Source organism: Candidatus Neomarinimicrobiota bacterium (genome assembly GCA_021734025.1).
Classification (GTDB): domain Bacteria; phylum Fidelibacterota; class JAANXI01; order JAANXI01; family JAANXI01; genus JAANXI01.
On record JAIPJS010000019.1, the window covers coordinates 1 to 57,671 of the forward strand.

Annotated in this window: 51 protein-coding genes and 1 pseudogene (1 of these 52 running past the window's edge); 9 read left to right on the top strand and 43 right to left on the bottom strand. The window is 50.0% G+C overall.

Going from position 1 to position 57,671, the window contains the following annotated elements; all coding sequences use genetic code 11:
* Window positions 1–118, top strand: a 118-nt coding sequence (locus K9N57_15005; protein MCF7805491.1) for an integrase core domain-containing protein, incomplete at its 5' end; no start/stop codon positions are given.
* A gap of 206 nt (window positions 119–324) precedes the next feature.
* Entirely contained in the window at window positions 325–1,500 is a 1,176-nt protein-coding gene (locus tag K9N57_15010; protein MCF7805492.1) for a DUF819 family protein, read from the top strand.
* 539 nt (window positions 1,501–2,039) lie between these two features.
* Here K9N57_15010 and K9N57_15015 read toward each other — a convergent pair.
* The 8 genes from K9N57_15015 to folB form a co-directional block, all read right to left on the bottom strand.
* Window positions 2,040–3,110: a class I fructose-bisphosphate aldolase gene (locus tag K9N57_15015; GenBank protein ID MCF7805493.1), complete on the bottom strand. Its 1,071-nt coding sequence runs from the start codon at window positions 3,108–3,110 to the stop codon at window positions 2,040–2,042.
* A gap of 397 nt (window positions 3,111–3,507) precedes the next feature.
* Complete coding sequence (locus K9N57_15020; protein MCF7805494.1) at window positions 3,508–3,882, bottom strand: co-chaperone GroES family protein; 375 nt, start codon at window positions 3,880–3,882, stop codon at window positions 3,508–3,510.
* Between the two features lie 132 nt (window positions 3,883–4,014).
* Entirely contained in the window at window positions 4,015–5,235 is a 1,221-nt protein-coding gene (locus K9N57_15025; GenBank protein MCF7805495.1) for a cysteine desulfurase, read from the bottom strand.
* Complete coding sequence (locus K9N57_15030) at window positions 5,184–6,245, bottom strand: mechanosensitive ion channel family protein (GenBank protein ID MCF7805496.1); 1,062 nt, start codon at window positions 6,243–6,245, stop codon at window positions 5,184–5,186. The genes K9N57_15025 and K9N57_15030 overlap by 52 nt, the downstream gene beginning before the upstream one ends.
* A gap of 15 nt (window positions 6,246–6,260) precedes the next feature.
* Complete coding sequence (locus K9N57_15035) at window positions 6,261–6,440, bottom strand: hypothetical protein (protein MCF7805497.1); 180 nt, start codon at window positions 6,438–6,440, stop codon at window positions 6,261–6,263.
* Window positions 6,441–6,452: 12 nt separating this feature from the next.
* A complete protein-coding gene (locus tag K9N57_15040) occupies window positions 6,453–7,091 on the bottom strand; it encodes a deoxynucleoside kinase (GenBank protein MCF7805498.1) in 639 nt (212 codons plus the stop codon).
* Window positions 7,088–7,630, bottom strand: a complete 543-nt coding sequence (gene folK / locus K9N57_15045; protein ID MCF7805499.1) for a 2-amino-4-hydroxy-6-hydroxymethyldihydropteridine diphosphokinase — start codon at window positions 7,628–7,630, stop codon at window positions 7,088–7,090. The genes K9N57_15040 and folK overlap by 4 nt, the downstream gene beginning before the upstream one ends.
* Complete coding sequence (gene folB, locus K9N57_15050) at window positions 7,596–7,958, bottom strand: dihydroneopterin aldolase (protein MCF7805500.1); 363 nt, start codon at window positions 7,956–7,958, stop codon at window positions 7,596–7,598. Before folB ends, folK begins: the two co-directional genes overlap by 35 nt.
* A gap of 326 nt (window positions 7,959–8,284) precedes the next feature.
* On the opposite strand from folB, the gene K9N57_15055 reads away from it, so the two are divergent.
* Both K9N57_15055 and K9N57_15060 read left to right on the top strand, forming a co-directional pair.
* Window positions 8,285–9,877: a GMC family oxidoreductase gene (locus tag K9N57_15055; protein ID MCF7805501.1), complete on the top strand. Its 1,593-nt coding sequence runs from the start codon at window positions 8,285–8,287 to the stop codon at window positions 9,875–9,877.
* Between the two features lie 25 nt (window positions 9,878–9,902).
* Window positions 9,903–11,495, top strand: a complete 1,593-nt coding sequence (locus tag K9N57_15060) for an aldehyde dehydrogenase family protein (GenBank protein MCF7805502.1) — start codon at window positions 9,903–9,905, stop codon at window positions 11,493–11,495.
* A gap of 3 nt (window positions 11,496–11,498) precedes the next feature.
* On the opposite strand, the gene K9N57_15065 is transcribed toward K9N57_15060, so the two are convergent.
* From K9N57_15065 to K9N57_15095, 7 genes are all read right to left on the bottom strand, one after another.
* On the bottom strand, window positions 11,499–11,810 hold the full coding sequence (locus tag K9N57_15065; GenBank protein ID MCF7805503.1) for an STAS-like domain-containing protein: 312 nt from the start codon (window positions 11,808–11,810) through the stop codon (window positions 11,499–11,501).
* Window positions 11,811–11,982: 172 nt separating this feature from the next.
* The gene (locus K9N57_15070) at window positions 11,983–12,396 is read right to left on the bottom strand and encodes a VOC family protein (protein ID MCF7805504.1); all 414 of its coding nucleotides are present in this window, start codon (window positions 12,394–12,396) and stop codon (window positions 11,983–11,985) included.
* Window positions 12,397–12,541: 145 nt separating this feature from the next.
* A complete protein-coding gene (locus tag K9N57_15075) occupies window positions 12,542–12,940 on the bottom strand; it encodes a DUF2809 domain-containing protein (protein ID MCF7805505.1) in 399 nt (132 codons plus the stop codon).
* Window positions 12,941–12,972: 32 nt separating this feature from the next.
* A complete protein-coding gene (locus tag K9N57_15080; GenBank protein MCF7805506.1) occupies window positions 12,973–13,674 on the bottom strand; it encodes an SDR family oxidoreductase in 702 nt (233 codons plus the stop codon).
* Between the two features lie 311 nt (window positions 13,675–13,985).
* Window positions 13,986–16,046, bottom strand: a complete 2,061-nt coding sequence (locus K9N57_15085; GenBank protein ID MCF7805507.1) for a S9 family peptidase — start codon at window positions 16,044–16,046, stop codon at window positions 13,986–13,988.
* A gap of 362 nt (window positions 16,047–16,408) precedes the next feature.
* A complete protein-coding gene (locus K9N57_15090; GenBank protein ID MCF7805508.1) occupies window positions 16,409–19,636 on the bottom strand; it encodes a PDZ domain-containing protein in 3,228 nt (1,075 codons plus the stop codon).
* A 77-nt stretch (window positions 19,637–19,713) separates the two neighbouring features.
* Window positions 19,714–21,129, bottom strand: coding sequence for a Glu/Leu/Phe/Val dehydrogenase (locus tag K9N57_15095; GenBank protein ID MCF7805509.1), 1,416 nt, complete (start codon window positions 21,127–21,129; stop codon window positions 19,714–19,716).
* Between the two features lie 338 nt (window positions 21,130–21,467).
* Here K9N57_15095 and K9N57_15100 point away from each other — a divergent pair, with 338 nt between their 5' ends.
* Window positions 21,468–22,487: an NAD-dependent epimerase/dehydratase family protein gene (locus K9N57_15100; protein ID MCF7805510.1), complete on the top strand. Its 1,020-nt coding sequence runs from the start codon at window positions 21,468–21,470 to the stop codon at window positions 22,485–22,487.
* A gap of 6 nt (window positions 22,488–22,493) precedes the next feature.
* Here the strand turns inward: K9N57_15100 and K9N57_15105 are convergent, their stop codons facing one another.
* The 8 genes and pseudogenes from K9N57_15105 to K9N57_15140 form a co-directional block, all read right to left on the bottom strand.
* The gene (locus K9N57_15105; GenBank protein ID MCF7805511.1) at window positions 22,494–22,991 is read right to left on the bottom strand and encodes a cupin domain-containing protein; all 498 of its coding nucleotides are present in this window, start codon (window positions 22,989–22,991) and stop codon (window positions 22,494–22,496) included.
* 135 nt (window positions 22,992–23,126) lie between these two features.
* Window positions 23,127–23,705: a NifU N-terminal domain-containing protein gene (locus K9N57_15110; GenBank protein MCF7805512.1), complete on the bottom strand. Its 579-nt coding sequence runs from the start codon at window positions 23,703–23,705 to the stop codon at window positions 23,127–23,129.
* A gap of 698 nt (window positions 23,706–24,403) precedes the next feature.
* Entirely contained in the window at window positions 24,404–25,855 is a 1,452-nt protein-coding gene (locus K9N57_15115; protein MCF7805513.1) for a 2-oxoacid:acceptor oxidoreductase family protein, read from the bottom strand.
* Window positions 25,852–26,898 carry a 3-methyl-2-oxobutanoate dehydrogenase subunit VorB gene (locus K9N57_15120; protein ID MCF7805514.1) on the bottom strand — a complete coding sequence of 349 codons (1,047 nt, stop codon included), beginning with the start codon at window positions 26,896–26,898 and terminating at the stop codon, window positions 25,852–25,854. Before K9N57_15120 ends, K9N57_15115 begins: the two co-directional genes overlap by 4 nt.
* The gene (locus K9N57_15125) at window positions 26,898–27,155 is read right to left on the bottom strand and encodes a 4Fe-4S dicluster domain-containing protein (GenBank protein ID MCF7805515.1); all 258 of its coding nucleotides are present in this window, start codon (window positions 27,153–27,155) and stop codon (window positions 26,898–26,900) included. The genes K9N57_15120 and K9N57_15125 overlap by 1 nt, the downstream gene beginning before the upstream one ends.
* Window positions 27,103–28,485: pseudogene (locus tag K9N57_15130) on the bottom strand (4-hydroxybutyrate CoA-transferase). The gene K9N57_15125 and the pseudogene K9N57_15130 overlap by 53 nt, the downstream one beginning before the upstream one ends.
* A gap of 25 nt (window positions 28,486–28,510) precedes the next feature.
* Window positions 28,511–29,635 (bottom strand): alanine dehydrogenase, encoded by a 1,125-nt coding sequence (ald, locus tag K9N57_15135; protein MCF7805516.1) that lies wholly within the window; start codon window positions 29,633–29,635, stop codon window positions 28,511–28,513.
* Between the two features lie 517 nt (window positions 29,636–30,152).
* Complete coding sequence (locus tag K9N57_15140) at window positions 30,153–31,118, bottom strand: methyltransferase domain-containing protein (protein ID MCF7805517.1); 966 nt, start codon at window positions 31,116–31,118, stop codon at window positions 30,153–30,155.
* Between the two features lie 117 nt (window positions 31,119–31,235).
* Between K9N57_15140 and K9N57_15145 the strand changes: the two genes are divergently transcribed.
* Window positions 31,236–31,700: an arsenate reductase ArsC gene (locus K9N57_15145; GenBank protein ID MCF7805518.1), complete on the top strand. Its 465-nt coding sequence runs from the start codon at window positions 31,236–31,238 to the stop codon at window positions 31,698–31,700.
* Between the two features lie 476 nt (window positions 31,701–32,176).
* Here the strand turns inward: K9N57_15145 and K9N57_15150 are convergent, their stop codons facing one another.
* The 9 genes from K9N57_15150 to K9N57_15190 form a co-directional block, all read right to left on the bottom strand.
* Entirely contained in the window at window positions 32,177–33,064 is an 888-nt protein-coding gene (locus tag K9N57_15150) for a phosphate butyryltransferase (GenBank protein ID MCF7805519.1), read from the bottom strand.
* Window positions 33,061–34,155, bottom strand: coding sequence for a butyrate kinase (buk, locus tag K9N57_15155; GenBank protein MCF7805520.1), 1,095 nt, complete (start codon window positions 34,153–34,155; stop codon window positions 33,061–33,063). Before buk ends, K9N57_15150 begins: the two co-directional genes overlap by 4 nt.
* A 130-nt stretch (window positions 34,156–34,285) precedes the next feature.
* The gene (locus K9N57_15160; protein ID MCF7805521.1) at window positions 34,286–34,810 is read right to left on the bottom strand and encodes a hydrogenase maturation protease; all 525 of its coding nucleotides are present in this window, start codon (window positions 34,808–34,810) and stop codon (window positions 34,286–34,288) included.
* 299 nt (window positions 34,811–35,109) lie between these two features.
* Window positions 35,110–36,432, bottom strand: a complete 1,323-nt coding sequence (locus tag K9N57_15165) for a Ni/Fe hydrogenase subunit alpha (protein ID MCF7805522.1) — start codon at window positions 36,430–36,432, stop codon at window positions 35,110–35,112.
* Window positions 36,416–37,222 (bottom strand): NADH:ubiquinone oxidoreductase, encoded by an 807-nt coding sequence (locus K9N57_15170; GenBank protein ID MCF7805523.1) that lies wholly within the window; start codon window positions 37,220–37,222, stop codon window positions 36,416–36,418. Before K9N57_15170 ends, K9N57_15165 begins: the two co-directional genes overlap by 17 nt.
* A gap of 14 nt (window positions 37,223–37,236) precedes the next feature.
* Entirely contained in the window at window positions 37,237–38,127 is an 891-nt protein-coding gene (locus K9N57_15175; protein MCF7805524.1) for an FAD/NAD(P)-binding protein, read from the bottom strand.
* Between the two features lie 9 nt (window positions 38,128–38,136).
* The gene (locus K9N57_15180; protein ID MCF7805525.1) at window positions 38,137–39,162 is read right to left on the bottom strand and encodes a 4Fe-4S dicluster domain-containing protein; all 1,026 of its coding nucleotides are present in this window, start codon (window positions 39,160–39,162) and stop codon (window positions 38,137–38,139) included.
* Window positions 39,163–39,596: 434 nt separating this feature from the next.
* On the bottom strand, window positions 39,597–41,867 hold the full coding sequence (locus tag K9N57_15185) for an NADP-dependent malic enzyme (protein MCF7805526.1): 2,271 nt from the start codon (window positions 41,865–41,867) through the stop codon (window positions 39,597–39,599).
* A 900-nt stretch (window positions 41,868–42,767) separates the two neighbouring features.
* Window positions 42,768–43,868 (bottom strand): leucine dehydrogenase, encoded by a 1,101-nt coding sequence (locus tag K9N57_15190; GenBank protein ID MCF7805527.1) that lies wholly within the window; start codon window positions 43,866–43,868, stop codon window positions 42,768–42,770.
* A 434-nt stretch (window positions 43,869–44,302) separates the two neighbouring features.
* Here K9N57_15190 and K9N57_15195 point away from each other — a divergent pair, with 434 nt between their 5' ends.
* The 3 genes from K9N57_15195 (at window position 44,303) to K9N57_15205 (ending at window position 47,715) form a co-directional block, all read left to right on the top strand.
* On the top strand, window positions 44,303–45,631 hold the full coding sequence (locus K9N57_15195) for a PAS domain S-box protein (protein MCF7805528.1): 1,329 nt from the start codon (window positions 44,303–44,305) through the stop codon (window positions 45,629–45,631).
* A complete protein-coding gene (locus tag K9N57_15200; protein ID MCF7805529.1) occupies window positions 45,628–46,977 on the top strand; it encodes a sigma-54 dependent transcriptional regulator in 1,350 nt (449 codons plus the stop codon). The genes K9N57_15195 and K9N57_15200 overlap by 4 nt, the downstream gene beginning before the upstream one ends.
* Before the next feature lie 324 nt (window positions 46,978–47,301).
* Complete coding sequence (locus K9N57_15205; protein MCF7805530.1) at window positions 47,302–47,715, top strand: hypothetical protein; 414 nt, start codon at window positions 47,302–47,304, stop codon at window positions 47,713–47,715.
* Window positions 47,716–47,921: 206 nt separating this feature from the next.
* Here the strand turns inward: K9N57_15205 and K9N57_15210 are convergent, their stop codons facing one another.
* From K9N57_15210 to K9N57_15260, 11 genes are all read right to left on the bottom strand, one after another.
* Window positions 47,922–49,124 carry a hypothetical protein gene (locus K9N57_15210; GenBank protein MCF7805531.1) on the bottom strand — a complete coding sequence of 401 codons (1,203 nt, stop codon included), beginning with the start codon at window positions 49,122–49,124 and terminating at the stop codon, window positions 47,922–47,924.
* A 39-nt stretch (window positions 49,125–49,163) separates the two neighbouring features.
* Window positions 49,164–50,942: a HAMP domain-containing protein gene (locus K9N57_15215; GenBank protein ID MCF7805532.1), complete on the bottom strand. Its 1,779-nt coding sequence runs from the start codon at window positions 50,940–50,942 to the stop codon at window positions 49,164–49,166.
* Window positions 50,943–50,945: 3 nt separating this feature from the next.
* Window positions 50,946–51,629, bottom strand: coding sequence for a carboxypeptidase regulatory-like domain-containing protein (locus K9N57_15220; GenBank protein ID MCF7805533.1), 684 nt, complete (start codon window positions 51,627–51,629; stop codon window positions 50,946–50,948).
* Window positions 51,626–52,165 (bottom strand): hydrolase, encoded by a 540-nt coding sequence (locus K9N57_15225; GenBank protein ID MCF7805534.1) that lies wholly within the window; start codon window positions 52,163–52,165, stop codon window positions 51,626–51,628. Before K9N57_15225 ends, K9N57_15220 begins: the two co-directional genes overlap by 4 nt.
* A 211-nt stretch (window positions 52,166–52,376) precedes the next feature.
* Window positions 52,377–52,811 (bottom strand): Rrf2 family transcriptional regulator, encoded by a 435-nt coding sequence (locus K9N57_15230; GenBank protein MCF7805535.1) that lies wholly within the window; start codon window positions 52,809–52,811, stop codon window positions 52,377–52,379.
* A gap of 332 nt (window positions 52,812–53,143) precedes the next feature.
* On the bottom strand, window positions 53,144–53,863 hold the full coding sequence (locus tag K9N57_15235) for an energy-coupling factor ABC transporter ATP-binding protein (protein ID MCF7805536.1): 720 nt from the start codon (window positions 53,861–53,863) through the stop codon (window positions 53,144–53,146).
* Complete coding sequence (gene cbiQ / locus K9N57_15240; protein ID MCF7805537.1) at window positions 53,863–54,492, bottom strand: cobalt ECF transporter T component CbiQ; 630 nt, start codon at window positions 54,490–54,492, stop codon at window positions 53,863–53,865. The genes K9N57_15235 and cbiQ overlap by 1 nt, the downstream gene beginning before the upstream one ends.
* An 8-nt stretch (window positions 54,493–54,500) precedes the next feature.
* Window positions 54,501–55,112, bottom strand: coding sequence for an energy-coupling factor ABC transporter permease (locus K9N57_15245; protein MCF7805538.1), 612 nt, complete (start codon window positions 55,110–55,112; stop codon window positions 54,501–54,503).
* Between the two features lie 14 nt (window positions 55,113–55,126).
* On the bottom strand, window positions 55,127–55,540 hold the full coding sequence (nikR, locus tag K9N57_15250; GenBank protein ID MCF7805539.1) for a nickel-responsive transcriptional regulator NikR: 414 nt from the start codon (window positions 55,538–55,540) through the stop codon (window positions 55,127–55,129).
* Between the two features lie 180 nt (window positions 55,541–55,720).
* The gene (locus tag K9N57_15255) at window positions 55,721–56,584 is read right to left on the bottom strand and encodes a toast rack family protein (GenBank protein ID MCF7805540.1); all 864 of its coding nucleotides are present in this window, start codon (window positions 56,582–56,584) and stop codon (window positions 55,721–55,723) included.
* Window positions 56,585–56,788: 204 nt separating this feature from the next.
* A protein-coding gene (locus K9N57_15260; protein MCF7805541.1) for a T9SS type A sorting domain-containing protein crosses the window boundary here: on the bottom strand, window positions 56,789–57,671 show its 3' end. The gene runs 1,103 nt beyond the window's last position; 883 of the gene's 1,986 nt are visible here — the last part of the coding sequence; the start codon falls outside the window, past its right edge; the stop codon is at window positions 56,789–56,791.

Below are 57,671 nucleotides of genomic sequence, written 5' to 3' on the forward strand. Positions count from 1 at the left end.
CAAACAGGAACTGCGGCGCTGGGTGAATTGGTATAACTTGGTGAAACCGCATAAAGGCCTCGAGGGGAAGACGCCGATGGAGCAATTAATCGACTATTTTTACCCAGACGATCTGTAAATAACGCGAATATATCTAACAATTAACACTGTAACACGATTTTCTCCTGAACACTTGAACACTCGAACACCTGCCCCGGGGAGCTCCCTTTGGGAAACACTATCACACAGTCCTTAAATTTCCTTGGTTTCGAATCTGAAGAAGTTAACTTTTCCCTTTCGGAATCCAGAGAATAGCACAGGAGTCAATTTATGATAGAACATCCCATGGGAATACTGGCGGTCCTGCTCGGCGTGCTCGCACTTCTGTTTACCATCAACAGGCATCCGGTTTTTGGCAAAATATTTAAGGTTATTCCGCTGTTAGTGTTTGCGTATTTCGTTCCGACTATTTTATCTAATACCGGCGTAATACCATTGGAATCCCCCCTCTACGGATTCATCATGGACTGGCTGCTGCCGGCGAGTTTAATCCTGCTTACCCTGGCTGTGGATGTCAAAGCCATCATGAATCTCGGGAAAAATACCGTGATACTGTTTCTCGTAGGAACGGTAACTATCGTGCTCGGTGGTCCAATAGCGTTGCTGGCGTTTGGCTGGATGGCACCAGCGGACCTCGGCGTGGAAGTGTGGAAGGGACTGGCTGCACTCAGTGGCTCATGGATCGGCGGCGGGGCAAATTTTATCGCCATCGGCAAAAGCGTTGGCGTGCTGGATTCCACCTTAAGCATGATGGTGGTCGTCGACGTCGCCGTAGCAAATGTCTGGATGGCGGCCTTGCTTTTTTTTGCGGGACGCAACAAGGAGATGGATGAGAAAATCGGGGCGGACCGGGAAGCCATCGAAAAAGTGAGAACCCGTGTCGAAGACTTCCACAAGGAAGTGGAACGCCCCACAAATCTCGCCGACCTGCTGCTAATAGTCACTATTGGCATGGGTGGGACCGCCATAGCCCATGCTCTGTCGCAGGTGCTGCCGGAAATCGGAAATATTGTGAGTCAGTTCACCTGGGTTGTTGTCTTTGTCACGACGCTCGGATTGATTATTTCGTTCACACCGTGGCGGAAGCTGGAAGGCGCCGGCGCCAGCAGCATAGGCTCGCTGTTTTTATATCTTCTGGTTGCAACCATTGGCGCTAAGGCAGAATTCGCCAAAGTCGTGGAAGTGCCCGGGCTGGTAGTCATCGGGGCCGTCTGGCTTAGTATCCACGCCGGGCTCATTCTTTTCACCAGGTGGAAACTGAAAGCGCCGATTTTCTTTGCAGCAGTCGGTTCCCAGGCGAACGTTGGTGGCGCCGCCTCAGCACCGATTGTCGCAAGTGCATTTCATCCCGCGCTGGCCCCGGTGGGCGTCTTGCTCGGCATTGGCGGCTACGTGGTCGGTACGTATGCGGGCCTGGTCTGTGCGTTTTTACTTGAGCAGGCATATCTGTTTATTCATTAGGGCAGTGTTACTGTGTTAAAGTTGTCGGGTGTTCAAGTTAAAGAACGTATTATAGTTGCGCGTTTCCTCTCGGTTCATCAAAATTAAAATGTCCAAGTATTTCATACAAGTCCCACTATTTCGTATCACCAGCCACAGAAGGTAGAATAGGATAATATTACCTTATGGGTGTACTCTAAAAAGCACATGACCGTTTGGTAATTTCGGTTATTAATGTCAATTCAGAAGATTTTGAATAGCCCCGTCCCGTCCGGACGGGACGGGGTAAAGAAAGGAATATAGTGAAATAGGGGGCTTCAGCCCCTTTCGGTGTGGAATGTAGCGGTGTCAACCTAATCTACGCACAGGAGCTATGAGTGAACATATGGGTCTTTTTAGAGCAGACCCACCTTATACTTTATACCTTTTAATTTCAAGCATCCAGTTTCTAATCGTACTCTTCGCGTGCCTTTGCGACGGCCCTTAATTATTTCTCATTAAAAAAGCCCCCCGACGTTTCGCCGGAGGGCTTTCAAATCCAAAAAGGATTTCTGCTGGAATTACGCCACAGTAATATCCTCGTCAAGATAGACGTCCTGGATGGAGTTCAGCAGTTTGACGCCTTCCTTCATGGGACGCTGGAATGCTTTCCGTCCGGAAATCAATCCCATACCGCCGCCACGTTTGTTGACCACTGCGGTGCGGACTGCCTGGGCAAAGTCGCCCTTACCTGAGGACGCGCCACCGGAGTTAATCAGGCCGACGCGGCCCATGTAATCGTTGGCAACCTGCCAGCGGACCAAATCAATGGGATGATCCGTGACGAGTTCGCCGTAGACCTTGTCGCTGGTACGGCCGAACTTGCCATGTTCTTCAGCCATCGCGGGATATCCACCGTTGTTCGTCGGCAACTTCTGCTTTACGATATCTGCACCGATGGTTGCACCCAGATGGTTCGCCTGGCTGGTCAGGTCAGCGGACGCATGGTAATCGTCGTCGCCAATCTTGAATGCGGAGTTCCGCAGATAGCACCACAGAATGGTCGCCATCCCCAGTTCATGTGCATATTTGAACGCTTCACTGACTTCCTGGATCTGACGATTCGATTCTTCGGAGCCAAAATAAATCGTTGCACCAACAGCCACGGCCCCCATGTCGTAAGCCTGGTCGATGCTGCCGAACATAATCTGATCGTAATCATTCGGATAGGACAGCAATTCATTGTGATTGAACTTCAGAATGAACGGAATCCTATGGGCGTATTTTCTGGCTACGTTCCCGAGAACACCCAGTGTTGAAGCTACTGCATTACAACCGCCTTCGATAGCCAGTTCCACAATTTTATCCGGATCGAAATAGTCGGGATTCGGGGCAAATGAGGCGGCCGCCGAGTGCTCAATACCTTGATCCACCGGCAGAATAGAAACATACCCGGTTCCGGAAAGCCGTCCATTGTATAGAATCTGGTTCAAACTCCTCAGCACGCGAATATTCCGGTCGGATTCTTTCCACACGCGATCCACAAAATCCGGGCCCGGTACCTCGAGTCGTTCTTTCGGAATACCTTTGCACGTATGATTCAGCAGGGAATCCGCTTCATCCCCGAGATATTCGACAATTTTATCGTTCATACAACCTCCTCAGTTTGGTTTGAAATGCTCGAGCTCTGCCCTTCGCAAATTTCTACATCTTCCTCTCAATCCTTGTAAAATACGAAGGATTTTCATGGAAACACAAGCTAGATTGCTACAAAAAGTGAAAAACTCTTGTAAAATGTCCAGAAATATACAGGAACTGATTTTTCGGGAGACTGCAGCGTAATTCAGTGAAGAGTGATCCTATAGAGCCGTTGCACTGAGGCTGTGTGAAAACAATAGACCAGGCGCAAAGTGTGGCATCCCGAGCGGAGTCCCGCCTGGTCGGGACTCAGCCGAGGGATCTCGTCGTTTCCCCTCACAGACTTTATTACTAAAGGATTTAAGAAAATTGGAAGCAAAGTCCAGAGAGATAGAATGTTGTTAGAATAATTCACCCGACGATATCCTCATCCCGGAGCAACAACACGATGCTGGAATGACTCACGATCAGGTATTCCTGTTCGTCTATCTCGACTTCAATGGCATGTTTGCGAAGAAATACAGCGTAATCGCCTTCGTTCGCCTGCAATGGAATGTAACGGAGATCGGTATCTCCGCTCTGCGCCCAGGGTTCATCCTCATTAGCGATATCCGGCAGCGGGTATCCGGGGCCGACCTTGGCCACATATCCACCCTGGACCTGCTCCTTCTGTTTCACACCCTCTGGTAGAAACAGACCGGATTCGGTTTTATTTGACTCCGCCTCCGGCTTGATCAGTACTTTATCTCCAACGACTAACACTGAGCGGTTTGAATCTGTTTTCATTCAGGTACCCATCTCATTTCAAATTAATTTTTTCGGAGATTACCATACAAATTCCAATGATCTCCGCTCCAAAGATAAGGACTCTTCGGGGTTCCATCAGCAGGTATTTCCGGATACGGTGCGCCGCCGTCATCACTTCTTCAATACTGTACGATATGCTGCAATCAAGTCATCGGCAAAGTTATCAATCTGGTGGCGGGTATTCGACCGGCCGATGCCAATGCGTACGCTGCCACGCGCATATTCCGGTGGAATGTCCAGAGCCCGTATCAACGGATTGTCTTCCGGATACTCCGAGTGGCAGGCTGACCCCACCGACAGCGCATAGCCCGGCAGCTTTTCCAGGATATTTCTCGCATCAACCGACGGAAAACTCACATGCAAATTACCGGGATGTCGGTTTTCCAGTGGTCCATTCAGTCTCACCTCCGGGAGTGTTCCATGTAACTTTTCCCAGAGAAGGTTCCGCAGTTCGATCTGCCGCTCGGCTTCCTCCTCCAGGTCACTTCGTGCCAATCGGCACGCTTCGCCGAAACCTACCAGATACGGGACGTTTTCCGTCCCTGGCCGCATACCGTTTTCGTGTCCGGCGCCGTGCAGAATTGGCTCAAGCGGTACGCCTTCTTTTCGATAGAGTGCCCCCACGCCCTTCGGAGCATACATCTTATGACCTGCGATAGTCAAAAAATCAACGTCCCAGTCACGGACGTCCACGGGAATCTTCCCAACAGCCTGCGCCGCATCAGTATGAATCAATGCACCATAATCGTGCACGACTTTTGCAATTTCCGGGATGGCGTTTATTGTGCCTATTTCGCCCTGAACGGCAATAATTGAAACCAAATTAATATCTCGCTCTGATAATATTTGCCCGACATCGGCGGGAGCAATTCGGCTATTATTATCGGCCTGGACGGTCCATACATCTCTGCCGTTGCGGGCAAGTAGCGCAACCGGTTCGGTGACTGAGGGGTGTTCCAGCTCCGACGTCAGAATACCACGGAAATTCTCTGCCGCCCTTACTGCACCAGTGATAGCAAGATTGTTAGCTTCGGTAGCCCCGGAGGTAAAGATAATCTCCTCCGGAGCAGCGTTGATTAATTGAGCAACCTGAGTCCGGGCCCAATCGACGGCCTTCCGGGCTTCCTGTCCATATTTATGGAGTGAGTTGGAGGGATTCCCGAATCCACCGTCGATCCATGGCAACATCGCGTTGCGTACCTGCGGCAGAATCGGGGTACTTGCGTGATGATCGAGATAGATGAGATCAGCCGAGGGTTTCGGCCGCTCTTCCGGAAAGGTTAGTCCTTCTTTTCCTCGGATGATTGCTCCCTGCGAAATTTTTTCGACAATCCGCTGAACTGTTTTCGGAACTTGCGGATTTCCTGGTAGACTTTGCCGATATCCTCTTCATCCACGCCGAATTCGCCGAATTTATCCGGATCTGGTAACTCTTCCACTTTTTCTTCCGGAGTGTCTGTCGTATCCACCGTGTTATCCCATTCGCTCTCGTTCCGAAGATACACCACATGGCGCGGAAATGGAATTTCTACGTTGCGGTCATCGAAGTATGCCTTGATCATCCGGCGCAGATCCCGCTCGGCCTGCCACTGGTTGCCCGGCACTACTTTAATGACGATCCGGACTTCTACATCACTGGCATTAAAGCTCATCACACCCTGAACCATCGGCTCTTCCATAACGATGTCCTGATGCTTCCCGGCATAATCCTGGGCGATTTTTCGTAGCACGGCCATGGCGTCTTCGATGTTCGCCTCGTAAGCGACACCGACCCGCACAATCGCCCGCATGAAACCCCGGTTGAGATTCCCGAAGCTCGTCAGGTCCCCATTCGGAATTGTCCGGAGTTCCCCGTTAAATTTTCGGATCTGGGTATTCCGGATGCCGATCTTTTCGACGAGTCCGGTATGTGGCTCCATGGTGATGATATCACCAACCCCAACCAGACCATCGAAGAGGAGAAAGAATCCGGAGATTAGATCCTTTACCAGACTTTGTGCGCCGAAACCGATAGCGAGGCCAACCACACCAGCCCCGGCCAGGATGGCGGTAATATCCACCCCCAGCTGCTGAATCGCCAGTACTCCAGCAAGCCCGTAGATAACATAAGAGATTATATTTTCCAACAGCGGCAGCATCGTCTTGGAGCGCTGCTTTTTCGGATCGGTATCCGGAAGCGACTCCAGTGGCTTCAGCCGGCGTTCGAGGATCTTATGGACGATTTTCAGCCCAACCCGGGCCACCACCAGAATGACAATCACTTCCAGCAAGGTATCCAGCCACCCGATGACGCGATCCGGCTCGGAAAAATATTGAACGATATTATTCCATAAATTCTGCACGGTGCGACTCCCCTTCTATTCTTTTAAATCTTTGAATTCCGCATCCACAATGTCGTCCTCATCGATATCAAACTTTTTATTGTCTTCCTTCCCATCGACACGGAAATCGTCCTCAATATAAAAGCTCTCTTTCACAACCCGGAATGCACGGTATGCCAGATACGCAAGCACTCCATAGAGTATTAGGCGTAACATTGGATCTTCCTTTTAACTTTTCGATGGATTATAAAACTTGGTCCCGGTAATCGGCTGGCGGATGGTGTCGATGAGGTCCTGCAAGTCATCCGGATCATGGACAAAATCAATTTCCGTGGCATTAATTATCAGCAAGGGCCCCTTATTGTACTGGAGAAAATACTGGTTGTAGACCTGATTTAGCGAATCGATATACTCCGGTGTAATATGTGACTCGTACGAGCGTCCGCGATGGCGAATGTTCTTCATCAGTCGCTCGGTGTCCGCCTGGAGGTAGATCACCAGATCCGGCTTCGGAATATCCCGCTCCAGGAGATCGGCGATCTTTTCGTACAACGCGAGTTCTTTATCGTTCAAATTGATAAATGCGAACAGGCGATCCTTCACGAACATGTAGTCGGTGATCAGCAGGCGGTGAAACAGGTCGACCTGCTGCAGCTCCTGTTGCTGCCGGTACCGACTCAGCAAAAACCAGAGCTGCGTCTGGAACGCAAACCGTTCCTTATCCCAGTAGAAATCCTCCAGAAACGGGTTGTCCTCAAACTGTTCTTCTACCAACTTAGCATTGAGGCGCTCGGCAATCAACCGTGCCAAGCTGGTCTTACCAACGCCAATCACACCTTCGATAGCAATGTAATAGAGGTTTTTCATACGTATGTCAAATGTCCATGTAAATGAATATAACTCTTATCCTGGCAATCATGCAAAAGTTCCGCCACCGATTTCTTATGAGTAGGGCTCATAAAGTCCGGTGCCAACTGGCTTAGTGGAAAGAGAACAAACTTTCGATCCTGCAGCCGTTCGTGCGGAATCTTCAAGTCCGCAGAATCCACGGTGCGATGCCCATAAAAAAGGATATCGATATCGATTTCCCTGGGGCCTTTGTCCCGCCGATGTTTCCGGCCGAGGTCTTGTTCAATTTCCTTGAGGCACTCTAATAACTCTTTCGGCTCCAGTTCCGTACTTATCCTCGCCACCATGTTCAAAAACCTGTCCTGGTCCTCCACCTCCACCGGCTCGGTTTCATAAACCGCTGATTCACCTTGCACGGTCATGTCGTCGCTCTCTTTCATCGACTCCACAGCTCGACGCAGATACTCCATTCGTTCTCCCACGTTCGATCCCAGCGATAAAAACACGGGCGCCTCCTCAGGCTCATTTTCGTGATCGTTCGATTTCGACCTCGACATGATCCAGGACTCCTTTGATCGGGGCGTTTGGTTTGCGGACAGTTACAGTTGACTGTTCTACGTTTTGAAATTCCTGCAAAATACGCTCACAAATTTCACCGGCCAATGCCTCGATAAGATAATACTTCCGCTCGGTAACGATGTGTTCCACCAAATTATAGACATCGTTGTAATTGACAGTATCGCTCAACCGATCGCTGACAATGGCAGCGTTCAAATCCGCCCGGAGCGTAATATCCACCTCAAACCGGGCTCCCAGGGAATTCTCCTCGGACTTTACTCCGTGGTATCCGTAAAAAACCATATTTTTCAGGTGGATAGCGTCCATAAAATATTGAAGAAATTAGCTAATTCTCCCGGAGGAAGCAAACTATAACTCCGCACATTTGAGTGCATAATGTGGATAGATACATCATAACCTTAATCATAATCCTTATATTTGTGTTCGTTGTTGGTTGTGTGTGATTTGTTGTTTTACTTTTTCCAGAAGTAGAACCCGGATCTATATTTTACCGTTTTTTCAAACTGGATACCTTAACACTTGAACACTCGAACACTGTCCTTAGAAACACTGCTTTTGACTTACGTATCTGAATTGGCTATTATTGATTTTCTCCTTTAAGGTCAGATCATAACCGAGACAAAGATTTACACATGCCCGACAGTGCAACTCACGATTACGACTACATCATTATCGGCAGCGGCTTCGGTGGGTCCGTGTCAGCATTGCGGTTGGCGGAAAAGGGCTACAGAGTGCTCGTGCTGGAAAAAGGGCAGTGGAAATCCCCCGAAGACTTTCCAAAGCGAAACTGGAACCTGAGAAAGTGGCTCTGGCTGCCGATGCTGAAATGGTTCGGCATCTTCCGGATGACCTTTTACCGACATATCGGGATCCTGTCGGGGGTTGGTGTTGGCGGCGGCTCCCTGGTGTACGCCAATACCCTTCCCATGCCGAAAACGGAATTTTTCACGGCGGAGTCCTGGGCGCATCTCGGGGATTGGGAACAGGAGCTGGCGCCACACTATAAAACCGCGAAACGAATGCTCGGTGTTGATCGCAATCCGCGGTTGGAACGTGGCGATGAAGCGCTCCACCAGCTGGCAGAATCTATGGGAAAAGCAGACGAGTTCGAGCCCACGGAAGTGGCGGTCTTTTTCGGCGAACCGGAGGAAACAGTGCCGGACCCCTATTTCGACGGCAAGGGGCCGGAACGCCAGGGGTGCCGGTTCTGTGGCGGCTGTATGCTGGGATGCCGGTACAACGCCAAAAACACGCTGGACAAGAACTACCTCCATCTGGCGCAGCAGGCCGGCGCCAAAATCCAGGCGGAATCCGAAGTGTTTGATGTCAGACCTATTGCAGCTGCGGACGGCAGCGATGGCTACAGTGTCAGCTGGAAAGATTCGACTGCATATTTCCCCGAAAAGAGTGAGTTCACTACCACCGGAGTTATTTTTTCAGGGGGAGTACTCGGCACTGTTAAACTCCTTTTGGAACTGAAAAAGTCTTCTTTGCCCGATTTATCCGATAAGATTGGCTCGGAGATTCGCACCAATTCGGAAAGCCTCATCGGAATCACTAACCCAGACAAGGAAACTGACTTTTCGGAGGGAATTGCCATCGGTTCCATCTTCCACACTGATCAGTGGAGTCACCTTGAACCGGTGCGTTATTCCGCCGGTTCAGGCTTCTGGCGCCTGTTTATGGCGCCGCTGGTTCACGGGAAAAACGCTGGAATTAGAATCCTCCGTGCGCTGAAAAAGATAGGAAGCCATCCAATCAAATGGCTGCGGACCTTTTTTGTCCGGGACTGGGCGAAGCAGACACAAATTTTGCTGTTCATGCGGACGCTCAACAGTACGCTCCGGCTGAAAAAAGGCGCCTTCCGCATGAAGACTTCCCTGGAAGGAGAAAACAGCCCCACTGCGTTTATGCCGGAGGCCAGGGAAATAGCAGAGAACTATGCAGGCATCGTAAACGGAACCCCGACGGTGCTCGCGTCCGAGACGCTGTTCGGGATTCCTACAACAGCGCATATCCTCGGTGGCGCCACTATGGGAGCGGACGACTCCGAAGGTGTCATCGATCGGCACCACCGGGTCTTCAACTATCAGAACATGTACGTGTGCGACGGATCAGCCGTGTCCGCCAACCCCGGGGTGAATCCCTCATTAACCATTACTGCATTGGCTGAACGCGCCATGTCCGGTATTCCGGAGAAACCTGGAGCGAAAAGAGGAAAATAATCATGGATACGATTCGGAGACATTGATGAACGAGACAGCGTTCCAAAATACAACCGCCTGCTACAATCCGGCGTCCGGTGAGCTACTGGGCCATTCCCCGGTAACTGGTGCGGAAGAGCTCGAAAGCATCGTCGCCCAGGCGAGGATCGCACAGCAGGTCTGGGCCAAATTTCCTCTCAGCGAGCGGGTGAATTACGTCCTCAGGATTCGGGACTGGATTGTGGAACACGGAGATGAGATCGCGATGACGATCCACCGGGATAACGGGAAGTCCCCGGTGGATGCAATGGCGACCGAAGTGCTCTCTTCAGCCATTGCGGCCAATTATTACGCCAAAAATGCCAAAAAATTTCTGAAGCCGAAAAAACTCCGGCCGGGGAATATTATTTTATCCTATAAGCAGAGTACAATTTATAGGGAACCGTTTGGCGTTATCGGGATTATCTCTCCCTGGAATTATCCGTTTACTATTCCGTTTCACGAGGTCATTATCGGATTGTTATCGGGAAACGCAATCATTTTAAAGACCGCCAGAGAAACCCAGATGGTCGGCCGAAAATTAGAAGAATGCATCCAAGCAGCCGATCTGCCGGATGGTGTGTTCAACTATGTGAATATGGCGGGAAAAAATTTCGGCCAGCAAATTTTTTCGCTGGGAATCGATAAACTCTTTTTTACCGGTGGACAACGGGCTGGCGCACAACTCATGGCAGAGGCGGCAAAGACCGTGACTCCGGTCTCCCTGGAGCTCGGCAGCAACGATGCCATGATCATCTGTGAGGATGCCGACCTGGAACGGGCGGCCGGCGGCGCGGTCTGGGCAGGCATGCAGAATTCCGGGCAATCATGTGGGGGGATTGAGCGAATTTATGTCCACGAAAATGTATATGAACCGTTCCTTGAGTTGCTGAAGTCATACACCGAATCGTTAAAGTGCGGACTGGAATGTGGCAAGGGTATGGATTACGGAGTAATGACGACTACTGAGCAGGTTGACACGGTCAACAGGCATTTGGAAAATGCCCTTGAGCTCGGGGCGGAAATCTTTGTGGAAAGCCAAATTCCCGAGTCCGCAAATCTACAGAACTTCGTTCCCGCGCGGGTGCTTACCGGAGTGAATCATTCCATGGATGTGATGCGCGAGGAGACCTTCGGACCGGTGGTTGGCGTAATGTCCTACGGAACAGACCGGGAAGCTATCGCACTCGCCAACGATTCAATCCACGGGCTGACGAGTTCCGTCTGGTCAAAGGATCGGAAGCGCGCCGAAAAGATTGCCAGGCAGATCCAGTCCGGTACAGTACTGGTGAACGACCATCTGATGAGTCACGGGATGGCGGAAACACCGTGGGGTGGGTTCAAAAAGTCGGGGATCGGCCGGACTCACGGCGCGCTGGGATTCGAAGAGATGACGCAGCCGCAGGTGGTCGTCCGGGACCGGCTGTCATTTACCAGGCGTGCGCTCTGGTGGCATCCTTACAGTGAAAAATTGTACAATGGACTGTCGGCCATTCTGGAGTTACTCTATGGGAAGACTCTGCGGCGGCGATTGAAAGGATTTTGGTATTTTCTCACGATTATTCCAAGGCTATTTCGCAGTTGGAAAACGGGCGACTAGCCCTTACAACCGCCATCCGCCCTGCATTTGGTCGTATCGCTGATACAGCGTACACTTCAATATGGTTTTCACCAAATCATTGAGATTTTCAAACCGGACCTTCTCCACATACTCACTGGAACCCTTCTCAATAAACATCTTGCCAAATGCCTCATCGGCATACGCACCGGTCATCCCCAGCACATCATCAAAATTACAGACAATCTGCTCGCTGGATTCCCACAATCCCGCAATTTTCCGGCGGGTTCTCTGGCCCATAACCTCAGTACCAAGGTAATCACTATATTCCTTCATATTGACAATTTCTATAGACATAATCTCGACCTTTTACGCTCTTTTCATTCTGTCTTTTCCAAAGATGGTTTTATTCGCTTACCGTCAAGACGATTACGATACTCTTCAGGGATCAGGTGATATCAAGGTAAACTAATATAAAATTCATATTGGCTCATGCAATACTGGATTTTGCAGGGAGGTATACTCCGGACTACACTCCCTCACTGTTACAAATTACCACCCGGAAACCATCAGGATCGTGATAGACAGCGGCATTGTCTCCCCACCGGGAGTCTTCTTTCGGGTGGGGCTCATGTCCTAAATCAGCTAAGCGCTCGATGAGATCTTCGTAGGCAAAATCGTCCGGAATGTAGAACTCAAAAGAGTGATCAGGCAGGGGATCAGGCATGTTTGCTTCCGCCGGCTGCTCTATGAATTCCAGGTGATAGTTAAACCCCGGGAGTCCGAAGAGGATACTCATGCGGCCTTCCTCATCCTGTGATGCCCCGAGTTCCGGTAGTCCCAGTCCCTCTTTGTAGAACGTCATAATCCGTTCAAGTTGACTCGTAAATCGGGTCCACCTGACCTGCGTTGCCGGTATGCGTTTTGGCCAGCGTGATTCCATAGCGCCTTTCTCCCCTTTAACTGTTGCGTAGCGGCGGATTCAGCCATCCTACGATTCCAAACAACATACCCAGAATACCGAACAGTCCAAAGAGTATTTCGATGGGAAATTAATTGGGTAACCGACGTCAGCTCGGACTTACGATTCAGGAAGGTCGGGATTTTAGAGTGATGGACTTGTAGCCCCTGAGAATGAGGAAGCCCAGGAGACAACCGATAGCATAATACAGAAAATCCCACGGATCGAAGCCAACCCCGATGATGGTAGCGCCTATAAAATTAGAACGTAATGCCTCAAGAAATGGTGGATGCCACAGCTGGGCGAATTCCAGAAGACCTGTTACGCCAAACACCACTCCGGCATTAGCGAAATCATTCAGGCGCGGAAACACCAAAGCGAGGCCCAACATCCAGAAGATTTCATAGAGGACCCCTCCGGCGTAAATTTGGATCCACACTTCACCAGGGCCATAGTAGAACTTGGTGGCGAAACCCAGCGGCGTTATAACCAGGATGGAAAGTATAACCAGAACGCGGAATTTCATTATTTCAGCTAGGGTAATCCCCGGATGTTATTTTACCACGGGAGTTGTTTGCCGTTTGAGTGCCAGAAGGTGCCGGAGGTGGATGCGTCCAGTCTGTCCAAAACTTTCATCATTCCGTTGACGCTTTCGTCCACCGTGATTCGGGCGCTGGCACCGCCCATATCGGTCTTAACCCATCCGGGATGGAGTATGACCACATCGATGTTATCCGATGCTAAATCTACGGACATGGAACGGCCCGCCATATTCAACGCAGCCTTACTCATTCGATAGGCGTAGGAACCGCCACTGCGGTTGTCGTCGATTGACCCCATCAGCGAAGTGATGAGCGCGATTTTTGATCGGCCCCCGGACTTCCGGAGATTATCCCGAAATGCGCGAACAGTCCGAATTGCTCCAACGCTGTTTACGTTCATAACCTCAAGGACATTTTTCGTATCCAGCGATTCGAGTCCGGCCCTGCCCATAACGCCAGCGTTGTGGATGAGAATATCCACAGGCTCACTTTCCAATTCATCTGCCAGCGAATCCACGCTGTCGTCACTGGACACATCCACCTGACAAATCCTGAGCCGATCGCCAGCTTCATCTTTGAGGTTCTGTAATGCATCGGCTTTATCCGGCTGCCGGGCGGTTGCAATAACGTTTGCTCCACGCTCAAGCCATTGTTTTGTCCACTCCAGGCCGAGCCCGCGGTTTGCGCCGATGATTAAGACGGTGTTGTCTTTAGACATAATATATCAACTCCCAATTGGATAATTTGTCATTCCGATAACTTAGGGTCTGAATTTGTTGGTTGCTCGTGGTTTGTGGATAGTTGTTAGTTGTTGGTTGCGAATTCTTAATTATTCATTTTCGTCCCAAAAAAGAGTCCCAAATCGCAAACGTTTTCACAACGAACAATAAACCACGAACAGTTTTTCTTTACCCCTTTTATCTTCCCCCGGATTAAGATTAAGAGTAGGATTAAGATTAGGAAACGGCACCACCCCATTTTCCGGTCTCCGGTTTTTCCCCTATACCTCTATACCTTTTACCTTATTCCTTAATCCAGCATATCTTCCTGATACGCGACGGGATACTCCGGTGGGTCGCCGCCATCGCCCTTCAGATAGTAATTCATCCAACGCATCAGGCGCAGGCTGTAATCGAGCTTTGATGCCGCCTTCCTGTTACCATGCCCTTCATCTTTGTAAAAAACCAACCGGACCGGTGCCTGATTTCGCACCTTCAGGAATCGGTACAATTCCATGGACTGTCCGGGATTCACCCGGGTATCGTCCTCCCCGTGCATAATAAGGATCGGTGTTTTGGCCTGTTCCACGTAGTGGATGGGACTGGACTTCAAAAAGTGCATCCAGTCTTCCCACGGCCACGTGGAATCGTGTACCAGGTAAAGTTCCTGCGGGATATCCGAGGTTCCGGTCTTCGAGATCTTGTCGCTGATGCCCACGAACATTACGCTGGCCGCAAACCGATCCGAATAATAGGTAGCGCCCCAGGCCGAAGCGTATCCGCCGTAGCTCCCGCCGGTGATGCCCACCCGGTCTTTATCCGCCAGACCGATCTCAACGAAATGATCCACGGCATCAACCAGATCATCGAACTCCTTACCGGCCGGATTGTTTTGGCTTGACTTCAGAAATTCCACGCCGCGCCCGGTGCTGCCTCGATAGTTCGGATAGAAGACCGCAAAGCCCTGCGCAGCTCCGACCTGTCCGGGATCGGAATAACTGGTAAGCCATTCATTGGAATCGTGTGATTCCGGACCGCCGTGCACCGCCAGAATCAGCGGATAGCGCTTGTTCTCGTCATAATCCAGCGGCTTGATTAACACGCCCTGGAGCTCCAAACCGTCTCTGGCTTCCCAGGTCACGACTTCCTGCTCCGCAAGTTTTTTGTTCTTAAGCCACGGATTACTATCGGTCAATCGCTCCAAATTTCTGCCGAATTCATACCGGAATACCTCGTCCGGATGTTTCGGTGATTCGGCATCGAATGCCGCGACTTTGCCATCTTTGGAAAGACTGAATCCGTTGAGAATGGGGCCTTCTTTTTTGATAAGTTTCTTCTGGTTTTCACCATCTTTGGAAATAGTATTAAATGTTGTCCAGACGCTCTCGGAAGCGATGTAGGCGATGGTATTCTTATCCGTCCACTCTACATGATCTACGTGCCCCTCGAAGCCGGGTAGTAGATTCTCGAACTCGCCGGATTGTACATCAGCGACCATAATGCGACCGGCGCTTGGATCATTGATATCGACACCGGAGACAAACGCCAGACTCTTTCCGTCAGGGCTCCAGCGGACATCTCCCAGTTTGCCGGGATTATCGATTTTTGTGGTAACTTCTCCGGACTCCACGTCAACAATACGAATTCGGCGGAACATGTAATGATCGTCGATGAGCGAGGTCGGCGCCAGCGCCAGGGCGAGTCGCTCGCCCTTCGGGCCCCAGTGTAATTCCGAGGCGGAACCGGACAAATCAATCAAGCGCGGATCGGCGACCTCTGCTTCGGTATCATAAATCCATACCTGCACAGGCCGCCAGTCTTCTTCGTAGATTTCCTGGTTAAAGCCTTGTTCCTCGAGATTCTCCTCTTCTTCTGACTTATCCTTTTTCGCCAGGAAAGCCACTTTTTTCCCGTCCGGACTCCAGGAATAAGATGTAATATCGGTCTCGTGTTCGAATATTTTCCGGGCTTCTCCGCCATCGAGCGGTATCGAATAAAGACTCCGTTCTTCATCATCGCCGCGCTTGTCCACGAACGAAATTGCTTTACCATCCGGCGTCCATGCGACGTCAGAGACATCGACTTCCCCGAATACGTATGGGTGGCTTTCACCATCTGCAGACACAACATGCAGTTCCGTCCATGCCTTACCATTCTCCTCTTCGAATGGATTACGCTGGACGGACAGAGTGTAGGCGATATTTTTCCCGTCCGGGGAAATATACGCCCCACCTACCGTTTTGATTTTTGCCACGTCGTACGATGTAAATTCGGTCATGTCAGCTGTCATTCCGTTTTTGGAGATAAGTATCAGAAATAAAAAGCCCGCGATTATAGTTAGTGTCCGGGTGAAATAATTTTGCCTGGTCACAATCCGGCTCCTTCTTTAATCTGTTTTCAAAAACCCAATTTATATAGTTTAAATTTATGAATTAAAAGGAGTTATAACAACAATGGGTGTTTGCAGGGGATATTGGAGAATGTGTTGGGGGGTTCCCGAATATCTTAACAGAGAATTCAGTTGAAGGATCCCGTTGGGACAAATAAAAACGCGATATGTTCCGAAAGTGTGAACAGTTTTTTTCTGCTTTCCAAACCTTCTTTATTTCTGGAGGGGGCCCTGCCTGGATAATTGTTCTGAATTCTTTACACGCTTAACCCCACTTCGCGGCCATTATGGGACAGGGGACGTGGAACCTGAACACTCAATCACATAAACACTGTATCACCGTTTTACTTCGGCAACGACAGATCTGGTTTGTCCTCAAAATCCGGGAGTTCGGTTGGGTTATCTTCCCGGGCTTTCAGGATTTCCTCGATGGCCCTATCCAGCTGCGGATCTGCTCCGCTGGCATAATCCTCCGGGGTGATGTCCACGTCGATGTCCGGATCCGTCCCGTAATTTTCCACGCCCCAGCCTACATCTTCGAACCAAAACGAAAATTCCGGCTGGGTAGTGACACTGCCGTCTACAAGAAAATGTCTCGGAAAAATCCCGATGACGCCGCCCCAGGTACGCTTTCCAATGAGAGTACCAAGATTCATGAGTTTGAAGCAATGGCTAAATATATCGCCGTCCGAGCCGGCATGTTCGTTGGTCAGCGCGACAATTGGTCCCAGTACGGACTCGGAGGGATACGGCTCCGGTTTCCCCCAACGCTGCACATCGTAACCAATCCGCTGACGAGCAAGTTTCTCAAGGATGAGCTGCGAGACGTGTCCACCGCCATTAAACCGAACATCGACAATGAGCGATTCCTTATCCACCTCCGCCAGATAGTAGCGATGGAACTCCGCATAACCCACCGGCCCCATATTCGGGATGTGTACGTAGCCGACTTTTCCGTCGGTCCTTTCCCGGACATATTCTAAATTCCGCTCAACCCACTGTCGGTACCGGGCATCAGTCTCGTTTTTCAGTGCTTTCACTGTCGCGGAATACGGTTCATCATTGCCGGGTTTTCTTAGGGTCAATTTTACTTCATCCCCTGCATGATTCACCAGTAACTCCTGTGGTGAGCGTTCAGCACTCACCCGCTGACCGTTCACCGCCAGCAGCAGGTCGCCCTCTTCGATTCCGGCCCCCACCAGTCGCAACGGCGAATCGCTATCATCTTTCCAGCTGTCGCCGCGGATAAAATTCTTCAGGATGTACCCTTCGCCATCGGAATCGTACTCGTAATCCGCACCCAGGAATCCCTGTTTGTAGGTCGGCTTCCGGGGATAATCTCCGCCAATCTCGTAGGCGTGCGAAGTGCCGAGTTCGCCCTGCATTTCCCAGATGAGATCGGAAAATTCACTCCGGGACGTGACTTTGTTTAGCAATGGATGGTACCGATCGTACACCGTTTGCCAGTCTACGCCGGACATATCTTCCGTCCAGAAGTGCTCCCGCTGGAGCCGCCAGATCTCATTGAACATCTGCTCCCACTCGCTGGGCGGGTCGACGGAGACCTTTATCCGTGAAAGATCAATCCACCCGCTCTCACGCCCGGGCTTTGATTTGCTTTTTTGTTTTTTGAGCGGTTCGATCTTCAGGGCCCGGATTTTGTTTTTCGAGCGGTAAAACAGCGTCCCACTATTCTGCGCTACCCGAAAACTGGTCACGTTTTTCGAAACTGTTTCTTTCTTTTGCTTTGAAAAATCATAGTATTCAAGCGTAGCATCAGCCTTTGGTGCACCGGACATAATATTTCTATCCAGCGCCCCTTTTACCGGCAGTACCGAAAACAATGCTTTCCCTTTCACCCCCTGGATCTGCTGGTACCGGCCCTCAGGAACCGGAAATTTTATGATCCTGTTTTCGATCCCAGCGAAGTCGATGGCGACTTCCGATTTGTCGTGGTCGGAGTCTTCATCATTCTGACTATTATTCCCATTAGAATTAGAATTGGATCCGGAACCTCCCGGCGGTTTTGGATGGGGAATGAACGGCGACGGGATCTCTTCCCGCAACGTAACGAGATACGGCCGCATCCCCCGGGGGAAATTCAAGTCAAAATACATGCTGTCATAAACCGGGTTAAATTCCCGATAAGATAGAAAATACAGATATTTCCCATCCGGATCGAAACTCGGCTGTACGTCACGGAATCGGGGTGGCGTAACTTGGTGGCATTTCCCACTTTTAACGTTTGCAATTTTCAGGGAAAATGTCTGTTGTGTTTCTGCGCAGCTAAAGGCAATCCAACAGCCGTCCGGTGACCAGGCCACACCCCGTAGCCGCTGGTATTCACTCCGATCAAGCACCGTGGCTTCTTTTGCGTCCAGATCCACCAATACCAGTTCATGGCGATGGTTAGAGAACGCAACTTTATTCTCTGTGGGAGAGGGGTGCAGGTTCAGCGGTCTGCCGATATCCATATCATTCAAACACACCCGTTTCTCTCCCGAGTCCGGAGCATAAATTTCCAGATGCTCCTCCCCGGTTTCATCTGCTACGGTAACGAGACGGTCGCCGTCGTGCAGCCACCGGGTCATTTGATATCGGACGCTGTTTGCCTGGCCGATCTGTTCGACCGCGCCTTCCCAGTTGGCAAAGGTAAACGGCTTGCCACGGGATGTGACTGCCAGCGAATGTCCTTCCGGATGCGGAGCATACGATTCCAGATATTTTCCGGGGCTGACGAACTTCCGGTTACGTCCGGACCGCTGGCTGTGGTATTCAACCGGAATTTCATCCGGAGCATCCGTCCCCGGTTCCAGCCGGTACAGGTTGCCACCGGCATGATATACAATAAATTTTCCATCCGTAGTTGCATTCCTGGCGAAAAACTCTTTATGGTTGGTATGCTGCTGCAGATCTTTCCCGTCGGGATTGACCGACCAGAGGTTCCCGATTCCGTTATGGTCTGAGATAAAATAGATTCTTCCATTTATCCAGAGAGGTGAGGCCAGATTACCATCGATATCCAGAAGCTTGCGGAAATCCGTGCCGTTCTCGTTGCCAATCCAAAGGACACCGGCAGTCCCGCCACGATATCTCTTCCATCGCGCCGGTTCGCCGGTATTACGTCCGATAACCACTCTCTCCTCGTCACCATAGGCGATATCGTGCGCCAACCCATACGGCAGCTGCTCCGGCAGTCCGCCCTCCACATCAATTTTCCAGAGGGCATGAAATCGTCCAAATGGTTGATGCGCATTACTGGAGAATAACACGCTTTTCCCATCTCTGGAAAAACCGACGACTTTTGAATTACTTCCAAGATAGGTTAATCGCCGGGATTCTCCGCCATTTCCGGGCATAATATACACTTCCGTATGCCCCTCTTCGCTTCCGGTGAAGGCGATATATTTGCCACCCGGGGCGATAGCGGAATTGGTTACTTCCCCTGGATTGGAGGTTACCCTGTTTGCAGTTCCTCCCTGCAGAGGGACCTGCCACAGGTCATCTTCACTTACGAATATCACCAACTCATCCCGGATGACGGGGTATCGGTAATAACCTGATTGGGACATACGTGCTCCTTTGTTGCGAATGCTCATACTATTTTAGCACCGATTGAATACTGCACTCGTTCGAAGTTACGATTTCTCTACGGAAATATGCCCATTTCTTTGTAGGAACGGGCAATTTTGTTAATGGCATCTATAAATGCGGCGGTACGCATATCGACCTTCCCGCCATGCTGGTTCTGCACCTCTCGTATTTCGTTGTACGCAACAATCATGGTTTCCTCGAGACCGGAGTTCACCAGGTCTTCTTCGCTTGGTCCCTGCGCCACCTGTTTTTTATCAATAGTGGAGAAGCGCTTTCCGGCGAGTTCCTCCATCGAATCCAGGATACGCATATTTGAGGATTCATCGAACCGTTTCTGCATGCGGCCGAACCGAACATGCGACAGATCCTTGAGCCACTCAAAATACGAGGCGGTCACCCCGCCGGCGTTCAGGTAGAAATCCGGAATAATTAAACACCCTTTTTCCGTAAGGATGTCATGGGCATCCGCTGTCACCGGGCCGTTGGCTGCCTCGCCAATGATTTTTGCCTGGATACGAGGCGCGTTCTCCCTGGTGATTTGGTTCTCCAGCGCCGCCGGGATTAAGATATCACACTCTTTCTCCAGCGTTTCCAGGGAGGATTCAATATTTTCTGCTCCCGGAAAGTCGTGGATATCACCGGACTCTTTCCGGTGGGAAACCACTTCGTCTACGTCCAGGCCATCAGGGTTGTAAATGCCGCCTTCGTATTCCGAGACACCGACCAGCGTGGCGCCCCCCTCCTGCATAAACTTGGCCGCATGGTATCCCACATTTCCCAAACCCTGTATAATAAAGGTTTTGTCGCCGAGGCCGGTGCTGAATCCCAGCGATTGCATATCTTCCGGACGATCACACGCTTCCCGGATGCCAAAGCAAACGCCACGGCCCGTGGCTTCCAGCCGTCCGCGAACGCCTCCCTGAGAGACCGGTTTCCCGGTTACGCAGGCCATGGTGTTCAACTCGTTGACGGACATGGCCATATAGGTATCGGCGATCCAGGACATCTCCTGGGGACCGGTACCATAATCCGGCGCCGGCACATCTGATCCCGGGCCGATAAAATTCTTTTTCACCAGTTCAAATGTGTACCGCCGGGTTATCCGCTCCAACTCATCCTGCGAATACTGGGGGCGCGAAATTTTCACGCCCCCCTTGCCACCACCAAACGGCACGTCGACGATGGCGCATTTGTAGGTCATCGACGCGGCCAGAGCCATCACTTCATCTTCGTTGACGTTCATAGCATAGCGGATACCGCCCTTCACCGGCAGCTTGTGATGACTGTGCTCGGCACGCCAGGAATGGATGACCTCTATTGAGCCATCATCCCGCTCCAGCGGGAAGGCAATATGATAGACACTGTTACAATTTTTTATCTGATCCAGCAACCCCTGGGAATGATCCGTATATTGCGCCGCCTTATCAAAGCTGCGGTTAACCTGTTCAAAGAAACTGATAGCCGATGACATACGTATTCCTTCTCTGCTATAAAAAGTGGATAAGTTTTTGTTTCATATAAATAATGAGTAGTGTTACAAGCCCCCGGATGATGGGTGACGATGTTGCTGGATGCTGTAAAATAGTAGTCCTTTTACCGCTTAATTTTCTTCGTGGAAAGAAATGTTCCTAGGGGTTTAGCCAATTAAAACCCGGTAAAAATCAGTGAGGCTTTCCCTGTGAACCTGATTTTAACTTTTAATCCGATGAAATTCAAACATAATGTCTCTGGTGAAAATGGCGTGTTCTCCCGGAATGATTCCTTATATTACAAATTACCAGATATTCAAAACAAAAGATGAGGACAGGCATGCCAGTACTCGTTACCGGAGCCACCGGTCACATCGGAAATTCTCTCTGCCGGGCCTTGCTAGCAGAGGGTCGGACAGTTCGTGGCACCATTCGCTCCACTAGTAATCTAGAGCCGATCCAGGAACTGGATATTGAAACAGCCGAAGCAAACCTGTTAGTTCCGGATTCGCTCGTTCATGCCATGGCGGGGTGCGATGTGGTCTACCATACGGCGGCGGTCTATAAAACAGCAGCCGTCAACCCGGAACTGGAAATCATTAAACCGGCTATTGAGGGAACCCGGAATGTGCTCCAGGCCGCGAAAAAACAAGGGATCAGGAAACTTATCTACGTGAGTTCTGCCGTTTCCATTGGCGGGGGTGACTCGTTTGACCATGGGCGCGGGCCGTCGGACTGGAATGAGAATCCGGCATCCCCGTATAATGTTGCCAAAACCCGCTCGGAGCAGGTTGCCAGAGAGATGGCAAAGGAGTTGGATCTCAATGTGGTTTTTGTCCTTCCGGGATTGGTTCTGGGGCCGAACGATTATAAAATTACGCCTTCCAACGGTATTGTCCGGGATTTTCTAAACGGAAAAATACCGTTTTCCTATGATGGGGCTCTTTCGGTTACAGACGTCAGGGATGTGGTTGAAGGGATGCTGCTCGCGGAAAAACACGGACTGCCGGGAGAACGGTATATTTTGGCTGGAACAGGGATTACTATTGCGGATTTGTTGCAACAAATTTCCGAAATGAGCACCCGATCTGCACCGGCAATTCATTTAAGTTCCGGAGCGGGCAAAGTTCTGGCCCATCCGGTGAAATGGATTTCCGGCATGTTTCATACCGAACCGATGATCACCCCTGAATTCGTAGAAGATTATTTCGGCAAATATTACAACTTCAGTTCCGCTGCTTCGGAAGAGAAACTGGGATACTCCTATCGCCCGCTGCTTCGAATTCTTGAAGATACCATTAACTGGCTCATCCAGCGGGGAGAAGTCTCTCCGGACGTTCGTGTCGTTGAAAACAGCTGAGCAGAATTATTCAGGTTCGCCATCCCAGTAATCGGTGGCATCCGCCTGCTTAAAGATGAGATTCAGGTCTCGCCGGTCCTTGTCTCCACCCGGCGCCGCGCCAGCCATCACGAACACCTTTTCCGAATCCTCATACTCAACAACTTCCGGCTCAATCATCGTGCTGACGGCTAGGTAGCGCAGCGGTTCATCCGAATTATTGATAATTTGATGCGCCCCCTCTTTTCCGGTCACCGCCACGAAGAAATCGCCTTCGGTGATCTCCTGATTCCCTTCCGGAGTTCGGACAGTACCATTTCCCTCGAGAACGAAAAAAAGTTCTTCATTAGCATGATGGAAATGATAGACGAATGCACGTTTTCCCGGCGGGAGTTCGTAGATACTGGCGCCGAGTTTTTCTCCGTCGAGTTTATCAGTGATCTTTTGTCGTGACCACTCGTAGATTGATCCGTGAGTGGTGGTTTTGGGCTCAATCTCGGAAATATTGATTGTTTTATTGGTCATCTATTTTCCCTTTCTATACACTTTTTTGAATCTTAAAAAACAATTTGTCTTCGTCCATTCATATCCTATTAAGCTATAATACTCATTTGGGCCTTTGATCCCCGGGCTAGAGCCCGGGGCTATTCAGGTCACGGTTCATACCGTTAGGTTTTGAAGCACCTCGATAACCTCCGGTTCTATCTCCTCCCATGGATAGCAATACCCTCGCTTCACTGTCACCTGATCCTTATAAAACACAAGCGTTGTAATTCCCGGGATCTCATATAATTTTTCCGCCGGAGTATATTTTTTAGAGTGATCGACTCCCTCAAAAACACGACGTTTTTCAAAATAGAGTCCATCGGGTAATTCAAATTCCCGGCGATCGTTTACCACCTCCGGCGCTTCCTTGATTTCAATACCTTCCCATGCTCCGATGAGCACAGCCTCCACCGATGGAATAATTTTATCCCAGGACATTTCCGGATTCCTCTTCAGACGGAGTTTATGGCGCATCAGATGGATGTTTGTAATGCCAGCGATAGCTCCGAGTTTCCGAGTCCAACCGCTGGGATACCAGTCGGAGTCCGGCGTATAGCGTTCGGACATCATAGTTGTCATCTGCCGGCGGGTGTGGTAATTCACCAGGTTCGGATTTGGCGGAAATTCGCGTAATATCGTCTCGGAGATGGCCGTACACCTCTGCTGTTTGTGATTTTTCGCTTCGGAATTCATCCAACATAGAAAAAGAGAGTTACTTTGACAAACAGATCTATTCAAATCAAAACTTCATTTGTTGTTCTTTCTCTCATTACGAAGAAATACCAAAGGTGAGTGCGTTGCTTCAACAATCACCACGGCAATCAGATAACTGAGTTCCGTTTTATAAAAACTATGATTCTGTTTTCCTTGGCCATGTCCCGGAAGGGATCCCGTTGGACTGTCTATATTGGGCACCGCTTCAGCGAGCGGCGGTCAAAATTGGAAACACCAGTTTACCCCGATTAGGGACGACCAAAATCTTGGATTTTGAGTAGTCGCCTTTATCGGGGCCTTGACTTTTTGATCACTTTTTTTGTCAAGAAAAAAGAAGTGGAAGAAGGTGTAGCCATGGGTTTCAGGTAATCATTAAATGGTATAATCGAGGCGGATAAAACACTACTTGGATAGTCTGCACTTTTTTTAAAAAAAGTGCCAAAAAATCCGACTGTGGCATTCGGTTTGAAACGGCTGCCGAACTGCCGTACATCGGAACCCACTGTTTGACCGGAGGGAGTTTGGGTTCTGATAGGTAGTGAGGTGTAGGCGTTTCAAACCGAATGCCAAGGCCGATAAACGGACAAAAAAACTGCTTCCGAATATCTACTTTTCCTCTCACCCCTTTGAGGAAAGACTCAACAGAACGGATAGTATAAGTTTCATGTATCTTTCATTCAGGGTGACATTGATTGGACGGCCTCAAAGCCGGCCTTCACCGCTTTCACATTGAGATCCACATACTGTTTCTTTTTGATGAGCTGGTGCATTTCATTGACTACTGCCTCCAGCTCCAGGATTCCGGTTTTGGCGATTATTCCGCCAAGCATTACAATATTCGCAGCCTTCGTGTTGCCCAGTTCGTCAGCGATTTCAGTGGCATTCACCGGAATCGCATTCACATCGGTCCGGGAGGGCGGCTCATCAATCAAGGAACTGTTGTAAAATACATCTCCGCCTTCCACAACATTCGGTTCAAATTTGTCCATTGATGGCTTGTTCATTGCCACCAGGATAGTTGGGTTCTCAATCAATGGCGCTCCAATGGGTTCGTGATCCAGTTTGACGTGGCAATGGGCTGTTCCGCCGCGCATTTCCGGGCCGTAGGACGGCAACCAGCTTACGTGATACTGGTGAATCATCCCCATCTGCGACAATGCGACGCCCAGCGACAGCACGCCCTGTCCGCCGAACCCGGCGATTTTGATCTCCGAATGTTTATACCGATCCTCGACTTCGGGAAGCGGGTAGATTGTGCTGGTCTCTGCCTCCGGAATATCCAGCGTCTTCACCAGTTCCTTATCCGACAAGGGCTTCCGGCCGTTCCCGTTCCGGTTATGGACCTTCCCCTCAATTTCTGCGATCTTATCCCGAGTGACGCCCAGCGGGAAGATCTTGGTCATCTCTTCCTGCACCCAGTTTTTAGCCTCTACCGGAGTCATCTTCCACCCGGAGGGACAAGCCGAAAGGGCCTCTACCAGCGAAAAGCCTTTCCCTTCAATCTGCGCCTTGATGGCTTTCCGGATCGCTTTTCTGGCCTTCATCGTATACTTGGGATCGCCAATCATCACCCGCTCGATGTATGATGGCGCATCCAGCGTCGCAAGCAATTCAGAGACCCGCATTGGGTATCCTTCATTCTCGAACGCTCTTCCTCTGGGAGTGGTCGTGGTTTTTTGGCCAATCAACGTGGTCGGCGCCATTTGTCCGCCGGTCATCCCATAGATCGCATTATTGACAAAGATGGTCGTAAAATTTTCGCCGCGGTTCGCCGCCTGGAGGATATTGTTCCCACCGATACCGGCGAGATCGCCGTCGCCCTGGTAGCTTATCACAATGCTGTCCGGATGCGCACGTTTCACCGCTGTAGCCACAGCGGATGCGCGACCGTGGGCCGCCTGGACGTTTCCAGTGTGGAAATAGTAATACGCAAACACGCTGCACCCCACCGGACTGATAAAAATTGTCTTCTCCCTGACGCCGAGATCGTCCAGCGCCTCGGCAACCAGTTTATGCAGTACCCCGTGAGCGCAGCCGGGACAATAATGCGTCGTCAGTGTATCCGCTCCAGGTTTTCGCTGGAAGTCGTCGTAAAACGATTCGGGTTTTTTCAGGATATTTTCGCTCATGACTGTCCCTCCAGCACCTTGTTAATAATCTCTTCAGTGCTCATTACATTGCCGCCCATGCGGCCGTAGAATTCAATCTCCGTTCCCGATGGCGCCGCTAACCGGACGTCGTCTACCATTTGACCGTTGTTCAGCTCCATAACCCAAAATTTGCTCACCTGGTTCGCATATTCTCGAATATAATCCTTAGGAAACGGGAATAATGTAATCGGACGTAACATCCCGGCTTTCACATCCATTTCGCGGAGTTTATCCACGGCGGAGTGGATAACCCGGGAGACGATCCCGAATCCAATGAGGATAACATCTGCGTCCTCACACCGGTATTCTTCGACGCGGACCTCTTCCTCTTCCATCTGCTGATATTTTTTCTGGAGTTTCCGGTTGAGTTCTTCCAGATCATCCGGATCAAGTTCGATGGAAGCGATGAGGTTATCGCTGGTCTCGGCCGTTCCCTGAACCGCCCAGGACTTCTCTGGGATTTGCCTGTTCGGTTTTGGGAAATCAACCGGTTCCATCATCTGGCCGATGAAACCGTCGGCGAGAACGTACACCGGATTCCGATATTTATCCGCCAGGTCGAACGCCAGCATTGTCAGGTCGCACATCTCCTGCGCGCTGTTCGGCGCCAGCACCAGCGTTTTAAAGTTCCCGTGACCGCCACCTTTCACCACTTGATTATAGTCCGACTGTTCCGGTGCAATGTTTCCGAGTCCGGGGCCGCCACGCATGATATCAATGATGACCGCGGGTAATTCTGCACCGGCGATATAGGAGACGCCTTCCTGCTTCAGGCTGATGCCCGGGCTGGATGAAGCCGTCATCACCCGTTGGCCTGAAGCAGAGGCACCGTAGACCATGTTTATTGATGCGACCTCACTTTCGGCCTGCAGAAATGTTCCTCCCACTTCCGGAAAATAGTACGCGGCCGCTTCCGCAATCTCTGATGCCGGAGTTATAGGATAGCCAAAAAAGGCGTCGCATCCGGCTAGCAGCGCCCCTTTAATAACGGCTTCATTGCCTTTAATCAATAGTTTTGACATTATGCCGCCTCCGCGCCATGCACTTCAGGATTGTAGCGTTTATACACTTTAATACCGCCCGGCTCCGGACAAACATAATAACAGACACCGCAGCCAGTACAACCTTCTCCCTTATAGGTCGACGGGTGATATCCGTGACTGTTCAACTCCGGCGATAGCTCCAGCACGTTCACCGGACACGCATCCACGCAGAGGCTGCAGCCTTTACACTCCTCCACCCGGAAAAATACCATTCCTCGCGATTTTTTTGCACTCATAGAGTGTCCCCGATATTTTCTGTTAGATTCATTCTCAGATATAGTTAAAGTCTTTGGCCTTTGCGGTCAATTCTTCCCGAAACTGTGGCGCCGCGATTCCGATTAACGCCTTCACCCGCTCCCGGATTGTTCTCCCATGTAGATTCGCGACACCGTACTCCGTCACTACATAGTGTACGTCTGCGCGTGTTGTCACCACGCCTCCACCGGAATAGAGCTCCGGTACAATTCTGGACACTTTTCCGTCAGACGCTGTTGCTGGTAAAGCGATAATCGGCTTGCCGCCCTTCGAGTGGGCTGCGCCGCGGATAAAGTCCAGCTGTCCGCCGAAGCCGCTGTAGAACTTATGTCCCAGTGAATCAGCACAGATCTGACCGGTAAAATCCACCTGTAGCGCCGAATTAATTGCTACCATCTGATTGTTCTGGGCAATCACCGCCGGATCGTTGACGTAATGGACCGGCCGGAATTCGATCATGGGATTATTGTCCACAAAATTGTACAACGTATGACTGCCCATAAGAAAGGTTGCGATGATCTTCCCCGGATGGAGCGCCTTCTTTGCACAGGTTACAATCCCCCGCTCGATCAACTCGATAAGCCCGTCGGAAAACATTTCCGTATGCACCCCCAGATCCGCTTTGTCGTGTAAGTAGGTCAACACAGCCTCCGGAATCCCGCCTATTCCGAGTTGTATTGTGGAACCGTCCTCGATGAGGTCGGCGATGTATTGGGCTATCTTGGCATGAGTCTCCGTGTACTCTGCCGGGGGATATTCCTCCAGCGGGTAATCCGTCGGTACGATGTGGTCGATGTTCCGGACGTGGATAAAACTGTCTCCCAATGTCCGCGGCATATTCGGATTTACCTCGGCAATAACGGTCTTTGCTGACTCAGCAGCCGGCTTGGTGGCATCCACAGCGACGCCGTAACTGCAAAAGCCATGCTCATCCGGCGGCGATACATGAATCATTGCCACATCCAATGAGTAGACGCCCTCTTTGAACAGCGCCGGCGCTTCGTGATAGAAGACCGGTACATAATCGGCGCGGCCTTCATTTACCGCCTGGCGCACATTGCCACCGATGAAAAATGCGATATGTCGAAAGTGGCCTTCAAATTCCGGGTCAGTATATTTCGCGGGACCGAGGGTGGAAAAGTGGATGATCTTCACATCTTCCAGTTCATGTCCGCGGGCAACAAGTGCAGGGATTAATTTTTGCGGAGCTCCGGAACTGATCGGGATGAATACATTATCGCCGGACTGGATGATCTTTACTGCATCTTCGGGGGAAGTCTGTTTTGTCTGATAGAGGTCGTGCCAGTGCATATGGGGGGATTCTGGCCTTTAGTCGTTATTGTCGTAGAAACGGGTTATCGATATCCCGATATTCGATATCGAATTGCTCGGCAGTACGCTTTCTGGTACAGGTGCCTTCATAAAAATATATACCTCGCCGGAGGGCATTATCCCGCTCTAGCATATTATTTAAGCCCTGATCCACGATGCCGGTGATAAACGGCAGGCTGGCGTTCGTCAATGCATATGTGGCCGTCCGCGCGACATTCGATGGCATATTCGGTACGCAATAGTGAATGACGTCCTCCTCGGTATACGACGGATTTGCCAGTGACGTCGGCCTGCTGGTCTCCACACATCCGCCCTGATCGATGGAGACATCCACCACCACAGCCCGGCGCTTCATGGATTGCACGTGCTCTCTGGTCACCAGGTGCGGTGTCCGATCGCCGTGAATGAGCACTGCACCAATCAAAACATCCGCAAATTCCACCGCCTTCCGAAGATTGCGATCGTTCACAAGCGCTGTAGTGACGCGTTTTCCAAAGAGGTTCGCGGCTTTGCGCAGTTTCCTCACGTTACTGTCCAGGAGGACCACATGGCCACCGAGCCCCAGTGCTGACTGCGTCGCATTCAGTCCAACCACGCCTGCTCCGAGAATGACGACAGCAGCTTCCGGGACGCCCGGGAGTCCGCCGAACAATATGCCGCGCCCGTCCTGTTCATTCTGTAGATAGTGGGCGCCCACGTGGACGCTCATCTGCCCGGCGATTTCGCTCATGGATGTGAGAATTGGTAGGTCACCGTGGTCATCTTCGATAATCTCGTATCCGATGGCCGTAATACGCTTCTCAATCAGGGCATCGATAACTTCCGATGACTCTACGGCCAGGTGATGAAATCCGAACACAATCTGTTCGCGACGCAGGAACCCACAATCTTCGATAGTCAGAGGGGAGACTTTCAGAATAAGGTCAGCGCGCTGAAATACCTCTTCTCTGGAATAGACGATGGTCGCGCCTGCCTCTTCATAGTAGGCATTATGGAAATTGCAATGGATGCCGGCATCTTCTTCCAGGAAAATAGTGTGGTCATTTTTATGGAGGCTACCAACACCTGAGGGCGTCAGTGCCACCCGGTGCTCCTGGTTGGCGTGATCCCGGATAATTCCAATGTTCATACTTTCCTCCTGTGACGGGCACGGTGATAGTCTGTTAAACAATATTACAAGGTTTGTGCCAGTATCACGAATGCGGCAATGCCGGTATCTACATGGGATTGGGCTATTTTTCGCTTCCCAGAATTGAGAAGGGATGTGACTGATTTTATCACGTTAAAGCAGTAAAAAATGTGTTAAAGTGTTTTCGTGTTACTGTTGTTATAGTTGAATAGGGTCAAGAGTCTTGAGTCCATCGTCCGGTGTCTGGAACGCTTCGCGTGTTGGTAGTTACCTCTTTAGCCGCGTTTTTGTTGGTTTCTGATTGTTGGTAGTTGGTTGTTAGTTGTTGTATTTCATAAGCATTCAATTTTCCCCTCTGAAACCATTCTACCTTCCCGACAACAAACAACCAACTACGAACCACCAACAGTTTTCCCATTCTCCTTTCTCCCTTTTCCATTCTCCCTCAATTAATAACCTGATTAGGAATAAGAGAAAGTTTGAGAAAAATTACGAAACAATGCCGTCACCCTATACCCTATTCCTTATACCCAATAACCACCTCAGTATGATTTTCAATTGTCCGGTAATCGGGATTTTCGAACCCAGTCTCTCGGAGCCATTTCTGCGTCTCATCCACGGTATACGTCCCGCCTTCCAGGTTGTTGACTAGCATGTGGAGTCCGAAAATTACTGCTCCCTTTGGAACGGTCCCGGTCTCATCCAGGTAGCGATCTCTGATGATGAGTTCGCCACCAGAAGCCAATGCTTCCGCTATTCGGCGCAGCAGGATTTTATTCCGTTCCGGTGAATGGGAATGGATGATGTTCGAGAGAAATACCAGATCATAGGATCCACCAAGGTCATCGAGAAAGAAATCACCGCTGCGATAATCGAGGTTTTGCGGTGGAGATTCGAATTCTTTGGCTATTTCAATCGCGTCAGGCAGATCAAACAGCGTTACGGCTGCCTGCGGATATTCTCTGGCAAAAGCTCTGGCGTAGGTACCCGGTCCGCCTCCACAGTCCAGAATCCGGGCGTTTGGCTTTACCTCTAACTGACGTACAACTTCCGGTGCCTGTTCTTCCTGGTAATCGTGCATGGCAAGAATAAAAGTGCGATACCGCTCCGGATCGTCGAAGACCCGTTTACGCTCAGGGAGTTCACCGGTTTTCACAATCTCCGGGAGATCACTCCAGTTTTTCCAGCTCTGTCCACTGTGCAGCAGGCTCTCCAGCTGTGACTCCGGGCTGGATTCGGTGAGGTATCGGCGGCTCAATTCGGTATGCCGGAATTTCCCGTTGTCTTTCTGCAGAATTTCCATGGCCACCAAAGCATTCAGAAGCCGTTCTGTGCCCCGGGAATCCGTTTCGGCACTTTCTGCTATGTTTTTAGCAGTGTTACCATCTTTGATAAAATCGAAAAGTCGCCAGTGCAGGGCGGTATAAATAATTCGCGATTCCCGAAATGCGGAAATTTTAGATCGCAACTGTTCCAAATCCATGGATAACTCCCTTCCTGAATTCACGGTGACTATAATAATCTACTTGTTCGAATATTTTTTCCAAACAGCTATGACTTTTTCTTCGGGCTTGAGTGCATATTTCTTATATTCCTCACCATGTTTTGGAAAAAGCCAGATACCAACAAGCCCGCGATATTGGTTGTTTGTACCGGAAACAGCTGCCGGAGCCAAATTGCCGAAGGCTTACTTCGGGAAAAATATGCAGACAAAGCGCGAATTTATAGCGCCGGCAGTAACCCCTCCGGTGTAGTCCATCCCATGGCTATCGATGTGATGAAGGAAATCGGTATTAATATCCGGCGTCAAAAATCCCAGCACTGGAACGAGCTGAAGGTGAACGATTTTGACCTGATTATTACCGTGTGTGACAATGCCGACGAACGATGCCCGCTTGTCCCCACGGAGAAGGGTGAACGGATGCACATCCCGTTTCCGGATCCGATTCATGTGAAGGGTTCCACAGAACACATCCGTCAGGCGTTCCGGGAAACCCGGGAGCGGATTATTGAAGAGCTAGTGCCGGAAGTGGAGCAGTGGTTGGCAGATTACAAAGAAAAATAATTTTCTACTTGGTATTCGGAATTAATAACACGCATACTTCCAAGTATCACTTTAGACATCTAAAATTTTTTAGATACTTTTGTTAGTCTTACTTATATAGAACACTTGGACATTAAGAGTCCTCAAAAGAACTACCCGAGGCAGAGCATCCGCCCATCCACTGTGATTCCGCACCCCAAAATCACCTAAGAGCGTCATCATCCTTTAGCTCATCCAACCTCTGTTCTTGCGCGCCGAACAATCCCAGGAATCGCCCCGGTAGGGACGCTATTCATAGCGTCCGAAGATTCGATGGTCCGGCTCAGGATCCCTCCCCCATTGGACGCGAACCGCCTACCTACCGTGTCTCTAAGTGACTCCGAAACAGAGACCTCGGGAATTTTTTAATTAGAAAGTATCAGCGGGATAACAAAATTACTTCTTTGAATAATCATTGCCCCCGGGCTGAAGCCCGGGGCTAGTCAAAAAAACACTTATTACGACACCGCAACTGCCAGCGCAATACTCAAATATTTCCCTCGCGCCGTATCCGATCGACTGGGAATCAATACCGGATTGCTGGCCCCCATGATGATATGCGCCGCCTCTTTCCCGGCGATGTATTGGGTGCTCTTTGCCACCATATTTGCCACCTCGATGTTCGGCATTACTAAAATATCCGCAGAGCCGTTCAATGGTGACTCAACACCCTTGATTGCCAGCGCTTCCTGGGACAGAGCCAGATCCAGCGCCAACGGCCCGTCCACGATACATCCGGTGAGTTCGCCCTCCCGGTTGCGTCGAGTTAATTCGGCGGCATCCACAGTGGCCTGCATTTTTTCGTTTACATTTTCGATGGCGGCACAGACGGCCACTTTCGGCTCCTCGTATCCCAGGGAATGGTAAAGTCTGACGGCATTTTCTATGAGGCGTTGCTTTTGGTCGACATCCGGATAGAGTACGACGCCGCCGTCAGTGATAGTGACTATTCGGTCATCGGTTTCGAACAGGAAGCAGTCACTAAGTAGATCAAAATCCCGGATACCGGCTTTCTTGTTTAGTACGGCCTTCATCAGCAGTTCGGTTGATACACTCCCCTTCAGGAGAATATCTCCCTCGCCATTCATGATTAGCGAAACGGCAGTGTCTGCGATACTCCTGTCATCCTCCTCCGTGAAAGTCAATACAAACGCTTCCGCCGGAAAGTGCGGCAGTGCCTGCTCAACGTCTTTTTCATTTCCGATCAGTATCGGTACTGAAAATTCCTCCTCTGCCGCGTGGCGGACAGCTTCGACGACTGCCTTATTTCCACAGCCGGCAATTACGACACGCTTAGCTTCTCCTGACCTAGCTACTGATACGAGCTCTGCAAAGCTACGAATCATTTCGGTGTTTCTCCTGAGGGATAATGCTTTGGGCCGTCCTTTCCGGTCAACACGCGGTACACCCCATTGGCCAGCGCCTCCATTTCGTATTCTCCGGCCATCACGGTGACAGGGGCAATCCACTCAGTCCGCTTTATGATTTGCTGGACAAGCGCTGGCAATTTCGCCAGCCCGCCGGTGAGAATAATGCTGTCCACATTACCACAAAGTACCGAACTCATTGCTGCAATCTCTTTGGCAACCTGATACGCCATCGCGCAGATGATCTGCTCGGTTTCCGAATCGCCATTTTCAATCCGTTGCTGTATTTCCTTTCCGTCCGCGATCCCGAGATACCCCAATAATCCGCTTTTTTTCAACAGTTCATTGCGAACTTCATTTATAGTAAATTCGCTGTTAACTATCCATTCGCCCAGGGTTACCGGTGGAAGTGTTCCGGAGCGGGTCGTGGAAAACGGCCCTTCGTTATTGGCATCGTTTACATCGATAATTCGTCCACCGTCGACCGGGGCCACCGAAATGCCCCCTCCAAGATGAGCGATAACGAACTTTGATTCAACAGGATTCAAACCGGCTGATTCTGATGCTTTGCAGGCGACATAGTGCAGGTTCAGCGCGTGACTCAATCCACGGCGTTCGATAGCCGGATGTCCCGAAATCCGCGCGATATCCTCCATTTCATCCGTACTAACCGGGTCGACGATGAACGCCCTGGTGTCGTACTGCTGTGCAATGTGTTCAGCCAGTGCGCACCCCAAATTGGACGCGTGCTCACCCTGATATCCAACTTCTGCATCTTTGACGATATCCGCATTCACCTCGTAGACTCCGCCAGGAACTGGTCTGAGCAAACCTCCCCTCCCTGCAACGCCATCTAACGATTCACCTTCAGACAAGGTCTCTGAGAGGAATGCTTCTATCGCTGCCAGTCGGAAGTCCAGTTGGCTCCAGATCGAGTCGAATTTGTTCAACTCTTCCGGTGAATGCTCCAAATTCTGCCGAGTGGTTCCCTCGGTATCCTGGAATAATGCAACTTTGGTTGATGTGGAGCCCGGATTAATCGCCAGGATCTTCAACGGAGATTTTTTCATATGACGATCCGTTCGGAATAGAGTTCGAGTGCTACGTTCAAGTGGTAAAATGAAATTACGATATCACATCATAGAAAAACAGATTTTTACACAAAATTTTTACTATTCTATAAAATATTTTCTCAGCGCGTTACCCAGGCAAGGGTGTCTCTCTTCTCCTGCACAAGCGGATTACCTCTGCCGGACCGTCCTCCTGCAGAAAGACTTTTACGACTTTTGAAACTACGCGATGTATCGGTGGACTGAGCTGCTCACCGAAGGAAGTGTCAGCAGGCTCAATTCCGACGATAGAGAACGATGTCTCGCCGAGGAGGGGGTTCATCAAAGGGAGCAATGCAAGTGCCTCGCATGCCGAAATCTGGTGGGCCGAACCACTTAAGGAGTAACTCTCCAGGTGATCCGGGGTAAACCAATGAATCGTCCCAGGTGACACTCCGCATCGAACGGCATCAATCACTATAATGTGGAGGTACTTTTTTTTCACCGTTGCCAGGGTGAGAAGGTCCGTGCCGCAATAGCGTAAATCGTAGGGGAAATCTTGGTGTTGTTCCAACGATTCTACCACCCGGATCCCGACCCCATCATCGCCCATGAGGGTATTACCCGCCCCGGCGATAAGGTAACGGCCGTGTTGATGTGTTTGGGTGTTTCCCATAGGGATCTCTTTGAGACAGGTGCTCCTGTAACAGCGTGTTCTTGTGTTTCCACCTCCGGCGGAGTGTTACTGTGTTATAGTGTTTAAGTGTTCAAGTGTTCGGGTTAAAACTGTGTTAAAGTGTTATTGTGTTACGGTGTTATCGTTAATACGGTCAAGCGTGGTGTGTCCACAGTTTTGGGTCACTGGTTTTTGGTCCCGCCTGATATTTCCAGTTTCCTTCAGTTTTACCACTTCTGCCTTTTTCATTCTGCCCAAACACCGCTAAAGCGGTTACTACCAACAGGTTGTTCCCTACCCTATACCCCTTCCCGTTCATCCCGAAACATCACATCCACCAGATGTACGGCACAGGAGATACACGGGTCGTAGGCCCGGGCGATCATCTCCAGCTGGTGCTTCAGTTCATCATGAGAACTCTCGATCTTCTGCTCTACTGCAGTCCGGAAATCCTTTTCGATATTCGCGAGGTTCTGCGCCGTCGGAGTGATGATATCCGCATCTGTAACGACGCCCGCTTTATCGATCTCGTAGTAGTGGTACAGGGTACCGCGCGGCGCCTCCAGCGCACCAACGCCAACACCGGATTTCCCGGTCTTCCGGATGGGGTTTTCGTCGTCCAGTGGTTCTTGTATCAATTGCTGAACCAGGTAGTGTGCTCGTTGCAGCGAATGAATTATTTCGATGAACTGGGCGGTGTTATTGTGCAGGTCATTGTAATTCGGGAGGTCCGACAACAGTTGTTCCTGGACTTCTTTGGCTTTTCCTTCCAGCAGATGACCGTTAATGTTAATCCGCGCCAGGGCCCCAGTCATAAACGGATTGTCCGAATACAGACTCTGCTTGGCCGTGGAATGGCCCACTACCCGTTCATGGCATATTTCGCGGAACTTGTGGATTGGCTTTCGCTCCCCGGTCGACGTAAATATTTCATGCCCGAGATAGCTATATCGTTCCTCAGCATTATGCAGGGCGGCATAGATGTTGGTTTCGTCAGAATAATCCGGGAGATCCAGTGATCCCAACAGATCAACGAGTTTCAGGGCATCATGCAAGCCATGTTCCAGCTGATCAGCCAGATGGATCAGGTCATCTTTGGAAGGGATTTTGCCGAAACCACCGACCACAGCATTCACGGGATGGATGGCCCGGCCGCCGATCATCTCCTGGACAGTGTTGCCGAGCTTCTTTAGTTCCAGTCCAATAGTGGCTTGTTCCGGATAGTCATCTACCATGGCCAGCAAACTCGGATATCCCAGCAGATCCGGAAGTGCCAGTGCAAACACATGGAGTGCGTGGCTTTCAATCATCGAACCGTGCAGCAAAAGTCCGCGTAACAGACGAGTACGCGGCGTAATTTCGATGCCCATAGCGTCCTCAACTGCCATCTGGGATGCCAGGGTATGGTCGGCTGAACAGATAGCACACACCCGCGAGACGATTGGTGGGACATCGGTAAAGTGTTTCCCCACGACCAGGACTTCATAATACCGTGAACCTTCATAGATTTCCATATCCACCTGGGAAATTTCGCCATCCGTAATCTCCACGTGGATTCCGCCATGACCTTCGACCCTTCCAAGATGCGGAATATCGATGGACTGGTTAATTTGTTTTGGCATAGTCTCCCTCCTTTTCAAGTGAGTCATCCTGGAGCAGCACCTTGGGCATCCAGGCCGGTGATGAAAAGATGCTCATCTTCCGCATAATATCATCTTTGGAGAGATTGTGCGCCCGCAATGCCCGAAAGTTGGCGTTATAGTGCGCCTCTTCCACCGGGCCGTGGCAGCCGACACATGCAATATTCAAACTGGGGCACCTGGCACCGCATCCGGCGAGCGTCAACGCCCCACAGCAGACCTCCTCACGGTGTACCAGCAGGCACTCATTTTCATTCATCTTGCACTCGCTGCAGACCGGCACCTGCGGAAATTCGGGCAGGTCTCCATGGAGTAGTGAACCGACCAAAGTCAGAAATTGGTGCTTTTCTATCGGACAGCCAGCGAGCTCGTAATCCACATCGACAGCCGCCTTTAACGGCAGCGCCTTTTGGATATCAATATGTTCCGCTTTATCCCCGTATACCAGTTCCCGCATCCGTTCTCTGGAGAGATGGTTTTTCATTGCCGCAACTCCACCCCAGACAGCGCACGTGCCGATAGCAATTAAGATAGTTGCACGTTTCCGAACGCTCCGGAGCGTCTCCAAATCCCGGTCGGAACCAATCACACCTTCCACAAACGCGATGTCCAGTTCGGACTCCTCGTCGTTCACGGACTGCGCCATCACCCAGGATTTAATATCCAGGGCGGAGGCCAGGGACAGGAGTTCGTCCTCACAATTCAGAATAGCCAGCTGATCGCCGGCACACGACGTTAATCCGTAAATGCCGACTCGTGGTTTATTACTCACCGTTATCTCCTCCCTCAGTCTATCATTTCCGGCAGGTTCATCGCATCCCAATAGGTAAAAACCGGACCGTCGATGCAGGTATACTTATAACCGATCCCACAGTGTCCGCATTTCCCGATTCCGCATTCCATCCGGCGTTCCAGCGACATCAGGATTTTATCTTTCGGGAATTGTCGGTCCAGTAATTCCTGGATCACAAATTTGTAAAAAATGGGCGGGCCACAGGCGACCGCATACGTGTTATAGATGTCAATATTATCGATCTCTTTGAAGAGATCCGTGACCATCCCGATCTTGCCGTGCCACGGCTTGGCATCCGGTAAATCATAGGCCTGTTCTACCGTCAGCAGGCATTCGATATCCTCCCGCGATTCCAATGATTCCAATTCATCCCGAAACAGGATATCCTCCGGATATTTGCTGCCGTACATCAGAATAATCCGCTCATATTTATGGCGCATATCCAGCGCATAATTGAGCAGAGATCGCAGCGGAGCCATTCCCAGTCCGCCGGCAATGAGCAGCAGGTTTGATCCTTCCATCTCTTCCACAGGGAAACCGTTGCCGTACGGCCCACGTAGTCCAATGATGTCGTTGTCCTTCAACCGATACAGCGCATTGGTATTCCGTCCCATCCGGCGGACACAAAATTCCAGCAATCCCTTCCTGGTCGGCGTGGAACTGATGGATATTGGCGATTCACCGGTACCGATTACGGATAATTCCATAAACTGCCCTGGTTTGTATGTGAAGCTGTCGCCGATCTCCGGATCATCGAATCGCACCAGGAACAGATAATTGTCTTCGACCATTGGCACCCGGCGGACAATCCTGCCCAACTGCGGCAAATACGGATTGTCTTCTCTGGCCCGGCTTTCCAGCTCGTATATATTCGATGGAAACATAAATCCTCCTTAGGTCGTCACTCCCCGTAATCGTTGAAATACTTCTACCACGTTAATTCCGGCAGGACATGCATCAATACAGCGTCCACAGCCCACACAGCTGGGCCGGCCGAACTCTTCCACAAAATGCCGCTGCTTGTGCAGATACCGGTTCTTCACCCGATCGGCTCTGGTATCCCGGAATGTTTCACCGCCGGCCACCCGGGTATAATTCTTAAACAGGCATGAATCCCACTCCCGCATCCGATCGCCGGTTTGCCCATCCAGGTTCTGCTTATCATAGATATTGAAACAGTAGCAGGTCGGGCACACCATACTGCATGATCCACATACCAGACACTGGGCCCCGATTTCGTCCCATACCTCGCTTTCGCGTTCCAGGTCCAGGATATAAGGTAAGTCTGAGGTGTCCAGCTCCACCTGAAATTCCTCCCGGCGACTATTCCGTGTCTCCAGGTACTCTCTGCGATCGTCATCGGTGGGTGTGCGCAGCAGGTCCTGCGTATGCTGAATAATCTGATCGCCAAATCCGGAGCCAACGGCCACAAGGTAACTCTTCTCCAGTTCGGACAAGAAGAGATCAAATCCGGTTTCCACAAAGTCCGTCCCCATAGAACGGCAGAAGCACTTGTCGTCCGGCGTGCAACTCAGTCCGATAATGGCAACATCCTTGCGGCGTTTGTAATAATAGGTATCGTTATATTCCCCATCAAAAATCATATCCAAAATTTTTATACCATGGATATCACACGGGTGGACGCCAAACAGAATCTGTCGCTCCGGATACTCGGGATCGACTTCCTCGTATCCCATGTTTGTATCGTAGGACACCAGGGTTTCCTTTGGAGGAGTCATGTATTTTTTTGGCGGGGTGATTGTCCGCAAATATTCCCAGGCCATATCCTGCGGATCTTCCATTTTTCCAAAGATGTAATTATCCTTCCCCTTCGCCATGGGAATATGCACCTCACCAAATTCCTGCAGCGCCAGGACAAATTCATCCTGGTTGACTTTCGGCAGTTTCAGTACTCTCATATATTATTCCTCCCGTGCTCAGAACAGTTGACGACAATTCAGATCGGTATTGTAAAACCCCAACACCTATTTCAAATCATGTGCCACCAGGCTGATCGCCATCCAAATCCAATGATGACAACGTTACGAGAATGTTTCCGGGAGATGCAACCCCCTAAGCTTCCCATATATAAGAACAAATATATTTTTTATTTATATATGTAAGAATTGCTATATTATATTTAATTATAATTAAGTAAATTAGTACTTGATCTTTTATTGCCGTTGAATGCGTTTACAGTTACATGCAGAGTAATTCCAGGAATTGTTGAATTATTAAACAATGGATGAGAAAACAGGAGATTTTGGTAAAATTTACCGGGAGAATCACCCCGCTTTAAGCCGGTCCCGGCTTAAAGCGGGTTATCTTTAGCGAATCACTTTTTTCTGAAAATTTACCTGCGCAGTTTCTGGATCGGCTCCTGAGCGTCCACCACGGCGATGGCGGTCATGTTGACCACATCGTTGACCTCACTACTTCCAACCTGGAGCAGGTGGACCGGCTTTTTCATCCCCATGAGGATTGGGCCAATGGCATCAGCACCTCCCAGACGCTGCAACAGTTTATAGGCGATGTTACCGGATTGCAGATCCGGGAAAATCAGCACGTTAGCCGATTCCTTGAGCGAGGAAAACGGATAGTTTTCTTTGATGATGTCCGGTTCCACCGCCAGATCAGCATTCATTTCACCATCTATGCTCAGTTCCGGGCGTTGCTGCTTGACGATCTCGGTGGCCCGCCGGACCTTTGCGGTCATCTCATGACGAACACTTCCGAAATTGGAGAACGAGAGCATGGCAACCCGCGGTTCTACATCCCACTTTCGGGCCTCCTCTGCGGTCAGCAGTGCAATTTCCGCCAGCGTCTCCGGCGAGCTCTCGATATTCACTGTGGTATCGGCAAGAAATTTAATCTCGTTTTTGAAAACCAGAACGTATAATCCGGCGACGTGCTTTGCATCTTCGCGAGTCCGTATGATCTCCAGCGCTGGTCGGATGGTATCGGGATATTGGCGGGTCACGCCAGAAACCAGACCGTCGGCGTCCCCCATATGTACCATCATGGCACCGAAATAATTCCGGCGCTTCATATCCCGCTCCGCCTGATACAAGTTCACACCTTTCCGCTGACGCAGTCGATAATACTCTTTCACATATTCCTTGATTTCCGAAAAGTGCAGCTGATCAATCAGTTCTACTCCGCTCAGGTCCACATTGTACTCTTCGGCCCTTTGCTTAATCACCTTTGGCTCACCCAGCAGAATTGGGGTAGCGATCTGCTCTTCCCGGATAATCTGTGTTGCCCGAAGGATCTTTTCGTTATCCCCTTCCGGAAAAACAATCCGCTTCGGATTTTTTCGGGCTTTGTTCAGCATAATACGCATGACTTCCCTGGTGCGGCCAAGCCGGGCTTCCAGCTGCTCTTTGTAAACGTCGATATCGATCTCTCTTCTGGCGACGCCGGTTTCCATGGCAGCTTTGGCTACCGCACTAGCTTCCCAAATCAGCACCCGCGGATCAAACGGCTTCGGGATAAGGTATTCTTTGCCAAACTGGAAGTATTCCACCCCATATGCCTTGGCAACGGAATCCGGGACATCCTGTTTGGCCAAATTTGCCAACGCTTGGGTTGCGGCAATTTTCATTTCCTCGTTAATGGCCGTCGCCCGGACATCCAACGCCCCCCGGAAGATAAACGGAAATCCCAACACATTATTTACCTGGTTAGGGTAATCCGAACGGCCGGTACCCATGATAACGTCACTTCTGGCGTCGACGGCGTCCGGATATGTGATTTCCGGATCGGGATTGGCCATGGCAAAAATGATGGGATCACGCGCCATGGACTTGACCATATCTTTGGTCACAACACCACCGACCGACAACCCAAGGAAGACATCCGCCTCTTCCATCGCATCTTCCAGAGAGCGGGCATCAGTTTCTCTGGCGAACATGGCTTTGTACTCGTTCATCCCTTCCTGCCGGCCTTCATAAATCACCCCCTTGCTGTCGCACATGGTGATGTTTTTCAGCTCCGCGCCCAGCCGGATATAGTGTTTGGCGCACGCAATGGCGGACGCTCCGGCGCCATTTATTGTAATCCTGAGATCGGCAATATCTTTCCCGTTCACCTCCAGCGCATTGATGAGCGCCGCTCCGGATATGATGGCGGTGCCATGTTGGTCGTCGTGAAAAACCGGAATGTTCATAGACTTTTTCAGCCGGGCTTCGATCTCAAAGCACTCCGGCGCCTTGATATCCTCCAGGTTAATGCCGCCAAAGGTCGGCTCCAGGATTTCCACCGTCCGGCAGAGTTCGTCCACATCTTCGGTCTCCAGTTCCAGGTCAAACACATCGATGTCAGCGAAACGCTTGAACAAAACCCCTTTCCCTTCCATAACGGGCTTTCCTGCCGCGGCACCGATATTACCCAACCCAAGTACCGCCGTACCATTGGACACAACCGCTACGAGATTCCCCCTGGCCGTGTAGTCAAACACCGACTCCGGGTCATCGTGGATCACCCGGCACGGCTCAGCGACGCCCGGCGTATACGCCAACGAGAGATCCCGCTGGGTCGTACACGGCTTTGTGGCGTTAACCTCAATTTTTCCCTTTCGTCCCCGGCTATGATATTCCAGTGCTTCTTCTTTGGTGATGACCATGGTTTACCTCATTTGGTTAACGACAGTTGGTTAGTGTTCAGGTGTTCATATAACGGCGTGTTATAGTGTTAGCGCGTTAGCGTTGGTGGTCGCGGGTTCAATTGCGTATTTGTTTGTTGTTGGTTGTTGGTAGTTAGTTGTCAAACGAATATCCCCTTCGTTCTTAACCTTCCGGAAAATGTTCGAATCGATCCCACAACAAACAACCAACCACGAACAACTAACAATTTTCCTTCTTCCCTTTTCATTCTGCATTCTTCACTCTTCACTTTTCCTTCTGTATTTAGGGGTGACACTTCGACATTCGATATTGGATATTGGATATTCTGCGGCTCTGTGGTTTCATATTTCAGTCATCCCTGGCGGGATTTGGAGAATTATTATTGTCCCCTGAACCCACCAATAAATTGGTGGGCTAGTGGCAAGTCGTCCCTCCGGGACTTGAATGTGCCTCCCCGACCTGTGGATTCTTCCGGCTTCCTTTCTCCCGTCTCCGGTCTTCGACGTTCACTTCTTCATTCTGCATTTTTCACTCTGCATTCATCACTCGTCAATCGTATCAGGGTGACGGGCATTTCGACATTGGCTATTGGGTATTCATCGATTGGACATTCGTACCTAGTCTTCCGCCCTTTCAGGGTTTAGGTTTATTCAAAATTCTATTCCCCAGGGCTGTGACCTGGGCTGGCGTCTAACGCCCCTTTAGGGCTTTTCTGGTCTCCTCGCTCCGTCTTCTCTCCCGCTTAAACCCGCTTCGCGGACTTTAAGCGAGAGACTGCCTTATACCTTATACCCTATCCTTATACCCTTTATACCCTAATCTCCTATACCCGCTTACATCAAGATGTTGTCAAAGTTAGGACATCCGCACCCAAATGCAACGGCAGGTTTTCCGCAATGTTATCCCATTTTCTTACAGGGATGATGCGACGTGCGGGTATAGATATCCTTCAGGTGACGCACCTTGTCGATCCGCTGTTCTGCCAGATGGTTTGACGCCTGATATGTCGGAATATCCTGCTCGTCCGCAACCTTGAAAATCTCCAAGAGAATATCGTAGATCCCCTTGGCCTGGTTCAATGCGCGTTCCCTATGATACCCCTCGATCTCATTAGCGACGTTAATAAGTCCCCCGGCATTTATCACATAGTCCGGCGCGTACAGAATATTCTTTTCCCGGAGAGTTTTTCCGTGGATTTCCTCGTTTTCCAGCTGGTTATTTGCCGCACCGGCGATGATCTCGAATTTGAATTTCTCAAGAGTTTCATCGTTCACGATGGCGCCTAATGCACACGGAGCGAAGATTTCCGCATCGGCTTCGTAAATTGCGTCCAGACCCACCGCTTTTGCATCAAATTCTTCGACCACCCGGTTGACCCGATCTGCATCGATATCGGTAACAATCAGGTTGGCACCTGCATCGTAGAGATCCCTGCAGAGATAGTATCCCACGTGTCCAGCGCCCTGAACGGCTACGGTTTTCCCTGCCAGATCCTCGTTGTCCCACCGGCGCTTGGCGGCCGCTTTAATACCGTAAAAAACACCCATAGCGGTCACTGGCGACGGATCGCCGCTACCGCCAAGCGCTTCAGCGATCCCGGTCACATAATCCGTTTCCACGCGGACCCATTCCATATCCCGAACCGAAGTGCCCACATCCTCGGCGGTAATATATCTGCCGCCCAGGCCCTCTACAAATCGACCGAAACTCCGGAAGAGCCCCTCGTTTTTCATAGTCTTGGGATCTCCGATGATGACGGCCTTCCCGCCGCCAAGATTTAGTCCGGCAGCAGCGGCTTTGTACGTCATCCCTCTTGACAGGCGCAGCACGTCTTTCAGCGCTTCTTCTTCGGAGTCGTACGGCCACATCCGGGTGCCGCCGAGCGCCGGCCCCAGCGTGGTGTCGTGAATAGCAATAATTGCCCTGAGCCCCACATCTGGGTCAGAACAAAACATAACTTCTTCGTGTCCACGGCGGTTCAATAGGTCAAAAATACCCATGCATTCCTCCTTCATCTGGGAAAATGTTTTTATTGGTGAGTTGTGGTTTTTTGATGGAAAAAAGACTATGAGGCGTATACTGATGACCGGATTGGGGGGATAGGTTAATCATTCAGTTTGTATCAGCTGTTGCTGTATAATTACTGGACAAATGACATGCCAGATTCACACACTGTATGCTGAAAATTTCCCGGATGAGGGGAACAGTGCCCTCCATCCCTGGGATGAAATGTACAGGAATTCTTCCGTCCTCGCATTGAACAAGATTTTCCCGGAACATTTTATAAACGAATTTGTATTTTATGGCGGGATTTCTTAACGAATGAACGAAAACGCAATCAATGCTAATTGGTAAATTCTGATGGAATATCGGCGAAGAAACAGTACCGATGCAGATTGCTTTCGGTGGTGAGACTGATTACATTTTCTCCAATATGAGAATTCAACGTTTTTACCAGAGATTAACCGCCTTTTTCCGCCACGTACGGTTCGGGTATCTTGTGTTCACTTCCCTGCTCATTGTTGCCGTAATTTTTGGTGCCTTCGAGCTGGTGGAGCGGACACTCTTCCAGGACTTTTCGGAGTCGACCATGCGATGGCTCTACATCAGTCGGGGCGTACTCTCTTCACTGCTACTGATGGCATGGGCGGCATGGACGGTCTTTCATTATCGGGAGTTTTACGAAGAGCGTCTGGAGCAAACCGAAGCCAAGTACCGGGACATCATTGAAAATTCTGCCGATGCCATTATTACGCTGGATAACAATAACCACATTACCACGTGGAATAAGGGCGCGGAACAAATTTTTGGCTGGGAGGCTGATGAAATTATTGGCGAAAGTGTCGGAACAATTATTCCGAATGACCTCATCGAAGTGGGTGAATTACTTTGTCTGGCGTACGGAATTAAGCGAAGCGGATATGTAAAAAATTACGAAACAGAACGACTGAGCAAATCCGGGCAACGAGTGTTGGTGCAATTAACCGAAAACGTGATTACCAATGAGAACGGCGATATCGTCGGCCGGTCGCAAATTCTTCGGGATATCTCAGAGGTCCGAATTAACGAGAACCAAATGCGGCAGTCGGAACGATTGGCGACCGTTGGACATTTGGCGGCTGGCGTAGCGCACGAAGTGGGGAATCCGCTGACGTCCATATCCTCGCTGGTTCAGGTCATGGAGCGGAAGACAGACGATGAATTTATCCATGGGAATCTGAAAAAAATCCGGGAACACATCAGCCGGATTACGAAAATTGTGCGGGAACTCGTTGACTTTTCGAGACCGTCCAGCGTGCAGATGACCGAAACCCAATTGAACGATACCGTACAGTCAGCTGTCGGACTCCTGAAATATGACGGCCGCTGCCAGCACATCGATTTTGAGCTGGAACTTGACGAAGACTTGCCGAAGATCTCCTGCGTCCCGGACCAGGTGCACCAGGTATTAATTAATTTACTGTTGAATGCGATTGATGCGATGCAGGGACAGGGTGAAAAAATTCAGGTGAGTACCCACCGGGAAAACGGATCAATACAGATTTCTGTTAGAGATGAGGGAATTGGCATGACTCCGGAAGTCAAAGAAAAAGTTTTTGAGCCGTTCTATACAACCAAAGATGTGGGTAAGGGGACCGGCCTGGGGCTCTCTGTAAGTCACGGCATTGTCTCGAAGATGGGCGGACACATTAAAGTGGAATCGGAAAAAAACCGGGGGTCAACATTTACGATTGAACTCCCAATAAACGGGAAAAAAGCATGAAGGGTTCTATATTAATAGCGGACGATGAACAGGAGATCCGGGAGTCGCTTTCGGTTGTCCTTGAGGACGAGGGTTACAATTGTACCACGGCAGAGGACGGCGCGGCGGCGCTGGAACGCGTTGAAGAGGCGAACTTCGATATCCTGATAGCCGATATCAAGATGCCAAATCTCGACGGGATGGAACTGGTGGAAAAGACCAACCAGATCTCGCCGCAAACCATGAGCATTATCATTACCGCATATGCCACGGTGGAAACCGCAGTTCGAGCACTCCGATCCGGTGCCTCGGATTACATTTTAAAACCGCTGGACTTCGACGAAGTAATTATGCGGGTCAAGCACCTGATGGATCACCGGGAGATGGAAATGGAGAACCAATATCTCCGGGATCAGGTAGACAAAAAATTTAACTTTAACAATATCATCGGGGACAGCCCGGCAATGCGGGACGTCTACCAGATGGTGAAACGGGTGAGCCAGTCCACGACCAACGTGCTGATCACCGGGAAGACCGGTACCGGGAAAGAATTGGTAGCCAGAGCCATCCATGCCAACAGCGACCGGGCGAATAAACCGTTTATCCCGATTAACTGCGGCGCGATCCCGGATAATTTGTTCGAATCTGAACTTTTCGGCTACAAAAAAGGGGCCTTCACCGGAGCGAATACGGATAAGGATGGCGTATTCAAAACTGCGAATAGCGGTACGCTTTTCCTGGATGAGGTGGCGGAAATCCCGCTACACGTGCAAGTGAAGCTGCTCCGGGCTATTGAGACCAAAGAAGTCAAGCCACTCGGTACGAACACTACCATCAATATTGACGTCCGCCTGGTTGCGGCGACCAACAAAACGCTTATAGATGAAGTGGAAGCCGGTAACTTCCGGGAAGACCTGTATTATCGTCTGAATATCATAGAACTCAAACTCCCTTCCCTCAGCGAACGGAAAGAGGATATTCCACTGCTGGTGAAACACTTCGTCGAGAAATACAACCGGGAACTGAAACGGGACATCAAGGGCGTGGATAACGAAACCATGAAGACCCTGATGCACTATCGCTGGAAGGGACAAGTCCGGGAACTAGAAAATGTTATCGAACGGGCGGTGCTTCTTTGTGACGATGACTACATTTCTCAGAGCGACCTGCCACCGTCCACCAACCAGGATATCAACGATTACTATCCCGACGATCTCAAAGAAGCCACCAAGAACTTCGAGCGCCAGCATATTTCGGCACTGCTCCGCCGCTGCGACGGCGACAAGAAAAAAGCGTCGGATCTCCTGAACATCGGGTTGTCATCGCTGTATCGGAAAATTGAAGAGTTGGATGTGGCAGTACCTTAACTACAGTGTTATAGTGTTCGTGTGTTCAGGTGTTAGAGGCCCCCAAACCCATCCCCACAACGGGAGGGGATTTTTTCATTAATCATAATGTAATTTGTTGTTTGTAATACTATTTCATTCAAACACTTTGCTGCAGGGCGAATCTGTTATTTGACCACCTGAACACTTGAACACCCTCGCACTACAGTCACCTTTCCCTGTTTTCAGGTAAATCTTTGCAGATCTTCTTAGTTTTCAGAACAGTATTCTAACAAATCCGGTATTTTTGGCTTTCAGAGCACTGGCACGTCTCTTGCTTTTATATTAACAACCCTTTGTGGAAAAATGATGAATTATATTTGCCTATATACTACCGATACTGATCTGGCGGAAGCGTTCCAGCTTTATTACGAAGGCAAGTACAGAATTAAGCGGATCGCCGAGAAGTCGGATCTGCTGAAATATCTCGGATCGCCTGAATGCAAATGTCAGGTACTAATATTCGATTCCAGCAACCCGACGGCTCAGGATTTCCATTTTCTAGATAAAATCAAGCAAGCATTTCCCGAGTTGAAGGTGATTATCTCGTATGTGTACTTCGAGGAAAAGAACTTTTCCGAATCACTGCTGGCCACCCACGTTGATGCCATCCTATACAAACCGTTTGACTTTGGAGAAGTGGATCGTAGGGTGCAAAAGTTGATTCAACCGACCGAACACTCTCCGGCTTCGGATGACTCGGTTTATCATCATTCCTGAGATTATTGCATATAGAATACTAAGAATTGCGTGTCAGAGATAACGTATGGAAAAATTATCCTCGGTATGGTTCGTTGTTTTTTGAAACAACCTATAAGAAATCATTAAACTACAAGTAACAATCAACCCGCTAAAGCGGGGACTACCAACAAGTTCAGTGCGCTCACATTATTGCCTGTTCACCAACTGCTTACTGGCAACTTAACCTAAAACACCATATGTAGCTGCAGAGCCAGAATCTGGACATTATCGCGCACGGATTCGGTGTAGTTCGTCAACTGATAGACGCACTTAATCATTCCTTCCCGACGAAACCGCCAGCCGATACCGGGTTCAATCCGGACAAACGGGACATCAAAAGCAATATCTTCGCCCAGTGTTGCCGAACCGGCACGGGTATCTTCGATCTCGGAAAATCCCATATAATCTATCCGACTGGCAACGTACCAGCTCGGGGTAAAATCCCAGCGCAGTTCGGCGTAGCCCGAATGAGCATTCAATGTCTCTTCCATCAGCCCGGGAACATCCCATCCCGAATAGACCCATTCGCTGTAGAACTGTATCTGTCGGAACAGATATTCGAAATAGACGCCGCCCACCCGCTGATAATACGAATCCAAATCGTACTGCTCCCGGATTTCGTCTTCGGTAATGGTCACATTTTCTGTTGCCGGCTCCATTTCGCCGATGTAGGAGGCCAGCGCGCCGGAGATGCCAAACCGCATCCCCATCACCGGATTCAGTCCTAATCGGGCAATATACTGGTAGCCGTCATTCTCTGAGGCGTAGGTGGGGTTGGACATAGCATTATTTGTCAGGGCGACGGCATACTCAAATTTATGCAGCCTTCCGTTCATTTCGATGCCAGTATCCCAGCAGGCATCGTAACCAATCGGCGTTCCGAACTGGCTGTATGCACTCCGGTTGTCGAGAATCCGGGCGTTGGCGTCGTAGAGTGTCGCCTGGTTGTCAATGATTTTCGGTTTCTTGATCATCGATGTCTTATAATGCCAGAGCGCCGGGACTCCAATCACCGGGTTCAGGTTAAAATAGGTGCTCCGCAATCCGTAGTTGCCAAACGGTGACGGAATCAGTCCGATTTTCAGATTGACCAGATCCGGAACCACATTGTTGAATACGGCATACGCGCCGTTCATCCGAACTGGCGCACTGATATCAAACAGAAACTCTGTGAAGATAGCAATATCATCTGTCAGCCAGTTCCGGGCAAATAAACGGCCCCGGACGGCGTTAAACGGGTCATCACCCCGGAAATTCGTATTGACGTATGTATGTTTATCCAGGAATTTTTGGGTATACATGAAATCCCCGGAAATCTGTAATTGGGCCGGCAATGGGCATGTACTGAATCCAATAAAGAGTAACACCGCAAATTTCAGTATTCGCATTTTCACACCTCACTCCCCCGTTGATTTGGTGGATTCTTTTTAGTCCGATTCTCCAACCTGCGTTTCCTGGAATTGACCCGGGTTTTTTGGCAAATAAATGGTAAAGCAGGTGCCTTCTCCCCGTTCGGTGGTAAAGGTGATTGTACCGTCATGATGTTCGATAATCTGTTTCACTATCGCCAGTCCCAAGCCGGTACCGCTCTGTTTTTCCGCGGTCACAAACGGATCGAATAGACTCTCCTGGATGGCCGCCGGAATTCCAGGTCCGGAATCCTCTATCCTGATCCGTGCTCCGTCTGTCGTGGGTTCGGTCAAAATCCGGATGGTACCACCGTCTTCCATAGCATCTTTGGCATTTCGCAAGAGGTTGTCCAGAACCCGTTGCATCCGATCCTGGTCCAGTGATATTTCCATATCCGCCTGTTGATCGGTAACTACGTGAATACTGGAGAGTTCTGCCGTGTGCCGGAACGCCTCCACCGCATCACGCACAAACTGCTTCAGGCTGACCTCTTCGAAGTGCATAGCCGTCTCCCCACGGGAGAACTCCAATAACTCGTTCACCATGCCCATCATCCGATCTATCTCTTTTTGAATAATATCTGCATAGGATTGCCGTTTTTCTTCCGGCAAATTTTCATTGGCCAACAGATCGGTATATCCGTAGATACTGGTGATCGGCTGCTTAAAATCATGGATAATACTGCTGGCCATCTGCCCCACTGTGGACAACCGCTCGGATCGGATCAGTTCTTCCTGGGCTTCCTTCAGCGAGATACGCATCTTCTGGAACGCGTCGGCCAGGTAACCGATTTCGTCGTTGCTGTCTATATCGATTGGTGTATCGTATTTCCCTTGACCGACAGATTCGGTGGCTCCGACCAGTCGCTGGAGCGGCGCCGCCAAACGGCTTACCAGAAAAATTCCTGCACCGACTGCAATGAGTATTGAAATAATACCAATGATCAGTAACTCGGTTCGCAGACTCAGCAGCGGGGCAATGGCCTCATCCCAGGATTGATAGTACACCACGGTCCCGATGATATTGCCAAGGATATCCTGCATGGCCGCACTTTGAACGATATACTGCATGTCACCGGCGGTGATTCTCCGGGGAGTGGCAACGGTGTCTGTTTCCGCCTCGGCCTGGAGCGAATTCCACGGGAATTCCATGGAATGGACGGATAAGCTGCCACTGGTGGCGCCAATGTGATCTCTCACGTAGACCAAACTGGAAACGCCGGTCAGTTCTTCAACGTTATTCAATAACTCATCGTCCACCCGATTGCCGATAAGGACAATGCCGATCACCTTGTCCGAGGCGAGGATCGGAGATGCCGCCACCTCATAAACCTGTCCCTGATATGCCCAGAGATCCGCCGAATCGTAGCCGTTGCCGGCATCGATTACAACCGGCTCGTTTGACAGCGATTTTGTGGACTCAATACTTTGCGGCACAATGAGAGCCCCCTCTTTGTCCAGGATAAAGAAAAGATCCAGCTGATAAAGATCGTTCAGGGCACCGCGGGCCTGCTGGATGGTATTGATATCGCGGGTATCAATGGTTCCTTTCAGGCGAAAATCCATGGAAATATTCGAACTTTGGTCCCGGAGACTCGTCAGCCGAACATCCTGCAGGGACTGATACACTGAGTGAGCCTTCTGCAAATTATCCCGGATATTTGATTCAATCTGCGTGGAAAATTGTTGGTTCACCAGCAGAATAGTAAACAGAATTAACAGCACAGTAATCCCAAGGATGATGACTAACATCTTCCCGGCAACACTGTGCCGCAGCCTGAGGGGATTCCATTCCATGGATTACTTCCTGAACTCGGCGTTGAGCGTAATCGTCCCATCTTCTGGAACGGTCACATCCCTGGTAATATTATCCAGGTCTTCATGCCAAAAATGTACGGTGTACTCGCCGGCAGGCAGATCCGAGATTGTAAAGTTGCCATCTGCGTCCGCCGTGGTAAAATAGGAATGGTCAAATATCAATATAACGGCGCTCATGGCGGCGTGAATATCGCAAAACACATCAACGCGGCCAGGATTTTCAAAGGTTACGGTCTGGATCTCGCCGGCCGGATAGCGCCCCAGGTTGAATTTTTTTGTCTTGGACAGCGAAAAGATATTGTGGAAAACGTCATCCGAATTCAGAAATCCAACCGTTGAACCCGCCACGATCGGCAGCACGTGCGGAGTAAAAGTCAAATCACGCTGATCCATCAGTACAGTGTCGGATTGCGGTGTATATTCCTTCTGGGGCGGATTTTCTACGTAAACCACTACGTTGGAAGTTTCGCTCCCCTCATTGGTCGATACCGGGGATTTCGCATACCGCTGCCGGGCATACGGACTGATCATCTGGACCTTCTTTGATACCGGGCCATAAATAGTAATTGAGCCCGTGATCTCCCCGGCCTCTGTTCCCCCGGGAGCCCCGATAACCATAAGGAACATCCCAAGGATGCCTGCAGCCAGTAAAATTTTATACTTCATTTAATAACCTGTGAAATTTGCTTGAATTTTTCCCCCTTAGCAACCCGCTGTAATTCGAAGAGCACCATTTCGACTGTGGTCAAGCCGGCGCCTAACTGCTCCATCTTCCTGAGGCCGATCTCTTTATCGTATGGAGTTCGGGATGTAATGCCATCTGCCACAACTTCCACCGTATACTCCCGCTCACAGAGTTGAGCAACTGTCTGATAGACGCAAACATGCGCCTCTATACCACATGCGACAATATCTGTGCGTCCGCTCTCCTCCAGCATTTCTGTAAATCCCTGATCGTCACAACAGCTGAACACCCGCTTTTCCAGAGGAGTGATATCCGGAATTAAATTCGCGAGACCATTTACGGTATGGCCCAATCCTCTGGGGTATTGTTCCGTGAGTATGATCGGCACTTCCAATATCTGCATCCCCCGGACAAGCCGCTGTAATTTATCCAACAATTGATCCTTGTCGTGCATTACACGAAATAACTTGTCCTGCACATCAATCAGCACAAGGGCTGTATTTTCACGATCTAGCATAATCAAATTCCTAAGTAGTCTCGGTTTACGATTGCATTTATATCGGACACTATGGCCGGTTCTCCATGGGAGAATAATGTAATGATGAGAATCCTCAAATTGTCCGAATAAAGGTACAAATATAGCAGAGAAAATCCAGACCAGCAAAGGAACTGGCATGGAGGTCAAATACGGTAAATTTTAGACTAAGGAGAGCTAAGAAAAGCTATTGCTATGGACTTTTCGTCGGTTCTGACAGATATTTCCGCTGCACATCTTCGAGGGAATAACTGCTCAGGTGGCCGGTAATCATATCGGTTGTCTCCACCCATAATCCATGAATTGCGCACCGGCTGATCAGTCCACACTCTGAGGGGTCAAGAACACAATCGTTGAGGCTGAGTTTTCCGTCGACGGCTTCAATAACGTCAAGCACGGTAATCTCTTTCGGGGACTTTGCCAGGGTGATTCCGCCGGAATACCCGCGTTCAGATCGGACAATACTCGCACGAATCAGCGGCTTTAACAACTTTCGCAGAAATGACTCCGGGATCGCCTCCCCGACTGCAATCTCGGCCACAGTTGCGGTTTTATCATGTTTGTAAAAATCAACCAGCGCTGCTGTTGCCCGCAGACTGTATTCAGATGCTTTGGTAATTTCAATCATATGCCATTCCAGGTTCCGGTGATTTGGGTTTATACGTTGTTATTATAAGAGCAACTTATATGCCAAGGCTGTAAGATCCCGTAATTGTGTGAAATGAGATGAAATTGGTTATATATTTTGGAAAACGATTCTCATTTGTAGTAAAAAACAGCAGTGGGAAAGAGTTCATGTGTTATCGTGTTTAGGTCGTACGGTCAAGACCGACATTCAAGAGGTGTGGCATTTCATCAAGTACATGAGGTTAATAAATTTAAAAACTGAAGCTCCCATGACGTGTGCGGTAAAAGTGCGAAGTTTTGAAACCCGAACACTTGAGCACTTATACACTGCTGTTACCGCAACGAGTAAGGCACCTCCAAAAAATTCTGCCGCATTAAATCGGTATCGGAAAAGAGCAAGCCAGGTTGCCCGTCGGCGACGATTCGGCCACGGTTCATAATTAAGACCCGGTCACACAGTTCCAGAATCAGTTCCAAATCGTGCCCCGCGATGATTTGAGTTATTTCCATGCCTGCGAAGAGTTCAATAAGATTCCTCCGGGCGTGGGGATCCAAATTTGTGGAAGGTTCGTCAAGAATGAGTACATCCGGTTTCATTGACAATACCGTTGCCACCGCAACTCGCTTTTTCTCTCCACTACTCAGATGATGCGACGATTTTTCTCCGAAATCCGGCAATTCTACTGCCTCCAGAGCCGCTTCCACTGCGGAATCAATGGCCTCTGCAGAATATCCCAGGTTATCCGGACCGAACGCGACATCCTCGTACACCGTGGGCATAAACAGCTGGTCGTCCGGATTTTGGAAAACGAATCCCAGGGATTGGCGTAACCTGCCGGCATTCTTTTTCGTCAGGATTTCGCCGTGTACTAATACGTGCCCCTCCCCCTCAAGCAAGCCACATGATGAAAGCAACATCGTGGTTTTCCCGGCACCGTTTGGCCCGACTATTCCCAACGATTCCCCCTCCTCAACGCTGAAGGATATACCGGAGAGGGCTTCCGTTCCATCCGGATAGGCGTAGTGGTAATCTCTGAATTCAAGTACCGGCATCAGAGGTCCTCACCGTCGCCGTCGTATCCGCGCAGCCGCATCGCCTGATAAATGCGTTCTGACCGTTCATAACTCCTGACAATGAGCATTCCCAACAGATTGGAGAACGCCAGATACACCAAAGATTTCCTTCGTTTGGGTGCCCGGGCACGGACAGCCAGTTTCATCCGCTGAAGTTCATCAATTAGTACAAAGAAATACCTATAGATAAACGCCAGGACCTGCACTATCACAGCAGGCACTTTCATTTTTTCCAGTACCCGGAGTAACCGGGGAAATTTAGTCGTGGAGACGAATAATATTAATGCAAGCACGCTGCAAATCGCCCGGGCAAATGTGTTCCTGGCAACCGCCCAACTCTGCTCCTGCACTAATGGAATTATGACAATAATGAACAGCAGGAATGGCAGGATTACAACTGCCCGCCGCAGGATAAACCTCGCCGGAATTTTCGCCAAATAAAATAGAGCGAAAAGCGCCGATAGATTCACAATGAAGACAGACCATGTTACCGGAACCACCCCGAAATATATTAATAATCCGAGGAATAGAACGAGTTTCCTTCTGATCCCAAGGTTGTGGACGGGACTTGACCGATTAGAATATTTATCGAAGTAGGCGTGTTGCATCTCTGGTATTAAATTTTGTCTAGTGTGAGTAAATCCGGTCTGATCTTTTGGATCACCCTCAAGATCGAAACGGTGACAAAGGCCTCAATTATACCGACGATTCCCTGGGCCGAGATCATTCCTGTGAGTGCGGCATCCAGTGGCAATCGGTCAGAGGCAGCCAGCTCGATCGCGCCGGCTGCGCCGCCGAGCACAATCACGATAAATGCGGCCATTCCCGCCATCCAGAAAGTGCGGCGAATTCTGTATAACCCGTAACCGAGCATCGCGCCAATCACACCGAGGTTTAGCAGGTTGGCGCCGAAGGTTAAAATCCCACCATGCTGGAAAAGCAGCGACTGAAGTAATAGTACGGTGGCGATAAGTACTACCGCGGTATACGGACCGAGAATCACCGCGAGCAGCACGGCGCCGGTGATATGCGCTGACGTACCGCCAATCACCGGAAATGCCAGTAATTGTGCCGCAAAAGCGAATGATGCCAGGACTCCCATCAATGGAATCCGATGCGGCGAAAATTTAGCATTGACCTTTTTCACCGCAGCGAAGAGGGCCGTCAGCGAAATTGCATTCGTTGTAATCAGCGTTTTGGCATCCAGGAAGCCGTCGGGAATGTGCATCGAAGCGCTGTGACCTAACTCAGTAGATTGCCGGTGGTGGAACGGGTCAGCTCACACTGTTTTACCCCCGGAGATGATTTCAACTTGGTGAACAACTCCGTAATTTGTGCAGCGGTGCCTCGGACAATGACAACCTCCAGACAGTTCACGTGATCCACATGGATGTGCTGAGTGGAAATTATAGCGTCATTATGGTCGTGTTGAATATTCGTTAACTCCCTGGAGGATTCCCGCTCGTGATGATTATACACCATGGTAATACTGCCGATCACCTCCTGATCCCGATCCCACTCTTCATCGACGATCTGCTCCCGAATAAGATCTCTGATAGCTTCCGACCGGTTTGAATAATTTTGCCGCTGGATATTTGCGTCAAACTCGTCCAGCAGTTCTTTTTCCAGGGATACAGTGAATCGTATCTTTGGCATAGCAACCTTCATATGTTTTATTGAATTCGTAATACGATCTTACCCCGAAATCAGGGTGAATGCAAATGGTAATACATCGTGGAAGGCTTTGCTGAAATAATTTGGGATAAAAAATACCGCTTAACGCCTTGTTGAAAAAGCGTTAAGCGGTCAGTTACTATTGAAACTGTTATTTCCTATTTACGGCAAACGCTCGATATTTGCGCTGCCAAGTCCAACTTCGATATTAATTTTCATCTTTTTCTCGGCTTCGTTCCAGTTCGGGCTGTAGTAATAGCCACTGTGCTTACGAAACGAGCTATCAAAAGAGATACTCGACATAAAATTGTCCCCCGTTTCGACCCGGACACCGATATTTTCCGGGACGATTATCGTCGCAGAGCCCAGCCCAACAGAAATATTTACCTCAGACTTGTCCAGGCCGACTCCATGGAAATCCAGAGTAGCGGAACCCAGACCACACTCAAAGTCTAGTTTCTCAAACCTGGCGTTGGAGAGGCTTTTTGCGCGGAACTTTCCCAGGCCGGTTTCAAAGTCCATATATTCCATCACCGCCATATTTGGTTTTGAAAAATCGATCTCCGTCTCGCTCAACCCGTTTTCCACCGAGAGGCTGGTTATTCGCGCGCCACCGAGTTCCATTATCCCTTTGCCAAGTCCGACGGACAAGTCCATCGAAGTCGGAACAGTCGGGTTGTAATTGATGTCCCACTCGCTTTCTGTATCCCGGTCTTCCCAGTCAAATTCCATTTCATTATCTTTATTGGAACTGATTTCCAGGTATCCAATGTCGTCTCTGATTTCGTAATTTACCTGCGGCTCAAATAATTCCGGATTATAAATAATATCCGCAGCGAATGCTTCATCGGCCAGACTCGGTTTCAGTGTAAATCTGCCCAAAGCATACTCAACATCGATGTTTATGGATTTTTCACTTGTCAGGAGTTCGGAACGCTGTATCCGTTCACTATGCCCCTGAGCGTTTACCACCCCATGAATTCCCAGTGATAAAATCAGGCAACCCATCAGTAATTTTTTTAACATATTTTCAATCCTCCGGTCCGGTAAATTCATCGTCACTTTATTTATTAGTTTCATTGCAAGCGACATGCCACCGCACTATCAACTCTTATATATCGCATTAAATCTATCACTTGCCTGGAATTATACGAGAGAGGACGTCTCCAATTATATGATTGTGATATACCCCATATATCAACCTGATATATGGGCGGGGAACCTGAAGGTCTATTTTAGGAATATCATTTTTTGCGAGGTGACATTTTCTCCGGCCCTGATCCGAAAAAAGTAAATACCCGAGCTGACGATGGCTCCCTGATCATCGGTTCCATCCCAGTGATATGTATGGCGATCGGGATCCAGGACTCTGGAGACAATGGAGGCTACTTTTCTCCCGGTGATGTCGATAATATCTCCGTTAACATATGCGCGGGTAGGCAGGGTAAATGTCAGGGTTGTTTCGTTATTGAAGGGATTTGGATAAGCGGGAGCAATCGCAAATTGCTCCAGGAATTCACATCCGTCTCTGGTCAAATTCGCCGGCACATGTTTCGCCGTCTTCAGCACCCAGTCGTCCGGATCAAGTTTGACTTCATTCGGCTGCCAATCGAAGATAAAATTATATTGCTGTTTTCGCTGAAAATTCTCCACCACAAGTGTCGTATCATGCCCGGTACTGTCGGAGAAACGCACATCCAGTGGCATTTCGAATACCTCAGGAAACGGCTCCATCTGAGTCTGGTTGATACTGAGGATCACTTCGGTCTGGCCGCCTGCCGGGTTCGTCCACATACAATAATCGTAATTCGGGGCGCCCGGCTCATAAATCCATTGCTGGAAAAAGGCAGAAAGATCTCTGCCGGACACCTGTTCCGCCACCCGACGAAAATCTTCAGTAATCGCTGTCTTCATATAATATTGTTCACGGTATTCGTCCAGGACATCAAAAAATGTCGAATCCCCCACAACATGGCGAAGCATATGCAGAATGTATCCGGCCTTGTCATAAGTCAGGCTTCCGTTAAAAATACGCGAAACGCTGGTCGTATCATGGACATAGACGGTTCCCTGGCCACGATACGCCATGGAACGCATATACTCATGGTACTGC

What these genes read in the sequence shown, in the direction of transcription:
- K9N57_15065 (MCF7805503.1), bottom strand. Translation starts at nt 11,810, where the DNA reads ATGTCTATAGAAATTGTCAATATGAAGGAATATAGTGATTACCTTGGT.
- K9N57_15120 (MCF7805514.1), bottom strand. Translation starts at nt 26,898, where the DNA reads ATGTCAAAACTATTGATTAAAGGCAATGAAGCCGTTATTAAAGGGGCG.
- K9N57_15140 (MCF7805517.1), bottom strand. Translation starts at nt 31,118, where the DNA reads ATGGATTTGGAACAGTTGCGATCTAAAATTTCCGCATTTCGGGAATCG.
- K9N57_15235 (MCF7805536.1), bottom strand. Translation starts at nt 53,863, where the DNA reads ATGCCGGTACTTGAATTCAGAGATTACCACTACGCCTATCCGGATGGA.
- K9N57_15175 (MCF7805524.1), bottom strand. Translation starts at nt 38,127, where the DNA reads ATGTTTCCATCGAATATATACGAGCTGGAAAGCCGGGCCAGAGAAGAC.
- K9N57_15015 (MCF7805493.1), bottom strand. Translation starts at nt 3,110, where the DNA reads ATGAACGATAAAATTGTCGAATATCTCGGGGATGAAGCGGATTCCCTG.
- K9N57_15225 (MCF7805534.1), bottom strand. Translation starts at nt 52,165, where the DNA reads ATGCTAGATCGTGAAAATACAGCCCTTGTGCTGATTGATGTGCAGGAC.
- K9N57_15075 (MCF7805505.1), bottom strand. Translation starts at nt 12,940, where the DNA reads ATGAAATTCCGCGTTCTGGTTATACTTTCCATCCTGGTTATAACGCCG.
- K9N57_15020 (MCF7805494.1), bottom strand. Translation starts at nt 3,882, where the DNA reads ATGAAAACAGATTCAAACCGCTCAGTGTTAGTCGTTGGAGATAAAGTA.
- nikR (MCF7805539.1), bottom strand. Translation starts at nt 55,540, where the DNA reads ATGCCAAAGATACGATTCACTGTATCCCTGGAAAAAGAACTGCTGGAC.
- K9N57_15070 (MCF7805504.1), bottom strand. Translation starts at nt 12,396, where the DNA reads ATGGAATCACGCTGGCCAAAACGCATACCGGCAACGCAGGTCAGGTGG.
- K9N57_15255 (MCF7805540.1), bottom strand. Translation starts at nt 56,584, where the DNA reads ATGTTAAAAAAATTACTGATGGGTTGCCTGATTTTATCACTGGGAATT.
- cbiQ (MCF7805537.1), bottom strand. Translation starts at nt 54,492, where the DNA reads ATGCAACACGCCTACTTCGATAAATATTCTAATCGGTCAAGTCCCGTC.
- folB (MCF7805500.1), bottom strand. Translation starts at nt 7,958, where the DNA reads ATGGACGCTATCCACCTGAAAAATATGGTTTTTTACGGATACCACGGA.
- K9N57_15080 (MCF7805506.1), bottom strand. Translation starts at nt 13,674, where the DNA reads ATGTCTAAAGACAACACCGTCTTAATCATCGGCGCAAACCGCGGGCTC.
- K9N57_15150 (MCF7805519.1), bottom strand. Translation starts at nt 33,064, where the DNA reads ATGATTCGTAGCTTTGCAGAGCTCGTATCAGTAGCTAGGTCAGGAGAA.
- K9N57_15220 (MCF7805533.1), bottom strand. Translation starts at nt 51,629, where the DNA reads ATGAAGTATAAAATTTTACTGGCTGCAGGCATCCTTGGGATGTTCCTT.
- K9N57_15040 (MCF7805498.1), bottom strand. Translation starts at nt 7,091, where the DNA reads ATGAAAAACCTCTATTACATTGCTATCGAAGGTGTGATTGGCGTTGGT.
- K9N57_15035 (MCF7805497.1), bottom strand. Translation starts at nt 6,440, where the DNA reads ATGTTACGCCTAATACTCTATGGAGTGCTTGCGTATCTGGCATACCGT.
- K9N57_15105 (MCF7805511.1), bottom strand. Translation starts at nt 22,991, where the DNA reads ATGACCAATAAAACAATCAATATTTCCGAGATTGAGCCCAAAACCACC.
- K9N57_15230 (MCF7805535.1), bottom strand. Translation starts at nt 52,811, where the DNA reads ATGATTGAAATTACCAAAGCATCTGAATACAGTCTGCGGGCAACAGCA.
- K9N57_15200 (MCF7805529.1), top strand. Translation starts at nt 45,628, where the DNA reads ATGAAGGGTTCTATATTAATAGCGGACGATGAACAGGAGATCCGGGAG.
- K9N57_15100 (MCF7805510.1), top strand. Translation starts at nt 21,468, where the DNA reads ATGCCAGTACTCGTTACCGGAGCCACCGGTCACATCGGAAATTCTCTC.
- K9N57_15060 (MCF7805502.1), top strand. Translation starts at nt 9,903, where the DNA reads ATGAACGAGACAGCGTTCCAAAATACAACCGCCTGCTACAATCCGGCG.
- K9N57_15095 (MCF7805509.1), bottom strand. Translation starts at nt 21,129, where the DNA reads ATGTCATCGGCTATCAGTTTCTTTGAACAGGTTAACCGCAGCTTTGAT.
- K9N57_15195 (MCF7805528.1), top strand. Translation starts at nt 44,303, where the DNA reads ATGAGAATTCAACGTTTTTACCAGAGATTAACCGCCTTTTTCCGCCAC.
- K9N57_15210 (MCF7805531.1), bottom strand. Translation starts at nt 49,124, where the DNA reads ATGCGAATACTGAAATTTGCGGTGTTACTCTTTATTGGATTCAGTACA.
- K9N57_15165 (MCF7805522.1), bottom strand. Translation starts at nt 36,432, where the DNA reads ATGCCAAAACAAATTAACCAGTCCATCGATATTCCGCATCTTGGAAGG.
- K9N57_15190 (MCF7805527.1), bottom strand. Translation starts at nt 43,868, where the DNA reads ATGGGTATTTTTGACCTATTGAACCGCCGTGGACACGAAGAAGTTATG.
- buk (MCF7805520.1), bottom strand. Translation starts at nt 34,155, where the DNA reads ATGAAAAAATCTCCGTTGAAGATCCTGGCGATTAATCCGGGCTCCACA.
- K9N57_15180 (MCF7805525.1), bottom strand. Translation starts at nt 39,162, where the DNA reads ATGAGAGTACTGAAACTGCCGAAAGTCAACCAGGATGAATTTGTCCTG.
- K9N57_15055 (MCF7805501.1), top strand. Translation starts at nt 8,285, where the DNA reads ATGCCCGACAGTGCAACTCACGATTACGACTACATCATTATCGGCAGC.
- K9N57_15245 (MCF7805538.1), bottom strand. Translation starts at nt 55,112, where the DNA reads ATGCACATTCCCGACGGCTTCCTGGATGCCAAAACGCTGATTACAACG.
- K9N57_15160 (MCF7805521.1), bottom strand. Translation starts at nt 34,810, where the DNA reads ATGGGAAACACCCAAACACATCAACACGGCCGTTACCTTATCGCCGGG.
- K9N57_15115 (MCF7805513.1), bottom strand. Translation starts at nt 25,855, where the DNA reads ATGAGCGAAAATATCCTGAAAAAACCCGAATCGTTTTACGACGACTTC.
- K9N57_15090 (MCF7805508.1), bottom strand. Translation starts at nt 19,636, where the DNA reads ATGTCCCAATCAGGTTATTACCGATACCCCGTCATCCGGGATGAGTTG.
- folK (MCF7805499.1), bottom strand. Translation starts at nt 7,630, where the DNA reads ATGTCGAGGTCGAAATCGAACGATCACGAAAATGAGCCTGAGGAGGCG.
- K9N57_15010 (MCF7805492.1), top strand. Translation starts at nt 325, where the DNA reads ATGGGAATACTGGCGGTCCTGCTCGGCGTGCTCGCACTTCTGTTTACC.
- K9N57_15110 (MCF7805512.1), bottom strand. Translation starts at nt 23,705, where the DNA reads ATGAATTCCGAAGCGAAAAATCACAAACAGCAGAGGTGTACGGCCATC.
- ald (MCF7805516.1), bottom strand. Translation starts at nt 29,635, where the DNA reads ATGAACATTGGAATTATCCGGGATCACGCCAACCAGGAGCACCGGGTG.
- K9N57_15125 (MCF7805515.1), bottom strand. Translation starts at nt 27,155, where the DNA reads ATGAGTGCAAAAAAATCGCGAGGAATGGTATTTTTCCGGGTGGAGGAG.
- K9N57_15185 (MCF7805526.1), bottom strand. Translation starts at nt 41,867, where the DNA reads ATGGTCATCACCAAAGAAGAAGCACTGGAATATCATAGCCGGGGACGA.
- K9N57_15205 (MCF7805530.1), top strand. Translation starts at nt 47,302, where the DNA reads ATGATGAATTATATTTGCCTATATACTACCGATACTGATCTGGCGGAA.
- K9N57_15215 (MCF7805532.1), bottom strand. Translation starts at nt 50,942, where the DNA reads ATGGAATGGAATCCCCTCAGGCTGCGGCACAGTGTTGCCGGGAAGATG.
- K9N57_15145 (MCF7805518.1), top strand. Translation starts at nt 31,236, where the DNA reads ATGTTTTGGAAAAAGCCAGATACCAACAAGCCCGCGATATTGGTTGTT.